This is a genomic window from Thermofilum uzonense (genome assembly GCF_000993805.1).
In the GTDB taxonomy this organism is placed as follows: domain Archaea; phylum Thermoproteota; class Thermoprotei; order Thermofilales; family Thermofilaceae; genus Thermofilum; species Thermofilum uzonense.
In genome coordinates this window covers 569,158-626,828 of sequence record NZ_CP009961.1, presented here as the reverse complement: position 1 = coordinate 626,828, position 57,671 = coordinate 569,158, and the positions used below count along the sequence as shown (strand labels likewise).

Sequence of the window (57,671 nt, the reverse complement as noted above, 5' to 3'; positions counted from 1 at the left end):
CTTTAACTCAGCAATTTCCAGGCCCGAATAGAGGCTCACCGTTATCCTGACAGTGGAACCATTGTACTTGAAGATGGAGGTCGCCGAGGCAACAGCAGGGCCACTCATAATTATTTTTGGCCCCTCTACCAGCTCGAGCCTATCAGGCGGCAGTCGGAGCGCTGACTTCTCGATGTCCCACGCGTCGAACACCCCCGGCTTATCCACGTGTACTAAAAGTTCAGTCCGTTTAACAAAGCCAAACTCATCTCCTTTCCGCATCACTGACTCGACTAACCCCTCACGCCCTATAACCACTTCAAGATACTCATTTTCAAGAATCACTTTACCATCCTTATGGCTGGCTCTAGCCTCTCCTCTAACACTGGGCTTTAGAGAAGGGCTCAAACTGGTGTACCCTAGCGAGGGGATTCTTACAACGGCAATAGCCGTGCCTCCGAGTTCCTGGCACGCTAGAAGGTTTGGCGACTCGTATTTACAGCTGGGCAATTCTACCACGTATGCGGCTTCCCAGGGAAGCCTGTTGAAGACCACTATGCTTCCCGCGGGAGCCTGTATTTCCGAGGCAAGCAACTCGACGAGACTTGAGGAGAGATCACTGAGCCCCTGCAACGCATCCTCGAGCTCCCCATAGGCTTCCTCATAGGCTTCACGACACGATGAGCCCGGTAAAACGTCGTGGAACTGGTTTCGCAGTATGGTCTTCCAGTATGCCTGTGTACTTCCCGGGAGCCTCTTGCCCCTAAGGTAGGCTAACGCTGAGAGATAATCACTCCACATCACCTCGTTTTCGGCCCTAGCTACAAGTTGCTTGACGCGTAGGTTGGTCGTATAGACTCCGCGGTGAAACTCGTTGTAGATTTCCCCCTCCCATACGGGAAGCTTACCCATAGATTTTGTGAGGGTTGAGATGTACTCCTCCTCTTTGGGCGCAACGACCAGCTCCGGGACGAGCTTGAGCTTCTCGAGTAGTTTAAGCCTTTCAAGCATGGTGAATGTAGGTCCTCCCCCGCCGTCGCCGAAGCCGTAAGCGTGAACCGCGACAGGAAAAACGTCTTTCTGCTTGTATTTGTCCCACAAGGCTTGAAGCTCCTCAACCCTCAAGACACCGTTATACGTCTGCACTAGAATATGAGTAGCAACCTCAGATCCGTCTAGACCTCTCCACACGAACGCGTGGTAGGGAAACTCGTTAGTATCGTTCCACATGACTTTATGCGTCACGAATACATCTACACCTGACTTCCTCAAGATTTGCGGGAGCTGTGCTGAGAACCCGAAGCTGTCGGGTAGCCAGCCGATCCTACACGTTCTACCAAACTTCTCCAGAAAGTATCTCTGACCGTAGAGGAACTGTCTTGCTAGAGACTCTCCCTGTAGAAGCTGCGTATCCGATTCAACCCACATCCCGCCGGCTGGGAGCCACAGACCCTGCTGGACAAGCCTCTTTATCTTGTTAAAAAGCAGTGGATCAATAGACTCAAGCCACTCATAGTTCTGAGCCCCGCTCTGGACAAAAGTAAACCTGTAGCCCATTTCTGCAAGCCTTACAACAGTGCTGAAAGTTCTCCTCACCTTCAACCTGGTCTCACTGTAAGGCCAGAGCCAAGCCGTGTCGATATGAGCGTGTCCGAAAAGATATACTCGGCCAGTCCTAGCCGTGTCTGAAAGCAAGTCTCTCAACTCCTCTAGGACGTCTCCTACGGTTTTCTGCACCCGGGAGGGATCAGGCCTGGGCGTGTCCTCAAGAATCTTCTTGTAAACCCCTGGCCCGTACACTGATGCCACGTAGCCGTAGTCCCACCTCAGGCCTCTATACTCTGGGCTGCTCTCGTGGGGGGAGACACCGTAGAGCGTCCTGGCGAGAGCGTAGACTTGGAGCAGTGAGGGCGTAACGCTTATCCTCGCGGCTGCCCTGGTCAAGGCTTCACGTACAGTTTCTTGTTGCTTAGCGAGGCTCAAGAGGTCCATTACCGCTAGCACGGTATTGAATTCCTCCCACATCACGTTCGCGGCACACGCCCCGAGAAAGCCAAGGCTCCAGGGATTCTCGCCAAACAGTCTTCTTGGAGTAGCGGTAACCCTCAACGTATGCTCTCCCGGGTCTATAACCACGAGTTTGTGGTACTCGTCTATAGCCTGGTACAAGGATCCGTCCACATAAAGCTCCCCGTTACCAGTCATGTCTAAACGTAGCAGCCACTTCCCCCCTCTACCAGGTAGATTAACACTGTTCTCAAATACCAGCCCAGCATACTTGTCAAGCGACTTGTAAAACGGCAACTGGACCCTGACGCCTTCATGAAACCATTCAGGGTAATCCTGGAAGTCCAGAAAAGTAGAGGCTAAAAGGTCGAATAAGCGACGCTCAATCTCGTTCAGAGTGAGGCTTACGGACACATTATCTTTCACATTAAAGCGGTAATATGGCTAACGTTTACCCTCAAGGCATGAATGCATGTAGTATTCAATCCAGACGTGTCAAAAAAGGCATAGCTTAGAAAGATAGGCGAAAATCTCTAAAGCTAGGCTCCACGCATCTCGAGTTTTTCAACTCTCTCCGAGAGTCTCCTCTCCTCTTCCTGTAGCTTGTCCAACTCCTCCCGGAGCTTCCTGTACTCCTCTCCCCTCTCCATGCTCTTCTTGATTGCTTCAGCAGCGTCTCTTGCCGACCTGGCAACCCTCCCGGAGACATCGTTCTTCAATTGTTCAAGGATGGAGAGGTACTTCGGGCTCAACGACCTTGTGGCTGCAACTGTGACGGCCAGCCGTATGTGGGGGTGCTGGCTTCGTGAAGCCTGCTCCATAGCGTCGATTATCTTCTGGTTTGGCGTGAAGTATCCTAAGGCCCTGATAGCCGCTGTCCTGAGCTGTAACGGTTTCCCGGGCGAGGCATAGCTCAGTATTACATCGAGAGCCTCAGGGTCTCCCATTATACCCATGCCCTCAAGAGCGCTCGCGGCAATAACGTGGTTATGTGAGGGGTATTCCAGGGCTTTCTTGAGCTCATCCAAGGCACCCTTATAACCAGTCCTCGCGAGCGATATAGCGGCCTCTGCCCTCACGTAGTAGCTCTCGGTTGTAGTCGACAAGATTTCTGAGAGTTTTCTAGCTACCTCTTCATCCCTGAAAGCGGATAAGCCCCTTATGACTGCACGCTTAACCCTGGGATTCTTAACCACGTTAAGGGAGTCCAGCAAAGCCTTCCTGGCTGCGAAACCCCCAATCCTCCTGAGAGCGCCTGCAGCCTCCACACGCAGACCCCAGAACTCGTCCTCGTTCACGAGTATCTGCTTGATTTCCTCGACATGCCGTGCGCTCCCCTTCTTCCCAAGCTCTCGCATTGCAATCACTCTTGGGTAAAGCTTCCCACAGCCCTTCACCACTCGTAAAAGCTCGTCCGGGCCCACGTCAAGCGATAGAGCCTTGAAAACCTTGAAATCTGGGTCTATGCATACACAGTCAGGCTTGGAGTCAAGCTTCACGTAGAAAACATGTGTCTTTTCGCGAATCTCGAATTTTCTACGCGTCTCCCATCCTTCACCCTTAAACACTACCTCTAATGGTAATGTATACTTTGGAAGGGAATCCTCGCCCTGACCCTGTACAACCTTTAGCTCCAATACCTTTTCCTTCTCCTCCCACCTCCACGAAACCGTGAGGGACGGGTGTCCCGCATTATACACAAACTGTTCGAAGAAGGAGTCTAGGCTGACTCCAGCTGTATTCTCGAGAGCCTTCCTGAGGTCATCCGTGTCAGCAGTGGACTCACGCCTCGCCTCCAGGTAGGCCTTTATCCCCCTCCTAAAGTTATCCTCGCCTATAATATTCGCTAGAGTCCACAGAACCAGGGCACCCTTAGGGTAGCTGTGCGCGTCGAAGACCTCGTCCGCATACTTATATACCCTTGTCACGATCGGACGCGAATACCTCTCATACTCGCCCAGGTAGGAGTCAAGCATACTCACCAGGTCGTAGACAAACTCGTCCTCGCCGAGCTCTTTTCTCCTCCATAGCGCCTCCATGAGGGTTGCAAAGCTCTCGTTAAGCCAGATGTGCGACCAGTCACGGCACGTCACCAGGTCCCCAAACCACTGATGCGCCAACTCGTGGCTCACAAGCGGCTCACTCCTGAAATCCACATGTGCCAGCTCGTCGTGTAGGGTCGCACTCGTAAGTATGGTTATTGAGGCGTTTTCCATGCCTCCCGCGACAAACTCGTCGACACAGACCTGACTATACTTCGGGTACGGGTACTTGACACCGGTATACTCCTCGAAGAACCTTATCATGTCTTTAGTATACCTGAAGCTCCTCTCCATATCTCCCTCTCTTCCTCTCGGCACTATGTACTGTAAGAGTATGTTGCCAAGCTTCTCCTCCTTGACCGCGAAGTCCCCGACCGCGAAGGCTATAAGGTAGGCGGGAATTTTCGAGTCGAGCCTGAAAGTCCATTTAGCGTCATCCCCGATGACTTCACTCCCCATCAAGACTCCGTTGGCCACGACAGCGAGACCCCTGGGAGCAATAATCGAGAGTTCTACTGTGGCCTTCCTGTTAGGGTAGTCGTACGTCGGAAGCCAGTACCTGGTGTCCTCCGGCTCCCCCTGAGTGTATACGAACCTTGCAGGCTCGTCCCTATCAACTGGTATGAACCAAACCCCTGCCTTGGGCTGTATAGCCCTGTATTCTACCTCGACCTCTATCTTCTCACCCTTGCTTGCCGGGCGCGGCAAATAAACTTCGAGGTTCTCCCCGTCGTAAGAATACTTAGCCTCAGAACCGTTGACCTTCACGCTGATAATAGACATGTCCCTGGCGTGCAGGGACAATTTATCAATGTCTGTGAGTGCCTTGAATATGTTTATGGCCTTACCATTCAGACTCCTTTGAGCCAGGTTAAGCCTGACCTCGGCCGTCACGTGTAGAAAGTCGAGAGGCGGGTTAGGGGGCCATTGGGGCTCGTATTCCGGGTAAGTAAAATTCCTACCAGGTTTTACAAATGACATTAGGGTCACTTAAATTGTGTCGCAAGGGATATATTCTTATCTGCTTCACCTTCTATCGGGAAGCTTATATGGCTTCTAAGCGCACATTATTAGATGGTTTAGGATATATTCAATGATAAACTGTAAGGTTAATAATAACTTTACTAGAAAAATTAACTACGTGAAAGCAACAATCAAGGATATTTTATTCGGCTTCTTCAAGCTTAAACAAAGTCTCCTCGCCGTTTGGATCGGTATCCTTGCTTTCCTAGCTGCTAGTGGTTTAAAACCGAATCTATACTATCTTTTCTTGACCATCCTTTCCTTAACCTTCACCGTGTTCGGTTCCACCGGTCTTAACATGGTCCTTGATGCGGACATCGACTCCCTGATGCCCAGAACCAGTTGGAGGCCTATTCCCTCAGGTAAGCTCGGCAGGCTAGAGGGCGCTTTGTTAAGTCTCTCTCTCCTAGTAGCTGGACTAGTTATAGGAGCACTAGTGAATGAGTGGGTTTTCATAGCGGGACTACTCGGCTTCATCCTCTTCGTACCTCTATACACGCTATTCCTGAAAAGGAAAACTCCTTGGAGTACTCTAATCTGCGGCTTTGCGGGAGGCATGCCGGCACTAGGTGGCTGGACGGCAGTAACCGGCAGTCCAGGTATAGAGGGAGTTTTGCTTCTATTGCTTGCAGGGTTTTGGAGCAATCTACACATATGGAGTCTGGCAACATACTATGCTGAAGATTATAGAAAGGCGAACGTGCCCATGCTACCCGTAGTGAAGGGGGAGAAAACCGGGTTAGTTGGCGCACTAACCATGGGGGTCATCGTGGGTATTCTAACCTACGCGTTGTGGGCTGTAGGCCTAATAGGATTAATTGGATTTCTTCTCTCAATCCTCCCCCTTCTGGTCTCGCTTTTCTACATAGTGAGGGGTTTAACCACGGGAGACTATAAAACTTGGTCCTATAAGGCGTTTAAAATGGCCAGTATATATATGGCGGTCGTCTTCCTCGCCCTCATCTTGAAATGAATTCCAGGACAAGGAAGATTCGCAGCGCCTACATTTTTTAAAAAAATATAATGAGATTCAGAGACGGGTATCCTAAAATGTTTCCTATGCTTTGGCTGGTATAGGAGGCTACTAGGTGGCCTCCAGTCTTTGAAACTCTACAATCATCCCGTTGTGAAATTTGATGATGCTGGAAGCCATATCCATGAAGCCCTCCGGCAAAAAGTGTGTTGCCACCAGCAGCGTTTTTCCTTTTAAGCTTAGCTCCCGGACAGCACTTAGCACTTTGCTTAGGGATGCACTGTCTAGTAGCGTGAAGGGCTCGTCCAGCACGTAGAGTTCCGCCTCGCAGCCTAACGCTATGGTGAGTTGAAGCCTTTTCTTCATCCCGCTAGAGTATGCCAGGGGGAGTTTGCGCCAGTATGCCTTCACAGCCAGCGATGAAGCGAGTTCTGCAGCCATTGGTGACGACTCACGAGTACTGAATACTAGTTCCGCGAATTCTTCACCCGACATCCACCAGGGGAGAGGCAGGCCCTCAAACATGAAGGAAACCTTCTTTGAGAGCAGACTAAAATCCTTACGCGGATCAAGTCCGAAGACCTTAACGTAACCCGTCGTAGGCCTGAGTAGTCCTACTACAAGCTTGAGGAACGTGGTCTTGCCCGAGCCATTAGGTCCCATGAGGACGTGGAGACCCTCACTCAAGCTAAGAGTAACGTTTCTCAAACCCCAATCCAGCCCGAACCTCTTTCCCAGGCCAACAGCCTCCACTACCTCCACTTGACCTCCCCCCTCACTACGTAGGCATATCCTGCCAGGACGCCCGCCGCAACTGCTGTGATGAAGATACTGGGGTAGCCGAGAGCTACTGTTAGAGCATCACCTGCGGAAACCACTAGTTTATGGTACAACGGGTATACTTGTAGAGGACCGCCCATCGGAGTTTCAAGAGCGTACAGCTCCACAGATGCTAGCAGGAGATAATAGACAGAGCGCGGCACAGCGTAGGCGAGAGCTGAGTAGAACAAGAACAAGTATAGCTGGAAGATGAGAAGGTTCACCTATATTTTACCCAGTACGAGGAGGAAGAGGCCAAGATTCCCTAGAACTAGCCCAGCGTCACGAGACAAAGCATATATTGTCTTCGCGAGCACGACCGGCCCCGAGGCGAGGACTAGGTAGGAGGCTAGCTTCAAGGAATATATCCGGGAAGTTGTAAGACCAATGAGGAAGCCCGCGTAGTCATAGCCCTCCTCTCTGGCATAACAAAACAATATAGAAACAAGGGTGACCGCGTGCAGAGATACAAGAACAGGTTCAACCCGGCTCGCAGAATACTTAAACACGAGGAGCATCGCGTCCGCCACACTGTAAGACGGGGCGACCTCCCAGGCGAGCTTAAACCTGTCGATCACATACAAGTACACTAGCAGCATAAGTATCGAGCTCAGGTAAGCCTCGCTGAAAGAGAGATACCATCCCAAACTCTTAAGCCATCGTCCTAAGCTCCCTAACCGCAAGGTAACCACCTGCGGAAAAAACCATCAACCCGATAACCGCTTCAAACCCATACAGCTTGCCGTACCCACTCCTATCCCCTGACGCTACCCGCCCCTCTGTAATTATCATGCACTCACCCTTACCCATGACGCGCAACCTGGTATAGAGCAGGTAAACTCCTTCTTTGGGGGCCGTGAACAGCGGACAGCACCTGGCATGTCCTCCCTCCACTTCAACGCCATATCGTTCACCAGTAGACAAGTGCACAAAGGTTAGGTTGTAGCCCGTTATGTTGCATCCCCTGGGCTCGACATGCAACAACACAGTATCATTGACGTTTAGGAGCAGGAAACTCCGTGTATCAACCTCCGTTGTGGATACGAGATGGGTTGAGTATATCCCGCCCGATCTAAGAGTAGTCTCCTCGACCGATGGGTTGTACACCCTGTTAAGGAATATGAGTGGAATAATCAGGGGTAAAAGCACAAACGCGAGAAGCAAGGCACCCCTCATTCCAATCACCTCCTCGCCTTAACAGAAAAATAGTAGAGCAGGATAAGAGCTGTATGAGTTAACGTAAAGAGATAGGCGGCGTCAGACCCGATACTCCCAGTAGAGCCAAGGCTTGTTGCTTTCAAAGGAACATTCGTGTCTGTCAGCCTTGAGTCTAAGACTCCCGAAAGGGATCGGAAGACCGGAATATATCCATTTACAGCCAGGTAGGAAGAGAGGTAAGAAGGAGCATAGCCCATCACCGGGAGCAGAGAAGAGTCATGTGAGGCCTCCAACAGGATACCTGCCTTTAAGTCGTATACGAAAAGGAAGGAGTCTATAGGAAATAGCATCAGTTTCACGTTGTCGTAGCCTATCACAGGCACAAATCTAATCATGTTTGGATCCGTCTGAACACGCACCAGATCCACCCTCCACGCCTTATGACTTTTAAGCTTAGAAACCAGATCATAGAAGAGAGTACAGTTCGTCTCTACAGTCGAGTTGAGGTACTCCTTTACAACACAGCCGAACCTCTGCAAGACCCTCCTTGCCTCATCGCTAACCTTACCTGCTCTCAACTCTTTCACATATACGTCTAAAACAGGGTAACTGAAAGCTATAGCAGTCCTTGCGCGCTCAATCCTGACCCCGCTCACGTTATAGTCCCTAGGCCCAGGAATAGAGGCGTTGAATAAGAGAAGATAGCCTACGAAGCCCGTAACATTAGGGCCATAAGCCGGCACACCATAATTGATCCCGGCCAGGATGAAGGACTTGCCTATACTCAGGTCGTAGGGTGTGAGCCAGAAGATCCAGTCTCCGAGAGAGAGCCGGCCTATAGGGTCTACAGTGTCCCCCGTCGAGCCGTCTACTAACAGGATCCTAGAGGTTGAGAACACCTTTTTCGTCCACACCAGGTATTCGTTCCTCTTACCGTCGGGCTCACCCAGGAACTCTATAAACCCCTTAGAATTATTTTCCCTTATCACGGCGGTGAAGTTGTAGAAAACGACAGTATAGTTGATCAAGTAACTTCTCGTCGTGGACGACAAGACGCGCACAACGACCTCGACCTTGTCAGTACTACAAAACTCTATTGGGACCTCCCAACTTTCCGTCAAATGAGAGGTGATATTCTCCTGTCCAGGGACTACCCCCACCTTATACATGCTTATATCAAACACGATCCTGCCCAAGGGTAGACCGACAGCCTCGTATCTCTCGCGGGCGAGTTGTACTAGGGGTGTTCTACCACTTGTAAAATCGCTTGAATTATGGACTACAAGACCGTACTGTAGCATGGCCCCCTCAGATACTCCTGTAGGTTGACCCTCAGTTATCAGCGCTAGTAAACCAAGGATCAGTATTAAAAGAAAAATCTTCTGCAATATTAGCCACCAAGAAGTTGTCTTTCTACTGCGCAATACCCTCCAGGTGCAATTATCACAGAAGCTTTTGAGGAAACAGGGAAGATATAGGCTTTGACAACAGAAGAGAACAATGCTCCAGGGAGAACGAGAATAAATACGAGCAATATTATATGTCTTAGAAAAGCGGAGCTCGAAATGGAATTTTTCATTGTTATTCATTATCAAAATTCTCAAAAACTATTATTTTTTTATCTTCAAGTATAAGTACACTTTTATTCTAGAGTTTGATTTGCCGATTTAATGTTTTTCCTTCTCTTCGGCTCTCTTTATGAGCCACATAGAGAGGAAGTAGAGGCCTACGAATGGGATTCCTAGGGCCAGGTCGCTGAAGGGTGTCGGGTCAGGGGTTATAAGCGCCAGGAAGGTGTAGCCTGCGAAGACTATTATTCTCCAGTTCTTGTTCAGTGTCTCGTAGTTCACGATGCCTATCTTGTGGAGTGTCAGGAGGGCTAGGGGGAACATGAAGAAGACGCCTGTTGCCAGGCTCCCTATAAATATGTCGTTATAGAACTCCTCGATTGAGAAGAAGAGGCTGGCCCCTCCGAGAGTTGCTATCCAGACAGCTGTCGCGAAGACTATAGGCATGACTACGAAGAAGCCATATATGACGCCGGAGAGGAAAAGGCCGAGCGAAATATAGATGTACTTTTTAACTATTCTCTTCTCATGGGAGTAAAGTCCCGGCTCGATGAACTTGTAAAGATAGTAGACCGTCACGGGTGCTAGGAAAGCTATAGTTATTAGCGCTGCAAGGTAAAGGGATGCTGTGAGGCTGTCAAACCAACCGTGTGCTATGAGAACAACGCTGGAGCCTGTGACGCCGAAAAGCTTGGCGAAGGGGTATGCGAACAAGTTGTTCTGGAAGTCGAGCATATAAGTCTTCGTTATGTTCATCGCGTAAAACAATATGGGATAGTATGACCTTGGAAGCTCATTCGGCGCTGGCGCTAAAAGTAGCAGCAGGATAAAAGCCACGTGAAGTATGAGTATTCTCCTTATGGTCTCTAACAGGTCGTAGACATGCTCCAACAATGGCTTCTCAGGTAACTCTTCTTCCTGGCCCGTGTGAACCACCCTCACTCAACACAGAGATCTTCTCGGCACCTAGCAGACTCTACTTGTAAGTCTTTAAGGTCTCCTCCCTTAAGGATATCTATGAGCATTTTAAACGCGTCGCGTCTAACGCTGTAAATCTTGGACAGGTCTTCGAGTAGGCTTTTAGCCGAAACCGCGTCTCCCGTGCTCAGCTTCTCAGAGAGCCTGCGTATGACTTTCTCTGCGCACTCATCGCAGTGTACCACGGCCATGGAGAGATGCTTGACCGTGCACCAGAAGCTCTCTGCCGCTGTTCTCGACTCAGCCCCTTCTCCGCCCTTCATCACGCCTACGAGCCCGAAGAGCACCTCTCCTAGCGTTTTACGCCCCATCCTAAGCCTGTCTATGTAGGTTGAAAGGCTGGGCTCCGCTATCTGAGAATCTATCTCGAGTAGGTGCTGTTCTGCGTGTGCAATGTGGGCTATAGCGTATGCCAGCTCTTGCAGTAGTGCTTCCTCGTATACAGGGGATCTGGCATCAGCCATTTGAAACCACAGTACTTGAAATCTTTGGACTGTATTAACCTTTTCCCGTTCATCGCGTCGCTTATTTAAAAACAAATATATTTGATCGGAATATTGTCTACAGACAGGTCTCCCGTATGGTGACGAAAGCTATAGAATTCAAAAACTTTACCAAGGTTTTTGGTTCGACCATAGCCGTAGACAGTTTAAACCTGGACATTTACGAGGGCGAGATCTTTGGCCTTCTCGGCCCTAATGGCTCGGGAAAATCCACCACTTTGCTGACTCTCTCCACGGTCTATAAGCCTACCCGCGGAGACATCTACGTTTACGGGCACTCCGTCTCCCGAGAAGGAGACATCGTCAGGCGCTACGTGGGTATAGCTTTCCAGGAGCCGAAGGCACTGTGGATAGACACCCCTTACGAGCTCTTGGAGTGGCACGCGAGGGTGGTGGGCTACTCTAGGAGCGAGGCAAAGCAGGTTGTAAAGGAGGTGATGGAACAACTGAACCTTTGGGAACACAGGAAGAAGATGTTCTACCAGTTGAGTGGGGGCACTAGGAAGAAGATCGAGATAGCAAAGGTGCTTATACAGAGGCCGAAGGTAGCCATATTTGACGAGCCCACGGCCCAGGTAGACGTTATCACGAAGCACGCGCTCTGGGATATAATACGCGGCTTAAGGGAGGAAGGCACGACCGTAATAGTAGCCACGAACGACATGTTCGAGGCGGAAAGGATATGTGAGAGAATAGGGATCATCTTCAAGGGCAGGCTCAGGGCCCTTGGAAGAGTAGAAGAGTTAAAGGATCAGATACCCGGGGGAGATATAGTTGAGATCCAGTTTGAGGGCGACGAGGAAAAGGTAAAGAGACTGCTAGACTCACTCTCAGAGATAGGTAAGTACCAGTTCAGCGACCACAGGGTTCGAATATACCTCAACAAGGGAGAGGAGAAGGCTGTCGAGATAATCAACAACTTTACGAGCCTAAATATCAAGGTAAAGAAGGTGATGATTCAGGAGCCAACCCTGGACGACGTGTTCTTCTACTTTACAGGATCCATGCTCAAGGAGGGATAAACATGCACATGCCCGCCCTACGAGAAGACCTGAGAGGGTTATGGCTTCTAGTCATCTGGGATCTCAACAGGATGAAAAGTAGAACTCTTTTCGTCGTCATGCGTGTATCATGGTTTGCCCTACAGGTCTCCCTATTCGGGCTAGCCCTGTCAGCGATGGTGAGGTTTAGAGCGATAGCGGGCACGAACCTTGACTACTACCACTTCTACCTCTTCGGCATATACACCTCCATGCTCTTCTCGATCAGCGTGTCTAAGGCATACGACATAGCAGAGGAGTTCGAGGAGGGTACTATAGAGTATCTTCTCTCACTGCCCTTCCCGAGAAGGGTGCTAGCCCTCGGCAGGTCTATTGGCGGAGGGGTAGCCTCCTTTCTGTTCACCCTGCCCATGTTTGCCTTCATAGTCTACCTGCTAGGCTCCTATGATCCCGTAGCCCTAACAGTCTCTATGATCAGCGCACTAGCCTTCTCGATAGGAGTGGTCGGGTTTGTCCTGACGGTAGTCTTAAGCTTGAAGTCCAGTGATTCTACAGACATAGCTTTCGGCCTCCTCGACGCAATCCTCGTACGTCTGAGCACGGTCTTCTACCCGGCTCTTGTGCTTTCAAAGATAGCACCATACTATTATGCGGCACTGGTAAACCCCTTGTCGCATATGTCGGATCTTCTGAGGACAATATTCTTCTTTGAGGAGTTCAAGGCAATAGCCGTAGCAAACCCAGACCTGATGGCAGCCTATGTGTTCGGCCTGGCTGTCGGGCTTTCCACACTCGCTGTCCTCGTAGTAGAGAAGGCTGTGGAGGGGGGTGGCTGGAAGTGAGCAAATCGGGAGAGTTTAGGAGCATAGCCCTGATAGTCTACAGGGATCTCACAAGGTTCTGGAAGTACAAGTTCTGGCTTGCAGGGCAGATCGGCATGAACCTCGCAGACATACTAATCTATGCGCTCGTCTTCACCAACATGGTCAACACCCAGCTGATCCCAGACTACTTCAAGTTCTTCACGACTGGAGTCATAGCCATAGCGGCATTTGCATCCGCTTTCTCAATTGGGCGTGAGGTGGGAATAGAGATAAGGCGCGAGTACACCCATTACCTTTTAGGCCTCCCATTCACGCGTTGGGTCCTCATAACGGGGAGAATACTTGGAGGAACCCTTAGAGGTCTAATCTACCAGTCAAGCTTCATCCTCCTGGCCGCCTTGCTGGTAGGAGTCCCAGACCTCTATGGATGGCTTTTAATTGCCGTAACATCAACAGCTCTCTCCGCGTCGATGTCCGGACTCGCCATAGCAATATCATCCTCAACAAAGGACTTCAACCTCCAGGCTACCTTCAGGGCGCTCACCTATTACATCTTCTTCTTTTTCTCTAACGTTTTCTACCCCAGGCAAGTCCTGGCTATGCGCTTCCCAAAGCCGTTAGCCGAGGCCATCGGGTACATGCCCGTCTCAATCGCCGCGGACATCTACAGGTGGGCTTTCCGCTACAACCTGGAGATAGATATCGGCCAGAGGTTCCTCCTATTAATGGTTTGGACGACGGGAATGCTGATTATAGCATCCTTAATATACCTCTGGAACCTTACGAGAGGATAGCATGACAATCCTGAAGTCGGACATAGCGGTCCTAGGCTGCGGTTGGACAGGGATACTCCTATCCCTGATGCTTAAAGAGCGCTACCCGAAAGCCAGCGTCGTATGCCTCGACGCCTCAAGGCATCCCGGCGGTCTGCTGCGCACCGAGACGATTGACGGCTACACGTTCGACATTGGTGGCAGCCACATTATATTCTCCCGGGACAGTGATGCACTAAACCAGCTCCTAGGGTTTCTCGATGGGAACACTGTGAGCCACGAGAGGAAGAGCTTCATACTCTACCGTGGCGTCAAGGTACCCTATCCCTTCGAGAACGGGCTCTTTGCTCTGCCGCCTGACATCAGGGCAGAGCTACTCGTAGGCTTCGTGGAGAAGCTCCTAAAGAATAATAGCTCGCCTCCAAAGCCTAAAAACCTGCGAGAATGGGCCTACGGGTTCTTCGGGGAACCAATAGCCGAGGAATATCTTATACCCTACAACGAGAAGATATGGAAGAGGAGGGCAGAAGAGATAGACTCAGACTGGCTCTACACCCCCGGCAGGCTACCATGGCCCGACTGGAGGGACGTCGTACGCAGCGGCGCAGGCGTGCCGACAACAGGCTACAGGGAGCAAGCCACCTTCTACTACCCCCGAGAGGGCGGGATACAGAGCCTCTACGAGGCTGTTTATCAACGCGCCTCCAGGCTGGGGGTTCAGGTGTTAAAGGGAGTAAAAGTAGAGTCCCTTGAGAGGAGGGAGCACTGGAGGATTAACGGAACCGTAGAGGCTGGGCACGTCTTCTCAACCATCCCCTTGAGGGAGCTTGTCCTGGCACTGAACGCGCCCAGCGACGTAAGGCGCGCTTGCAACAGGCTAGATTACAACAAGGTACTTGTCGTGGGGGTTGCAATGAAGAAACCCGCCCCGAACGAGCACTGGGTGTATGTACCGTCCAGGGACCTGGTCTTCCACAGGTATGCTTGGATATCCAACTACAGCCCGAAAAACGCCCCTAAAGGGGCTTCCGCGTTGATCGCCGAGGTAACCCTCGAGCCCAGGGCCAGCGTAAACCCTGAAGCCGTCGAGGAGGCTGTCGTGGACGGACTAAAAGAGATAGGGGTGCTCAGCGAGTCTGGAGCCGAGCTGGTCTTTGCCAAGAGCTGGCTCCACGAATACGGCTACCCAGTGTATACGCTTGGCCACGCCGAGGCCCGTAGAACGGTGCTAGAGTATTTGGAGGGTGTTGGTGTCAAGACGGTGGGAAGATGGGGGTCCTGGCACTACTGGAACATGGACAAGGTTCTAATCGAGGTTAACAGGCTCGTCTCTTCTCTTCCAAGTTCTCCTTAATCTTTTCTAAGCTTTCTGAGAATAGTCGCTACGACAATTATGCCGTAGAATAGTATTCCAAGCAGCCAAGCAGCTACACACAACTCATAGATTAGTGGGGTTAGCGTGGGATTATAGAGAGGATTAATAGTCAGCGGAAAGAAGGGTTTTATATCGGAGTATAGCGGTGCATCAAGCAGTACGTGGAGCTCCGTTCCGATAACGCCAGCCGCGTAAAACGCACGCGCACTAGTCTGTTCACCAGCCTCCAGGAGCAGCAGCTTGTAGAGTGGTGCGAAGCTTTTCTCGAGTAAAAGCATGATATGACCCAGGAGAAGGCCGTAAAGGAAGGCAGCCAGGAAGGTGTGAAGGTAGCCGTGGAGAGGATAATCCAGCCCAAAGATAAATACGAGGAGGGGCTCAATATCTACAGCTATGCTTGCCAGTAGAAATGTGGGGAGGTGCAGCCACCTCCTCAGAGGCAGTCCTAGAGCGAGGCCGGGGCCTAGATGATAAGGCGTGAATGGCATAGCGTCACCGTTACTATGAACGTGTTATTTGATCTTATTCCTTTTGATCAATCCCTAACTTCTGTAGAACCTCTTTTAACGGGAAGCTTTCCCGCATCCTAATCCAGGCCTCCTCGACGTAGAACCTTACGGCAAGCCTCATAGCCTCTCCGTCTATACGCAACACCTCGTCCCCGCTGCGGAAAAACGATGCCAGACTTAGGGCCGAGGCTAGCTGTACAGCTCTGCGCTCGAGCCGCATTGAAAAGGGTAGCGCTCCTGAAGCCTTTATATGCTCAAATATCAGGTCCCTTGCCTTCTCGATTATGCTCAGTTCAGCCTCTGTCAGTAAGACAGGCTTCGGCTTGAAGTCGTTTAGTAAAGGATGTCGTGTCTGTATGGCGTGAACAAGAGTTAGATGATCCCTTATAAGCGGAGCCTTCGAGGCCATCTTTCTCGTGGTGATCCCGAGCATAAGCCTCTTCTGGCTCTCTGCTAGCTCCCGGTACTTCTCCTTTGTTAAGCGGTGGAGCCTGCAGAGCATGCGATCCTCGATCGCGTTGAAGTTCGGGTCGCTGACCGTCACCTCATAGCCCTTTTCGAATACCCTCGTATTGTAGTTCACACTGAAGTATGACGTGAACCTGTAGGGCCCGACCCTGTAAGCCTTTGTCTCGTAGGCTATCACGCCGCCCTCCATGGCTAGCTTCAAGGGCTCAACCATGCCCTTATACCTGAACCAGTCGTTGAACTCCGTCACGATGAAGTTGAACCTCCGACCCGAGTAGGCCTCACCTATAGCTATGAACATTGCGGGAGTCATCCCGCCACAATACCTGTTGAGCCCGGGGAGCCCGTGGGCTGGGACGCCGAGGGACTCATTCCCGAGAATGAAGTCTTTCGTAGCGAATGTCTTGCCGGTACCCGGCTCGCCGAAAAGAGCCAGGTTAAACCCCGTAGCCATGGACCTGTGCCCGTCCCCTGTAACGACCGGCGTGTCCGTCAGGGCGTATTGTTGGGTGAGGGTGAGGAGCTCATCGAAGAAGATCTCCTTCCCGAAAAGGTCGACGAGATAATCTTTGAGCTCTGAGACCCCGAATCTCTCCCCGAATTCCAGTACATCATCCAGCCTTTGATCCAATAGTTTCTTAACGTGAGAGTTGTACTCCTCCTCCATCTCTAGAACCCTGACAAACTCGTCCTCTGCCTGTCTCGTGCTTAGCCTGGGGACAGGCTTGTACTCAACGGACCTTACAAACTCCTCGACTACGGGCCTAATCTCCTCCGGTATAACCCACGCTTTCTCACGTGGTCCGCCGGACTCCCAAACCAGCTCCCAGCGATCCCTCAGCTCTGCAAGCACCTGTGCAGCGTTAAACCTGGATCCATACAGCTCGCTTGCACGGGCAGCCACGGCTGCATACGGGGCCTCGCCCAGCTCTAGCAGGGCTTTTAGCAACGCATAGACCCTTAGACCGTTGAGCCTGAAGGCCTCCCATATGGACGACTTAACCTCTTCCCATGAGCCTTGAAGGCTGAGAACCCCACCCTTCACCGTATAGAATCTTCCCCTAAAAGTGTAATAAGCAAGGTAAGGGGAGAGAGACAACACCTGTGTAAGCTGTTCATCCGTCAGGCGTGAGGCAAGCTCTTCAAGGCTCTTCGGCCAGTCATAGTCCATGCCGAGAACTCCCTTATACACTTTTGCCCGCATCTCCCAGCCTGTAGGCTGTTCAAGCTGCGGCAGGAACCTCCTTAGGAGGAGTACGCGCTCATGAACCTTATCGTAGCCCACCCAGGATCACTTTTCCAATACGAAAAGAATGAAGTGATAGCTGTAATTAAGCTTTACATTAACACCTACACGGTAATCCCTGACAACTCTCTCTAGAATAGCCACAAGTCCTCGCGGGCTAAGAGCCTGCTGAAGTATTAGTATCTAAAAGCCTCGAACCCATGCTACTACCACGGGAGTTACAAGGCCCTCAATCAGGGCTGCCACGAAGATTGCGAGAACTGCGAGAGCAAGCCTCCTCGGCGCGGCACGCAGAAGCCCCTTATATTCTCCAAGTGACCCCTTCAAGGCCGAGCGCCAGAAATTCCAGCCTAGCTCGATGGAGAACCCTATAACGTATAAAACAGCTCCAAGCTCCAGCACTCCGTGGGGCAGTATAGATGCGGCAACGACGAGTGGCGAGTAGCCCTTGAGTACAGAATACGAGGCCACAAGTCCAAGTATAGCTCCATTACCCGCGGCCACGAGGAGGGGACCTATTATGGTGAACCCGAACGCCAATGTCAGCAAGACTACCTTCAGATTATTAAGGAAGATAGCGAGGCTTAGTTGAATGCTTGGCCTCAACACGACTCCAAGACGCTCCCTGATAGCTCCTCCGATCAGGTTAACAAGGTGTTCGGCCGTATCATGGGAATAGAACGGCAGTAAACACCCACCTATAAAGCCTGCCGTGAACACTAGAGTAGTCAGTACTAGGAAGATCCTTTTCATAAGGATATCGCTCTAAGCGGGTTTAAATTCTTGACCCTAGCTGTCTAGCCAGTTGCGTTCTCTTTTTTTCCGAAAGGGTTTCCAGGACGGAGGATTCTAGACCATCACACGTGTTAGCCTGTGCACGGGAATTTAGAAAGCTAGGATTTCGACCTGTGTTCTAGGATCTCCTCTATTTTGACTATGTCTCTAAGCGACACTACGCCAACCAGCTTGTCATTTTTGTCTACGACGATTAGGTGGCGCACGTTATGTTCAAGCATGAGCTGCGCCGCCTTAGAGACTTCCTCGTCTTCCCTAATCTTCACTAGTCCCTCCATTGTTCCCACATCCTCTACGTTTAAGTCGTCCAGACCCCTGTGTTGGGCAAACGCCCTTACGAAGTCTCTCTCGGAGATTACGCCCAAAACCCTACGGTGGTCGCTGGGTGAAACTATCGGTAGAAAGCCGATCTTCTCCTTAACCATTATCTGAGCAGCTACGCGTAGAGGTGTCCCGATCTCAACCACTATAGGCTCCCTAGATGTGAGCGATTTTACATTCATCAAAACTCAGGTATACTGTGCTTTATGCAGTATTTATTAATTATCCGTGGGGAGAAGCAATAGTAGCCCGGCCGGGATTCGAACCCGGGATCTGCGGGTCCAAAGCCCGCCATGCTTGACCGCTACACCACCGGGCTCTACATCTTTATATGGTTTAGAAATTTAAATCTAGCTCTGTCTACTGGACGTCGCTATACCATATCTGCTCATATAAAATGTCCTCCGATATCTTCCATAGTAAGACAGAGATCAAGGCAGACCCAGTGGCTAGCATGAATGCGTTGAGAAAACCGGTCGAGTATTCGACGAATAGTTCGTGCAGGGCGAGCACGATAATAGCGGTTAAGCCCGAGAGGCCCATTATAGCTGTAGCCGTGAGGTCCTCAACCATGTAGAAGCCGCGTGAAGAGTAGCGTACAAGCCTTCTACGAGAGGCTATTCTCACCAGCGTTGAGAGAATGAGAAGTGTTGCGAGAATCATAAGAGGCAAGGCTGTGATTGGCAGGAGTAGCCAGGCAGGCCTTGAGTCATAAACGGCTCGAAATAACGCCAGGAACAGAAGGCCCTCCACATAATACACCGCTGTCTTCGTCATGAGCGAGCGGGTAAGAGGCTTTAGGCTAGCCGGATAGAGCCTGTATAGCCAAAGGTTCGACAGGTCCCGTTGCACGGTGAAAGCAGTCGAAATTGTCGCCTCGCTTGCCAGGAACACTGCACCAAACGAAGACAACGTAAGCGCATCCACACTTATGTTCAACTCCCGGAGCACTACGGCTAGAAGAGAAGAAAAAGCGAGTCCAGTTCCCACAAGGAAAAGATGTCTGCTGCTTGTAATGCTTAGACCCAGGATAACCTTCCTTACAGCTCCATCAATACTTGCATCGCTTAGCCTAACTGTTTTTCTCTTCCATAAACCCATTTCTCTGAGCATCTCGTAGAGAGGCCTGATGTTCTCGGGGTGCGTCACCCTCGAAAGCACTGCGAGCAAAGCGACCATAGCGATAGATGACGCCAAAAGGAGGAGGAACTCAACCACTAAAGTATACGTGTCCACACGCCTAGAGAAAACGTCTATCATAGGTCCCGCGATAGGTGCCCCAGGCAATGTTAGCAATGGAGAGAGCCTTGACAGCATCAGAGAGTGTATCCCGGATAAGGCGAGATACGCGTATCCCGTAACTTCGGGAAGCCTCGTCCTCGACAAGGCGATCCGGGCAAGCGTAGCCAGCATTACAAGCGTCTCCGAGTAAAGAGCTATCAAGGGAAGCGAGAGCATGAAAATAAGGGGACGGGTTGGGCTGGGCTCCACGTAAGTGTATAGCAGCGGGGTGGCAAAGAAAACCAGTGGAATCGTATAGAAGAGGGTCTGAAAAGAGAAGTAGAGAGTCTTACCTACAAGATATTCAGCCATGGTAACCGGTAAAGCCAGAAGCAGCTCGTGTTCAGCCTCCTCGGAGGCGGCTATTTCCCTCCTCCCCCGTATAAGTGTCAGAATGATAGTGACTGTCAAAGTGGCACCAGTGGCGTCCTTTATAGAGTTACGGGTGAGCCCAGCGTTTGTTAACAAGCTAGGGTAGGGTGCCACTCCGCGAATAATGAATGGGGGAACCGCTATGAGAAAGACGAAGAGAGCGAACAGTAATGCCAGGACAGCCCGCCCGGCGCTTCTCTTCAAGAGAGGGTTCAAACCGTTCTTGGCCATGTAAAAGGCTATTTGCAGTGATACTCCTAGCCTCAGTACCCCTCACCCCTTGTGAGTAAGAGGAAGACGTCCTCGAGTGTCGAGTTCTCGCCCGTGGCTGCTTTTCTTCGTATCTCGTCAATGCTCCCCTCTGTTATTATAACGCCCTTGTGAAGTATTCCCACGCGTGTACATAGCCTCTCTACGTTGTAGAGCAGGTGGCTTGAAAGTACAACCGCTGCACCCTCACGCGCAAGCCTGGAAACCTCCTCTCGGAATACCCTCTGACTCTCGGGATCCATCCCTGACGTCGGCTCGTCCATCACGAGGACTTTGGGCCTACTCATCAAAGCGCTAATGACTAACGCCTTCTGTACCGTCCCGCGGGAAAGCTTCCCCATAAACTCGTCCATGTATCTCTCAAGTTCGAAGAGGTTTACGAGTCTCTCAACATAGTCCTCGATCTCAGCCCACCTGAGCCCTCTGAGAGAGGAGACGAACTCCAAAAACTCCCTCACACTGAGGTAGTCGAACCCCACGGTTAGCTCTGGGACATAGCCTGTACAAGACAACGCCTGTAGCCTATGCGTAGCGACGTTATATCCGCATAGCTCTATCCTACCATCATCAGGCCTAACCAGCCCCACTAGAGACTTTAGGGTTGTAGTCTTTCCAGCGCCGTTTGGACCTAGAAGACCGTAGACCTCGCCGGGCCTAACCGAGAAGCTCACCCCCCTAAGTACAGGTACCCTGTTGTAGCTCTTGACAAGCCCCTCGACTAGTATAGCGGTACTCATAAAACGTCTCTCTGAAATTACACGAAAACTTGTTATATTTTTTGCAAAGCCGCCACTGCTCTAACAATGACTTATGGATAGCCCCCCGCGAGTCGCTATTTCAATGCTAGAACCCTACTTTACTTGAAAAATATTTATCACAGAAATAGAAAGATTCAAATAATGCATTTATACAAAGTCAAGTCAATGATGGGCAAAAGACAATATATTGTAAGTATACCGGAAGAACAGTACTTGGAACTTTCCAGCATTGCCAAATCCCTAGGAAAAACCCCCGAAGAGATTGTCACAGAACTAGTCGGGTATTATATAAAGACGAGAACACCCCCCACGCATCCCCCCGGATACGCCTACTCCGATTACGGCGAATAAGGCAACCATACTCTGTACGAAAAACATATATTTTTCTAAAACACCCCCTCCGACACACAGACACTACTCTTTATCAACTCACCTGACAATTCCCCCTATGTGGACACATTCATCAGGGCATCCGAGCTCCCGCGAAAGGGCAGAGAGTACCTCATAGAGGAGATCAGGCCCGGGACAGCCACCCTAGTCTACGGGCAAGTAGAGCTTCTCGAGAAGGCCCTCTACAGGCTCGTGTCTGCATGGGCCTCTAGCGGGGAGCGCTCGCTGATAGTCTCCTTTGTAGACTACCATGAGTCACAGGTAATAGACACGTATACGCTCGCCGAGTATATGCTCTCCGAGAATATGGATCCCGAGGCGGGGCTCAAGCTCGTCTACCTGGCGACACTCTACAATAAGAGGCAGGCTGTCAGCCTAGACTATAAGAGGGTACTGGACCACGTGAGGCCCGGCGTCGTAGCCCTCTACAGGGTGTCCCGTCTCTTCAAGCATGCCGAGTACCCCCTGCTTCTATCCGCCCTCTCGAGGGCCCGGGAGGTCATGATGAGGGGTCTACCACTCGTGGTCTTTGTTGACGAGTCACAGTCGAGGAGAGGCTTGCCGGAAGGGCCCGCTTACCTTCTCCACTTCTCTTCTACTGTGATCAGGCTTAAGGGGCTTAGGGGAGGCTATATCGAGGCAAGCCTGGTAAAGAGCCCCTGGAGGCGGGAGCGCTCGGAGTTCTTCGAAAGCAATATCCGCGCGGTGGAGGGGTGGTTCTAATGGGTCGTGTAAACTACAGCTTTACTCCTAGGCTCAGGGAGGAGGTTCACAGGATAAGACGCGACCTGTGGCAGCTGCTGAGCGCGGAGGAGAGGCTGGCCCTCGAGAGGCTTGAATCCAGGTGGATAGGTAGATCCCACCTGATAGAGTCTCTCTCCACGCCATACCTTCTCGGCGCCATGCTTCTCGTAGCGTTGCTCGACATAGAGGCTAGGCTAGAGAGAGTTGAGGCCGAGCTTGCACGCCTCGAGTCCGGCACGCATGGCAAAGAATAATTCACCCCTTCAACTATTCATCGTGTATGGACGCTAGAAGAGAAAAACTCATAGACTTTGTGCTGCTTGTGCCCCCCTGGCTACTCTTTCTCCTACCCTTCCAACTTCTACGAGCACGCCTCATCGAGGCGATGGTCTTTGTATCACTATCTCTAGCAGTCCTGGTAACCCTGACCGGGAGGGCTAGCCTGCACTTGAAGGGTAAGCTTTGGCCTTTAAGCTCGGCTCTCGGAGCCCTGGTACTCTATGCTATATTCCTTGCGGGGGGAGTCTTCGCCAAGGCTACGGGTATGTGGGATCAGGTTATGGCGGTGTACTCCGTAGCTGGTCCCAGCGTGGTCCAGCTGATAGGCGTCCCCGTCATAGGCTTAGCGGAGGAGGCGTACTGGAGGGGCTTCGTTCAACGCTACTTTACGGAGGGGCTCCTAGGTCTTCCATGGTGGGTTTCCGTTGCCCCGTATTCTCTAGTCCATGTAGTCTCGGGAATGCCCTTACTCGTTCTAGCAGCGATTCCAGTGGGACTCGTAATGGGTCTTATCTGTGAGAGGAACGGGGTCCTAGCCTCAGGAATAAGCCACGCGGTCTGGCTCTATCTCGTCCTGTACGTCTTCCCCGTCAGCTCTATCCTAAGTCCTTAAAAACTGGGCTTTTTGCCGAGAGTCTTCTCGAGCTCGAGGGCTAGCTCGGGCTTGCCCTTCTCTTTAAGCTTAGACTGGAGATCCGGCCAGGGCTGCTTCCTGGCCTCGACCTTGGGGAGTACCTCGACCAGTACCTCAGCGCTTCCAAGCCCAAATGATGACTGAGCCTTGACAACAATCAAGCCTATCCCGGCCTTCTCGATCCTCTTGAACCCTCCCAGAGCCTCTGAGACTTCGAAGGGGATCGCCAGCCAAACAGCGTTGGCTACCTTCTCATTTATTATCTTTACAAGCTTGTCCATGGAGGCCAAGGCCTCGCTGTAAGTCGTAGCCGCGATAGTGGCGTGTACGGCTGGAGGCTGGGTTACGGATATTGCTACAAGGTCTACAGTGACTCCGCCTGGCGTCGTGGCCCCCTGAACAGTGAGGTACCTATTCCCGAATGCTTTGAAACCACACATAGCGAGGTGGTTTATAAGCGCGGGCTTGGTCAGCGTAGGGGGAGTCAATTCAACTCATCTAAAAAATAATTAGACATTCTGGTAATAATGCATATCTATATAATCCTAGGGGGATTTATGCTAATCCAACCTCCATAATCATCATTGGGCCTAGGACAGGGAAAGAAGTCTAGTCTATGTCTTTGAGTTATAACGTCGAGGATGCCCTACGATCAACCCAGGCTTGGTAGCGAGACCCCGTACTCGCGGAGCTCACGCGAGACCGAGTAGACCATCTCAAGCCATTCTCGTCCAGGCCTACCAGTTTTCACGTTATAGGCTTCCCAGAACGGTTTTCCTGGATCGGGGCTTTTAAGCCTCTCCTCGTACCTCTTAAGGAGTTCCTTTACAAGATCGCACACGGACGCGGGCTTAACCCCCTGCTCAGCAATAGCATGGCCAACCTCAGCCATAAACCTTGCCTCAAGTCCGCCGCCGTTAGGAGCCGTGCCGTTAGCGGGTACTGGGCCTAGCAGGTGAAGCCCATACGCAGAGGCGACTATTGTGTTAGCGGCTATCTCGTATAAGTATTCATGTGTTCCCAGGCCGAAGGCAGGCCATATGTCGCCTACCAGGGGCAGCCTGAGGTGCTCGTTAGCCAGCCCTACGGCGCTTTGAACCCACATACACTCAGGGGCAGACGTCGCCTTCTTAACTATATGCGTAGGGTGTATCAGAACATACCCAGCCCTGTAAGCGGCCAGGGCGAGAAGGGTCTCCGCCACGGCTACAATAGCTGAGCCAGCAGGCCCCCTCGCGAATCCACCGACTATAGGATCCACTAGCGCGGCTCCTATGATCCCGTTCTCCAGTCCAACCTCGGCCTTAGTGAGCTGGGCGTAATCGGCCTTCAGCTCGTTGAGCACGGGCAACAGGTGAGCATCACCCGTAACTAGTAGACCCGATGCTATCGCGGCGAGGCTCGCAGTGCTTGAAACACTGCTCTCAGCCGCCAGGAGATGCATCCCAGGTCTTCCCGCATCCCTTAAAGCCCTCCTGAGAGACAAAAGCTCCCTAACACCCGCGACAGCCTCGCTAGGCGCACCCGCCCTCACACGTACCCCTGAGACCTCCTGTATGCTCCCATGATCTAAAGCGTCGACGAGGGGCTCGACAGCATACGAGAGTGCCGAGGGATAAAAGTACTCCTCTGGCACCGGTGTGCCGGCAAGTCCCCCGAAGACGAATGGCCTAAGAGTGTCGCCCGGCAGCCTAGACTTTAAAACCCTAGTGTCCAAGCCCCTCCCCAACAAGAGTTCGCACGGCGCGCTCGTCAACGCCTCTCGAAGCTCCTCGACAGTGAACTTGGCAACCCTGCTCTCCTCAACGATGTAGAGGCCTGTGTCCGCGGCAAGCGTGAAGCCTGCCTCGAATACCGCCTTGCCTAAACCTGGATCCGTAGCCACAGGGCAGGCAGGGTCATAGGTTATGCTGTACTCTTTCTCGAGCTCGGCCACTCTTCGAGACACGCGTTCCAGGTCGAACTTCTTCTGCTCAACATACTCGCCCTGCTTGGCTCTAGCCTCCACCTCAAGGGGCGTCAACATAGAATCCAAGATTACCATGCGTGGTAAAATATATTTGATCTACACTTTCCTTTTACCCTTCACGAGCTCCCTACACACGGTGACGGCTTCCACGGCATCCCTAGCGTAAGCGTCCGCCCCGATCTCACGTGCGAACTCTAGGGTTACAGGTGCTCCCCCAACGATAACCTTCACTGAGTCCCGAAGCCCGGCCGCGCGCAGGGCCTCAATCACGTTCCTCATCTCAAGCATGGTTGTGGTCAGGAGAGCGCTCATGCCGACTATATCCGGCCTGTACTCTCTCACAGCCTCGACGAAACGCTCCGGAGACACGTCCACTCCAAGGTCTATAACCTCGAAGCCGTCTATACGGAGCATCACGGCTACAAGGTTCTTTCCGATGTCATGTATATCGCCCCTCACCGTCCCAATCACGACCCGCCCCTTGTACTCGCCACTCTGCTCCTTCGTTAGAACAGGGAGAATATACCGCTGCATGACGGCGTTGAATATCTCGGCTGATATCATCAGCTCGGGCAAGAAGTACTCGCCCCTCTCGAACCTGAACCCTACCTCCTGCATCCCCGGCCTCAACCCCCTCTCTACGACCTCGTGTGGACTGCAGCCTTGCTCGAGAGCTTTTGTGGTGAGGGAGTCCACTCTCGACTCGTCTAGCTCTGCAAGAGCCCCCTTCAAAGATTCTAGGAGCTCATCGCAGCTCACGCTACAGTGTTAATGGAGGATAAATAAAAACTTGGTTATCCGCTTATGCATTACTCGAGGATTAGAATCTGCTTCTCGGGCACGAATCTCCACGACTCGCCTGGCTTCAATAGCCTATACTCTACTATGCCTCCGTCCTCGACCTCCTCGACGCTCACAATGCCTGCCCTGAACCCCTTCTCCGCCAAGATATATACCAGGTCCTCGAAATAGTCGTAGAAGCCGCAAGTGACGCAGAAGCTCCCCCTGAACTCCACCGTGAACCTCTCGCCCTCTATTCTAACTAGTCTTGCCGTCGCCTCAGAGCCGTGAAGCTTGTTAAACTCTTCAATAGCCGCCGTTACCGCCTCCAGGAGATTCATGTGAGAAGAAAACCGTGAAAGAAATTTAAAGATATCTGGGGTTGTCTACGCGTAGTAGTCTCTCTTCGTGAGCTGTAGGAAGAGCTCGCGGAGCTGCTCGACCTCCTTCTTCACGCGGGGATCCTGTAGCTCTATCCTCCTCTTCTCGTTGGACTCCAGGACGAATTCGAAAAGCTTCGAGGGGACCTCCTTGTATATTATCTTGGTGTTAGGTATTAGGCAGTGCCCCCCTATAAAGTCGGGGTAGTACACAGGCCTATCGTGGAGGACACTGTGGACCTCAGCGGTAAACTCCGCTATCGTCTTTAGACCAACCCCATACCTTCTAGCGATACGGTCTATCTCCTGCCAAGCGGCTATCATCACAGCCCTGTACACGGTCTCCCATATCTTGGCCAGCTCCAGTGCCTCAGGCTCCTCCTCGGAGACTCTGACCTTGAGCCCCATCGCCTCGAGGTGGGAGCGAGCCACGTCCGCGAACCCCTTCGGGAGGGCTGAAACCCACTTCGGCCAGAAGTAGAGGTGCTCCTTTATCTTGGGGTGCTTCCCCCTCACAGGCGAGAACGCTACTGGTAGCCCTGTCTCGCCGTGCAGCCTCCTAGTGGTTCCGGGAGCCACGGTGGAGTGCACTATGAGAGCTTTTGGTTTAAGGGCTTCAACGTAACTCTTCACATTTTGGAGGAATTTCTCGTTGAAGGGTATGGCGACGTGCAGGTAGTCAAGATTCTCGGGGACCTCCTCGAGCTTATTCACGGTCAGAGAGGGGTTTATGTCGTACCCGTAAACCTCGAAAGCACCCGAGTCGCGCGCTACGCTATACACGGCTCCCCCCACCTCGCCCAAGCCCACAACTAGTATCTTCTGCTTAGTCATCAGCTATCCGAGTACCCGCAGAGATATAAGTCTATGCCGTTCTGTCTAGCCTAGCCCCCACCTGAAAGTCCTAAGCAGGAGCACGATAGATGCAGTCAGCCAGGCGGCGATCATGAGAATCAACACCCAAGCATCAACCACTGGTGTACCCATTCCTGCAATAAGCCTCGCAGCCTCCGCCAAGGGCGTAGTTGGAACTATAAGCATGAAATACCTGTAAGGCTCAGGTAGAGCTTTAGCCGGGTAGTAAACGGGTGGAAGCATAACAGTCAGGGTAACTATTGGGTTCGTGATAGCTGAGATGTTGGCAGGGTTCTTAATTCTGAGCACTACTGATAGTACGAGGAAGCTCCCTAGAAGGAGGGCAATTATAGAAAGCACAAACAGGAGTAGTAGGGATACAGGGTCGAGCCTCATAAGGCTAGCCACGATAAGGGGCATCGAGAGTTCTATAACGAGAATAGGCAGCTGTGCGAGCACCATCCCTGCGTAGTACTCTGCAAGGGTGAGTGGTGAGGCAACGTATACGTTAATCCTCTTCGACATCTTATGCCAGCCGACAACCTGTGCAACCGCATTGGCGCCTATACTCCAGCCTCCAACTATTATGGACGCCACCATGACACCCTTTAATGCTTCCAGGCCACCCCAGATGTAGAAGAGCAGGAAGAAACCTGCAATATAGGATATGGATTGTGCAATCCATGTCCACTCTCTTATCCAGAAAAGTGCCTCACTATAGCTAACGCCTAGTATCCTCCAGACACTCCTCACCTAAGCTCACCTCTCACGAGTAGCAGGTAGGCGTCTTCTAGATCGACGGTTCCCACTGAGATGAGATGCCTAGGATCGTCAAGCAAGGAGACTAGCCCTTCAAATTCTCCCTTCCCGCTGAAATATGCAAGAACCCTGTCGCCCAGATCAACATACCTTTTCAATTCGACCCTGGCCTCCTTGCTCAGCACAGCCTTATGTGAGAAGCCAACCTTCTCGACAAGGGCCTTAGGAGGGCCCTCGTATAGCATGCGTCCTTCATTTAGGATTACAACCTTATCGGCAATAGTCTCAGCTTCAGACATGTCGTGTGTGGTCATGAGGATGCAAGTACCGCTCCTCACCTTCTCCCTGAGAAGCCTCCAAATGTCTCGTCTGGCCTCGACGTCAATCCCTGCTGTCGGCTCATCTAGGAAAAGCACCTCGGCGTCGGTTGCAAGCATCGCGGCAAGGTATGTCCTGCGCATCTGGCCACCGCTAAGCTGTCGCATAGGCCTATTAACCCCTGAAAGGCCCACGGCTTCTAGCCACTCCCCAGCAAGCCTCCAAGCCTCCCAGAACGAGGAGCCTCGGGCCATAAGGTATGAGGCAACATACTCCTTAGGCGTAAGGTCGCCAAAGACGAAATAGTCTTGGGGCAGATATGCAATAACCCTTCTCACGGCTTTATACTCGTTGACGACGTCATAGCCCATAACCTCTGCTCTCCCCGAATCTGGCCTGAGGTTAGTTGTGAGTATCTCGACGGTCGTGGTCTTCCCGGCCCCGTTCGGCCCAGCGAGAATCACAAGTTCAGTGTTACTTGTGAAGCTTAAGCCCTTCAGCGCCTCATATGTTCCATACTTCTTCACTAGCCCCTCCACTAAAACAACGTTACTAGCCATCCAATATGTAATCTTATTCTTATATATAATTTTTTCTTTATTTAAACTTACACTCAAATATCCGGCGTCAACACTTTACCATACGAGTCTCTCTGGATGCGCATAAACGTTAAACCTATCCTTTCTCACGAAACCCACTACCGTCAATCCCGCGTCCACAGCAGCTTTAATACCTTCAAGAGTAGGGGCAGCCCTTGAAGCCAATAAAGGCACACCCACGCGTACGGCCTTTTCGACAATGCTCTTCGTCAGCCTACACGTCACCGCGAGCCCTACACGGCGTAGATCCACTCCATTCCTGGCGAGCAAACCGAGACACTTGTCAACAGCACAATGCCTGCTAACGTCCTCCACATGTCCAAGGATCCTCCCCTCAGGGTCAAAACACAAGGCCCCGTGAAGAGCCCCAGTCTCCCTAAAACCCAGACCTAGGTCGCCTAGCGCCTGTACGGCCCGTAGAATGTCCTTTGCTCTGAAAGCTTGGCTACCGTTTCTACCAGCGTAATCAAGCTTCACTAATTCTCCATGTATCTCCACTCTCCCATCCGAAGCCCTGAATTCGTATCCATCCCTGACACGGTGACCAGTGGAGAGGAGGTGGCCGACAGCGAACTCTTCTAGAAGAGTAGGAGAGCATGAGAAAAAGCCTATACGTATGCCGTTTACTATCAGCTCGAACTCGTACTCAGTCGCCACCCTCTCCTTACACTTCTCTAGAACCCCGGCTCTAAAACAAAACGCCTCTATCTCCCCTAGAAAGGGCTTCACTCGAAGCACCACAATATATCCTATTATTATATTAAAAATGCTCTGATCAAAACAACCACAGGCCACGCCTCATCAGGACGCGGGAAGAGGTCAGAGCCCCACGAGAAACCTCGAATATAACTTCCACTATCCTGGAAAAGTGGTAACCCGTAAATTTAGATACGATATCCTAGAGAAGGGGGCGGATGAGGAGATAGACCTCGTGCAATCATCATACAGCGGTCTTTGAAAGCGGAGAGCCTTGCGGAGAAGATGCCTACGTTGACCCGTATAATTTACCTTTTATTTTCCGCGAGCAGATCGATAAGTTAGCTAGCTAGTTTCGGAGGCAGGCTAAAGTTTTAGATAATTTACACAAGGAAAAGCATAAGAAATATTAACCCCTCTGACGTCGCGACCCCGCTATGAAGAAACTAGGACTAGTAATCCTGGCTCTACTAGCCCTACAGTTACCCCTTCTCATAGAGGCCAACGCAGCAGCACAGTTCGAGACACTCATAATAACCATCGACAAGTCTTCATTCGACGCATCAGAGCTAGGAAAGCTGTGGGGACAAGTTGTCTACGTCGCCGACGCTTTCCCCGTAGCCGTGATAAGGGTGCCTCACGGCGCGGCAATGCATGTACATGGCCTTAAAGGCGTACAGCACGTAAGCGCCGACGGAGTATTCCATTCAGCGGGCAAGCCCGTATCACAGCCCCCACAGACGATCCCATGGGGCGTGCAGCGTATAGGCGCGCCTACAGCCTGGTCTACAACCATGGGCTGGGTCGACCTCAACGGTGACGGCAATTCCGAGATAGAGGTCGCGATCTTCGACACAGGAATAGATGTTGACCACCCCGATCTCGCCGCGAACATTAAGTGGGGTGTCTCCGTGTTAAACGGCAGGATATCCTCTAAATACAACGACCTGAACGGCCACGGAACCCACGTAGCCGGCACAATAGCAGCCCTCAACAACAACATCGGCGTCGTCGGCGTAGCACCCAAGGTCGAGATATACATGCTGCGAGTCCTCGGCGCCTCAGGCTCAGGCAGCTGGAGCGACCTGATCATCGCAATAGACTTAGCCATCAAGGGCCCAGACGGTATTATAGACAAGGACGGGGACGGAGTAATAGTCGGAGACCCCGACGACGATGCGCCTGAAGTCTTCTCGATGAGCCTTGGAGGATCAAGCGCTCCCGCCGAGCTCCACACAGCCATACAGGCCGCGTACAACTGGGGAATAGTCATCGTGGCAGCCGCTGGAAACGAAGGTGCTTCAAGCCCCTCCTACCCTGCAGCCTACCCGGAGGTCATAGCCGTGGGAGCAGTAGACTCTACCAACGCCGTGCCCAGCTGGAGCAACAGGAACCCAGAGGTAGCCGCTCCAGGCGTAGACATCCTCAGCACCTATCCCGACAACACCTACGCTACTCTGAGCGGAACCTCGATGGCCACTCCTCACGTTAGTGCAGCTGTAGCCCTTATCCAGGCCGCCAGGCTCGCCAAGGGACTCCCACCACTACCCCCAGGGACAGCAACCGATACCTCGACCAACACGGTAAGGGGACTCCTCCACGTAACGGCCGAGGATTTAGGAGAAGCCGGCTATGACAGTCTCTACGGCTGGGGAGTTATAAGGATAGACAAGGCACTGGAAAAGGTCTAAGATTGTAATAAGGAAGGTATTCTTTACCGGGGATCATAATTCATTAATCTTCATGGCATAATAAGTTTATAACTATATTCAACTTTTAACGCCTTAGCTTGTCTGCCGTCCCTCGGGTTCATCGCAAATGGGACCTCAGTGTCCAGAAGTGGCATCCAGCAGCCACCTCTCAGCCTTCTTTTCCTCCTTTTCCTCGCTGTAGGGCTCGCCTATCACAGCCTCTAGAACTCTGAAGGGATCAGCTACGCGCTCGAGTATAAGCTTTCCATTCTCTATACGGATTCTGAGCAGGTCCCCCTCCTTCAACCCCAACTTCTCCCTCAACCTCTTCGGCACCACCACCGTGTATCTTCTCCCTACCCGTACAACCTCTGCCCCTCTCATACCATCAGACAAATATTTCCACTCAGATATTTAAAATACGTCTGAAAACCGAGCGAATCGTTAAGGAAAACATTAATGCGTACCCTCGCTAATACGACAGAGTCAATTATCCTCTCGGGGTACACGAAATTATATCCTAAAAATTTAATAGGAAATCGCGCAGAGAGGCTTTCCCTTGCAAAGCCCTAAAACACTTTAATTACCTGTTGTTTTCTGTAGGGGCCATGACTAAACTTATAAGTGTGTATGTGTATTTATAAACATAAGAGTTGGTGGCATTTGGGATGGGCGTGAAAACAATCACTATATCGATTGATGCCTATGAAGCCCTGTTGAAGCTTAAGAGGCCTGGCGAGAGTTTCTCAGACGTGATTTTGAGGCTTGCGAAGAAGAGGAGTCTGCTGGAACTTGCTGGTGCGTGGAGAGATGTCGATGATGAAGAGTTGGGTAAGGTAGTGATGGAGATAAGAGAAGCCTGGTCAGAATGGAGCATCAAGACAGAATGATTGTTTTAGATACCGACCTTCTCATCGACTTCCTAAAAGGTAGAAGGGTAGCAGTGAATACAATAAGAGATTTAATAGAGTCTAAAGCCCGCTTGGCGACTACGGTTATAAACGTTTTCGAGCTGGCTTGGGGGGCCTATAGAGTTGGTAGACTGAGAGACGTTGAGGAGCTATCCGAGATCCTGGAGACACTTAACCTCACGTCAAAAGAAGCCTTAAAAGCCGGTGAGGAGGCCGCGTACCTATATTCAATAGGTCAGCCCCTAGATATTAGAGATTTATTGATCGGCATCATAGCACGCGAGAACGGATACTCGATCCTCACAGGCAATACAAGACATCTAAGCAAGATACGCGGATTAAGAGTGATACCATACCACGGGGATTCCAGTTTATAGCCTTTATGGAATAGCTGACCGGATCATCCCGAAGACAAAGACCGCTTCCCCAGGCTTTCCCAGGCTTCAGTAGAGAAGCACTCTTGCTTGCCACCCGGGGAAAAAAGAGACCTTGAAGAGCTGTCAAACAGTTAACCATTCAGCGGCTTGAGGGCAGAGATAAACAGCAACTTCAAGTGGATCAAAGTAATACCCATCCTCAGACCGGTTGGAGCCATAGAGACCGAGGATTCTAAGAGCTTGACGTCTAAAGCCCAGCGAAAACCCTACACGGGGTTCTATCGCAAAGCCCTTTTAAACCTGCTTAGACAGGTCCCCTGTATAACCCGTTAAAACCGCGTACAGCGTGAGCATGGCGTGGTGCAGCGTAGCCGTGTCAGGCCTAGAGTAACTGTTCTCATCGATGAGCATCGCCTTCACCTTGAGGTTCCTGTACATGTTGTTCCAGAGCTCGTAGGATGCCTTATCAGCGGTCACAAGGGTGGCCTTCTCGAGCGTCAACGGGTCAAGCCTGGGCAGCACGGCGTCGCAAAACCAGGTGTCCGAGGGTATAAGGTATGCACTCCTCAACAGCGCCTCGAACGCGAGGAAGACCGTGTGCTCGCATAGCTTCGACAGGGGCGTCTTAGCCTGAGACCTCTTATTGAGGAGCTCCACCATAACACAGTACGGGATCATTATTCTCCCCTTATACCCCTGAGCCGTGAGATGTATACCGTTATACACGAGGTTCGTGTCTATTATGACGTCCTCCATCCCCTCGAGCTTCAAAACCCTAAACCCTAGCAGCCTCCAGAAACAGTCCTCTACGCGAGATATGTCCTTCTTAAATTTCTGGGCCCTTGCAAGATGAGACAATGCTATCTCAAGAAACTTTTCCAGCGACTCGTGAGTCACTTGGGGGGTAGCTATCGAGCTGCTTTTCTCCTCATCAGGCTTTGGAGAATGTTGATCTGCATCCTTCCCCCAAAGCTCCGTCTTCATCAACTCCTTTACGCCGAGAATAAGGGAAAGCTGAGTCGAAGCCCTACCCCCGAAGACCCCGCTCCTAACCCTCAGTGTAAGCATGGGGTAATCCGGGAGGTCCGAGGACACGTAGAGCTCGGCATCCAGCTCGTTAAGCCCCAGCGCCAAGCCACCGAGAATCTCCCATAGCCTAGGCCACCCCAGCTCCCCCATCAAGGCCCTAGCCTTCTCCCAGTCAACCTTAACTCCTCCCAGACTCCCAGGAGGCTTAGACACCTGCACCGGCTGAATATACCTCGGGACAAACGGGTAGAACATCCCAGTCCACGGCCCAAACGGAAAATACACGTGAGCCACAAGCGCGCCCTTCTCAGCCGCAGCCATAGTCAACCCGATAATACTCGCCGCAGAGCCAGCAGTAGGAACAGCGATCGATGAGCCACTCAGCCCATCCCTGAAAAGCTGGTAAGCCTTACGGTAGTCCTGAGGCGCCTCAGAAACCCTCACCTCCACGCCCGTCAACCTAGCAACAACATCTCGAACCCTCTCAGCCTCCTTCACCGCGAAGCCACTCGCATACAGGTCGACACCCTCAACACTAAAACTCTCCAAAACCCTCAAGACAGACGAAACCCCAGCCTCGAACACGTACGCGGCAGAACCCAGTACAATCAAAGCCCGGTCATACACATCAAAACAACCACAACCCGGGATTTATCCATTCCCCCGAGAACGCACGCGAAACCATCAGCCAAGCGACACGGATAACAAAACACCAGCCACCTTGAACTCTACCCGCAGTCCAGACACGAGAGAATTTTTAGCCACGCCATGTAAGAGCCAGGCTCCTACACGTCACCAGGGAGCCCGAGTGTCCCCCGGGGGGTTAGTCGAGGGATCCATATCAATCATCTCTCCACTAGCGCCTACCCACAGCTGTGCATAGCCATTAACGATCACGCCCAGCCTCCCTAGCCTACCGTTAAAATGTTTATAACTTTGAACAACGAAGTTTTCAACGAGAGAGGTCTAGGTAAATGGGCAGGGTAGTAATCTTCCTAAGCGTCAAGGGCGGAGTAGGGAAGACCACTCTCGGCGTAAACACCGCCGACATGCTTGCGAGGAGGGTCAGCGGCTCCGACAAGGTCCTGCTGATCGACCTCGACGCCCAGGCAAGCGCCACCATATACGTGCTCGGCTACGACTCTCAGCGAAGGTACGAGAGCGAGGGACGCACAGTCCACAGCTTCCTGTTGAAGCTCTGGGAATCAGCTGAGAGCTTGGAGCCCGAACGGTATATCGTTAAAGCCTCCTCTACGAGCAGTGCGTGGAGCGATAGACTGTTCATAGTGCCGGGCGATTCGAGGATAATGGAGCTCGAGAGAAGGTTCGTGGCTGAAGGAGGAGCAAAGGGTGTAGCTTGGCTCAAGTTGCTGATGAAAGCCGTTGAGAAGTTCAGGGAAAAAGGGTTCGAGTACGTTTTCATAGACCCTCCCGCAACCCTGGGCGTGCTGTCCACGATGGCCCTGGCAGCCTGCGACTACTTCATTATACCCATCGTCCCAGACGACTTCGGCCGCGCATCCTTCAAGTTCTTCATGACAGACTACTTCAGTAAAGCATCCTATGACATTGTAAGCCAGGACCTGCGGCCGGAGCGCCCCCTTTGCGGCGGAGTCGTCTTTAACAAGCTTGTATCCCAGTCTTCAGCCGTGCACAGGCGGATCGCCGACGAGATAGAGAAAGAGGTCTTGTCCGTGAAGCTCTACGGGAAGTATCCCATCCCCGTCTACAAGACAAGGCTGAACGAGTACATAGCATACGCGAAGGCCGTAGACGAGCATAAGCCCATCATAGCCATGCCCGACAAGAAAGCCAGAGAGCAGTTTGAGCAGTTCTTCAACGAGTTCTACGACTACGTGATAAAGGGCAGAGCGGGACGCGAGAGTGCCTGACTTCAGCAGCGAGGAGGAGGTCTACACCTACCTAAAGTTCAAGCTGGCCGAGAAGGGCATCCGAGTCGCAGGGGTGAAAGTCGGGCTCGGGAGGCTCTCACCGGACATCGACCTACTACTCGAGACAGGCGATGAGAAAGTAGGCATCGAGGTCAAGTACCTCTCCAGCAAGCCCCTCCGCCCCTATGAAGGCATAGGCGAGGCACTAGCGCTGCTCCTCCAATCCCTCGACAAAGCCTACCTGCTCCACGTCTTCGACTCCTCCATCCGGGACGCCGAGAGAGTAGCCGAGACAGCCGCACGCCTAGTCAGACTCACACCACTCGGCTACATGGTAATGATGGGCCGCAGCGAGCCCACCATCCGGGTAGAAGCGAAGCCTAACCCCCTCAAAAAAGTAGACCCGTGAAAGCATAAGCCTATCTGTCTCAGACTAGCCCTCCTTTCCCAATCAAACAAAAATACATTTGAAAGCCCTCGACGAGGATTAGGGAGCACCTCCACACACCACGCCCCCCAGGCACGACTAGAGGGGCAAAGCACTAGGAAACGCTTTAAAGCACAGCAATTCCCAAACTCCCCACGCCCTGACTATTAATCCCAGGAAGGCTCTCCGCTCCCACCCGTTATAAATCCGAGACCCTCTCCAACAACGAATAATTCATATTCAAGCCATGCAGCAGTAAAACCGTAAGGCTAGGGCGGTACACGTGTGGGACGCGTACCCACCAGCCCTCCAAATACCCAGCATAGCCCTAGCCAGGCTCGTCTTAATGTTCATCCTGTTGATCGCGGGGATACAGGACTACAAGGCTAGGAAGATAAATGGGCTACCCGTAATAACAGGCCTCCTTCTCAACATACTATTCGCAATCCTCACCCTCACAGACCCCCGCTACACACCACTCATACCACTATACGCGCTCCAGCTAGCCGTCGCGGTTCCAGTGATACTCGTAGCCCGTATTACCATGGGGCCCGGCGACGTCCTAATTCTCCTCCTACTCTTCACTGGCTATTTCCCCATCTCCACCACACCCTGGCTATACATGGAGATATTAGCAGCCCTTACAATTCTCACATTTCACATCCTGGCCAGACTAATAGGAAACTATCCCATAATGTCAAAGCTATTCCCATACAGGACACCACTCTCCAAGGCAAACCTAGCCATATTCGCCGTCTATGTCACCGAAGAAGAGTTCCGCAAATTCTACAACCTCGGAGACCCAGCATACCGCATCGGCAAAGGAATTCTCACCTCATACCCGTACCCCTTCGTAACATACCTAGCCATAGCATGCATATTCATCTTCCCCATCATAGCCCCCTACTAAGCCCGGGGCTACAACTCGACCCGGTTAGGTTCATTTAAGCATGAGAAAAAGCACCTGTAAGCTATGCCTCACACACTAAACCGTAATGATCCATCCCGTCTCACCCACTCGACGTATTCTGACCCAGGCTCAAACATGCTGAAAACATGCATGTTGAGAGATTTGTGACTAATGCTACTCTGAAATGACTGCGAATTATAGGAAGATTAACTCTCTAGATATTTTAGAAAAATATTAAATAAACTGATTTTGAAAAATAAAAAAATGTATGGCAAAAGTTTCTTCCACTGATAAAGTTCATTTAGATATTGTAGGTCATAGGTGTGTTTTCGATAAGTTAAGTAATGATCATTTGGGCGGGGGCGCCAAGATGAATGACGAAAGTAGGATAGTCGGGGCTCCTAGAGTGAAAAGACCGCATCCTAGTAAAAGAATTAGAATTTCTTATAAAAAAAATTTGTATATGGTATCTGATCCTTGTTCTTCTAATTAATGTCACACTTACCTCTGCACAGTTTGAAAAGAGTCAAGGTGGTTCTTACGCATATGACTATGGGGATTGGATCTTAATAGGAAACAATTTTATCGAGATAAAATTTGATAAGAAAGATAAAGGAGGAATAGCTCAAATTAAAAATAAATTGAGTGACGTGTCGTTTCTTCCTGAATTTAAAAAAGGTCCTCATGTTCTTTTCTATATAAGTCCCAGCGGAACACACACATTCATGGCGATAGATTTCTCCTATAAAATCATGTCTACTCCGGGGGGTAAAATCCTAATAATGACATGGAATGGATTTCGAGGTGGCGACAATGTTCCAAAAGAGAGACTTCTCGATATACACGTGAAGGCCTCCATAACGATCCTAGATAATTCGCCATTGACTTACTGGAGAATCGAGGCCACAAGCAGTGAGTACGATATCGACATAAACTCCATCACCTTTCCTATAATTTCTGGACTAACATATATAGGAGATAACGGAGAAGATGATTTCCTGGTATATCCTTCACTAACCGGACTTCTCATGCGTAATCCATGGAAGAATTTGCCAGTTCAACCTGGGATACCCTGGCAATTATATCCTAGCGGTTGGGTCTCAATGCAATTCATGGCATTTTACAACATACACCTCGGAGGCCTGTACCTGGCTACAAATGACACAGAGGGCAATGTCAAGGGTTTCTCGGTGTATAGATTCAGCATGAATGACTGGAATATGGCTGTGACACACTACCAGCCTTACGGCGAAAAATCGCTTAACCTGACTTACAGCGTTATCGTCGGCGTATTTCTCGGGGACTGGCATGTCGCTGCCGAAATCTACAAGAGCTGGGCCGAGAATCAATGGTGGTGTGTCGAGGCCTTAAAACGCTCGACTCCTTCATGGTTCCTTGAGACATCGGCGATACATTCAACATCCTTATATACACCTGGTTCTGAAGGATGGGCTAGTCAAATTCCTTTCTATACAGTTCCTTTGTTAGCTGAAGACTCAATCAAAACTCTTGGAATGCCAGTAATAATGCAAGTGTGGGGTTGGGAAAAACATGGGACATTTACCCTAATACCCGACTACTTCCCACCAATTGAGGGCTGGGATGCATTCGATAGTATGATTTATGGTGTTCACAGAGCCGGAGGTAAAGTATCAGTGTTCATCTCTACAAACTACTTTTCACCCGAGCTGGAAGCCTATAAGGAAATGAGAAAGTACGCGATAAAGCTAAAGGATAGAACACTGGAGGGATTAATGTGTCCAGCTTCTACGGAATGGCGGAGCTACGTTAAGGAAATCGCTCTCACACTAGTCAGGCATGGAGTCGATCACGTGCATCTTGATGGAAGTCTTATAGACCCACCCTATCCTTGCGTCCACGAAAATCATGACCACCCTAAAGGCTACGGTAAGTGGTGGTTCGAAGCTTTTAAAGAACTCTTTAAAGAGATTCGAGAGGAAGCCAAAAAGATAAACCCTGAAGTTGTCTTCTCATCGGAGGAGATCTGTGAATTATACATACCATTCCTTGATAGGTTTTACTCCCGAGGCAACGTTGCTGAACTTTACGCAACACACTGGTTCTGGCAAATTACTGGTAGTGAAGCAATCCCACTTTTCCAATACGTCTATCATAAGTACATCTCTTCATGGGGACATTATGTCCACGGATGGAGCATGAGCTCAAGCGAGATATCATATTCTATCAAGGCACTCGCGACTTCCCTCGTGTGGGGAGAACCATTAGAAATAAGGCTACCGTCACTTAATGAGCGAATGTCAAAGTTAATAAAAATAAATCCGATCGTCCTTTTCTTTAAAAGGGCAACTACTTTTAGATATAAGATAGCAAAAGACTTCTTGGTTTATGGCGAGATGATAACCCCTCTTAATTTTACAACACCCGTTATCAGAATCAAGAACCCTTCATGGCATCTCTCCCCCACTGAGCTAAAGGAAACCGTAACACCAGCCATACTACATTCAGCGTGGAAGAATTCTATGGGTGAAATAGGCTTCGTCTTTGTGAACATCGGAGATGAAAGCGTGGAAATAAAGTTACGAATAGATCTATCCAAATACAATCTAACACAAGCATTTGTAATAGAAGAACGGCTAGGAGGTGCCAGATTCGTTGGAAAAGCGTCAAACGATTTTATGACAAATATTACTCTAAATCCTAACGATATCATATTGCTGCGTCTCACAGAGAAGAGAGTGCCCGTGTATTTATCAACCCAGCCCGGCGGGATGGTTTTAGTTGTAAATAAATCTTCTATAAGTCCTCTAAACCCAACCTTATTAATTCTAGAAAGGAATAAATTTTATGAATTCCAAGCCCAAATGATTCATAACGTTGATGAGAGCACACGGTATAAGTTTGAGAGATGGATAATAGAGGGTGAAAGGCACGGCTGGGAGCATATCGCGGCGAATCTAAGCTTAAAACTAGATTCACCCATAAATTTGACAGCGCTCTACTCAAAAGAATTCCACGTCAACGTATCGACGCCATATGGATCAATAAACGGAACAGGATGGTATAAAGCCGGTAGTCTTGCCTCCCTAACTATCCCCGTTCCTGAATTCCTTGTAGGGAATGGAACACGCGTTGTTTTCGAAGGATGGTACGAGGACGGTAATTTACTCTCGAATGAGACACGCCTCGAATTAAAGGTCGATAGTCCAAAGAACGTGGAAGCCCGTTGGAAAAAACAATACTACATTAGCGTGGAAACCAATATTGGACAAATATCGGGAGCAGGTTGGTATGACTATGGAAGCGTAGCTGCCATTAGATTAATTGCACCAAAAATACAGGGAGATCCCCTCGTACGATATGTAATTGATAGAGTAGAGGGAATTACCAAAGAAGATGAATTTCTCAATATGAGTCTAATCCTACTCAAAGTAGATAGACCTAGGAACCTGAGAGTATTCTGGAAAATCGACTATACAGGATTATTTTCACTTATATCCTTAATCACTTTAATTACGATCTTAATTACGATTGCTACTATCATAGCCTTCCGCTATTCCTCAAGAAAAAATTAACTCCAACCCTTTGATCCTTCCAAGCCTTCCCCCACATCTATCAAATTAATCTTAAACCCAAAAACTACTCATCACTCTAGACCTTCTAGCCAGAATGCTCGAAACAGGAAAAACTATTAAGCCCCAAATCCGCGCCCGTAAAAGCACGGAACATGCAAGTCTTACTCTATAATTTGCAGAGTAGCTGCAGCATCGAAAAAATTACAGGGCAAAGAGATTCCACACGTTATAACATGGACCTCTTTTCCCGTTCTCGGCGTTTTAAAGAAAAATTTTAACATAAAATATACATTATATTCCATTTCATTTCCCCAGCGACTCATCTCCAAGCCCCCTAACTCGATGACTGCCTGAGCCTCCTCTAGCCAGCAACATTACCAATATCCTGATGTCTCTATGCAAAGACTATTCCTCGCAGTGAATCAGGCTGGTAACATTTATGATTCGTAGACATTATATCGAACCTCGAGTATATCTGAGAGATTCGGGAAGACAAGCCACCTAGGCAGATTTATTCTCTTCTCTCGGCTTTAGGAGCCCATCCTCCTCTGCCAGTTTTCTAGCAACATAGCTAAAATGCCTTTTAGCACGCTCCGTAGCGATTCCCCTCAATTGTCTTATAATCGCGATATAATACTCCCTCTCTTCCCGATCCATCTCCTCCTTCCAACCGATATAAAAGGCCAGGAACTCCTTAAAACTCTTGTAAACACCTGTAAGCCTCTTAACCTCCTCAGGCTTAACCCACCGATCCACGTCGTTCCTGGCAGAGTCATAATCCGTATGCAAATGCCTATAGTGTGCTATGATGAGTTTTTCAAGAGCTTCCTCACGCGTCAATGAACCACTCCATGCATCCTCGAAGCTCCTCGAGCCCCTTGGAGGCCTTATCGACCTCTTACACCTAGGACAGTAAAACTCCAACTCATCCCTCAGCCTAGAACGCTCAGCATAAACCTTCCTCCTCTCAACCTCTCTCTCAGTATACTTAGGAAAAGCCCTTATCCTCTCCAGGTTCTCCTCTACATCCATAATAACGAGCCTCACCGCAGGCAGCCTCTTATAATGGGGATTCTTAACGACTTTGTACCTCACCAAACCAGCCTCTAAAGCCATATCGATTTGATTCCTGGTTAACCGGTACTTCCTCATAACCTCCGTCTTGTAAAACCATATCCTCCCCGGTAAACTCTTGAGGAAACCCAGATTCTTCTCAACATCCTCCCTGTTCAAAAGCTTCCCCATATTACCCATATTTCTAAATTCAATAAGCCCCAGAAAAATGCCGTACTCGATCTGGTCAAAAGTCAACCCATACTCCTTCGCGGCCATAGAACTAGGAAGCCAGTTCCTCCACCGCGAACTGGTCTGGCCCATCGCCAGCCAGCTCACCCTACTAAATTAATTATACCAACACGGAATAAATTTCAATTTTTCGAAACAATGACGAAGGCAAACCCCCATGCAAAATCAATAAGATTCCTTAAAATTTTTTTGAAAATTTCATCGCCTCACTTACAATATTAATAAATATTTCTCAAGACTAAGTCTCCATGTGATGGGGGCTGAAAATGACTTAGTCTAATCCTCAGCCTGACTCTAAGAAGAGTATTATTCAAGTCAGCGAGTACGCGAGCAGGGTCGCGACAGTCGTCTTGCAGACAGCACCGGGCCCCAACAGGACTGAGACCGTTTCCATCATAAAAATAAGTACCTTAAACACCGGCGCCTGGCCGGAGGCAGCTTCCTCGACTAGCCGAGGCAGGAGGCTCTTGCGGAGTGCCCCTGGCCCGCTACAGGTCGCGAAGCGGGATCCTCCTCAAGCCTGGCACTTTGTCGAACGCTGCGTCGTCGGAGATCACGACCCCGTCGTAAGCTAGAGCCGACGCCGCTATTAGGCTGTCGAAGTAGCTCAGGCCGTACGACCTCTCGATCTCTGCCTGCCTCACGAGCAACCCTAGGCCGAGGGTGCGCAGCTCCGGGACGCGGTGCGCCGCCAGGATGCTCCCGAGCGCTTCAAGCGCAGCGGCGACCTCCTCCGGCCTCCTGCCGCGGGCCCTCAGCACCACCTGGAACTCCAGGAGGGCGGTGTCAGGCACCCTGAGCCCCTTGACCCTGAGGGCTCTCAGCGCCTTAGCGTGCCTGTCGTCCCTCGGGTTCATCGCGAAGAGGACCTCAGTGTCGGCGATGGGCACTGAGCAGCCACCTCTCAGCCTCCCCCTCCTCCCTCTCCTCGCTGTACGGCTCGCCGATGACTCCCTCCAGAACCCTGAAGGGGTCGGCGACGCGCTCGAGTATAAGCTTTCCATTCTCTATACGGATTCTGAGCAGGTCCCCCTCCCTCAGCCCCAGCTTCTCCCTCAACCGCTTCGGCACCACCACCGTGTACCTCCTCCCCACCCTGACAACCTCCGCCTCGCCCATACTCTCAGACAAGCATTTCTATCAGAATATTTAAGTTTGTCGGATGAAGGGGGCCCTTCTGGCGAGCGTGCGACTCCGCGGGCTCCACCAAGCCCCCTCGAGAACCCCGTCAGCTAGCGCCACCCACGCTAGCTGGGGCTCCCGGCCGGAGCTGAGGCCACTTACGTAGTACTTGGTGCGCAGCTAAAGCGGCTTGCCGGCGCTCGGCCAGGCCGTGGCGCTGCGCGCGGGAGTGAGGAGAGCCCCAGGCCCTTCAGCTTGTCTGCCAGCCTGAGGCGCTTCGCGTCCTCGCTTATATCATAGACCACTACTACTCTCACCATGTCTCTACGAACCCCGTGAAGGATTTGGACTCCCCTCTGAGATAGCCTGCAAGCCTGAAAGCCCACCTCTTCATTGCCTGTTCAAGAGTGCAAGCCTCGCCCGTTGTCGGCCTCGCGTTCTTCCCCATCCACTCAGAAAAGCGTGCTATAAGGTCGGCTCTCGAGTCCCGAGAGATCAGCCCGTTTTCGATTCTAGGCCTCCAACCCTCCCTGAACATCGAGATAAGCAGCTTGTCGACAGCAAGTGGCTTGAACATCTCGCTAAAGTCATATACAAGGCTCTCCTTACCACTCCTGTCGGTGTGAAGAAAGCCGGCGTAGGGATCCAGGCCTGCCAACACGAGGACACGCCAACACCTCGAATATAGAAGCGCGTAGCTATAGTTCAAGGAGATGTTAAAGGGATCCAATGACTCATGGTCACGCCCGTCGAAAACGATTTCCCGTGGCAGGAGCTCTGCAACACCGCCCCAGTAGATCTGTGCCACCCTTGCCTCGAGATTCAGCACAGCTTGCGGGTTTCCCAGGACCTCCGGGAGCTCCTCTAGCGTCGAGAGTATCTCGTTTGCCAGGTTCTTTAAATCGATGCGCTCGAGGGACTTAGAATAGTATCTCAGCAGCCCGGCCTGGTTGCGGATCTTGGACTCTATTATCGCGTGAATAATATTCCACCTCAGGTTTCAAGTGGGCGTACAGGGCTCTGGCGGAGCTCGACTACAGGGTAAGGCCTGAGACCATTCTGTACACGGTCAACGAGGGGAGGAGCGTGACGGAGCGGGGCTTCACGGGCTACGTGATGTACGAGCTTCTTGACACTGATTCCCCGCTCGCACAGGAGTTCAAGAAGCTGCTCGCGTTCGCGCTACGCTTCGGGATAGGAAAGTCCAGGAGCATAGGCTTCGGCCACGTAAGCCTTGAGCCTGCCAGACCGCACAGGAAGACTAGTAGTAAAGGCCTCGATCGGTAGAGTAATTAACGACAAGATTTACGACATAAATGTCCCCACGCCAGCCTAATGTTCACAAAGGTTGCATTGCATAGAAGAGAGGATCCATTTGAGGCAACTCACTCGTCTTTGCTCCTACCTCCAGACTGTAAGAGGATTAAAAACAAGTTCTTTACAATAAGCATCCTTTGAGAGCTCTCTCCCCACTAATGCAATAATTACCTGATATAACTACATTAATAATGTAATTACTTGGTGGCATATATTCTAAGAACAGTATCCTTGTCTTGATTGGTTTTTGAGCCGTGTACACTCGATAATCCCCCGATAATCCCCCAACGAGCCCAACCCACTCCAGAAACACACGTTCGTCAATCGTTGATAGTCATCGCGCTTACCACAACTTAACACAGATATATAACGGTGTAAGTTTTACCCTTAGCTCCAAGTGACCGAACCGGGAAAACCCAGGAAACCATTCACGGGAAGCCTTAGGAAAGTTGAACGCTTGATGCCCGTCGACAAGGACAGGACAATGCCATGTAGGGCGAAACCCTTGATTCGAAGCCGCGACATACGAGAAGACCATGATGTTGAGCAGATCTCATGAATCTAGCTCTAGAATTATTACAAATTAAATAGAAAATGTACACTATAAACTTTTTTGGTAGAAATTTTTAAATAAATCAGGCTCTCAAAAATAAATTGTATGGCGGCCACTTTTAAACAGAGCCTCATCTTTTTTAAAGCCGTAACACCCACCCACCCAGGCTATGCAAAAGGAGCCCTAGACTTCGTCGATCAACCCGTACAACGAGACGAGTTTGGTTTTCCCTGCATATGGGCCAGTAGCTTAAAAGGGGCGGTCCGCTCAATGCTTTCGAGGACTCAAGAATCAAATGCATGCCTCAAGCTCGCGCTGGGACCACCCCCCACAGAGGCACACGAGCACTCCTCTCTAACCAGTTTCCTAGATGTGAGGCTACTCCTGTTTCCAACAAGAAGTCTCAAGGGTATCTGGACATATGCGACGAGCTCCCACCTCATCGGCTACCTGGCAACTTACCTTGAAGCCTTGGGGAAAAATGATAAAGCTACCCAACTACTTCAAAATTTGAGGAATATAAGCACCCCGGCTACTTCTCGGAAGGATATACTTCTTGACGGTCAGCTAGCCATATTAAACGAACTAGACGTAAAAGATATAAAAATCGACGAAAACCTCCCTAAATCTTTGTTCGAGAAAATCCTGCCAGAGGAGCTACTAGCTCACGTGAAGAGTAGAGGTGTAGTTTTAGTTGAGGATGATTTAATAGTTGACCTCGTGCGAAGAGGAATGTTCATACAGTATAGGGTAAGGCTAAACGAAAACGATAAAACCGTTGATCAAGGACCATGGCTAGAGGAATACATCCCCCAGGAGACCATACTTTTCACAGCTTTGATCTGTCGACCACTCCTTAAAAACGAAGCATGCAGCGAACCCTGCGACTGGCTCTACAACAACTTGAAAAATAAAGTTCTGTGGCTTGGAGGCAACGAAACGCTAGGCAAGGGTCTCTTAAAGCTTTACCTCGTAGACGCCTAGGTGAGTCGCCTTGAGCATAAGCGAGAAGGATATTATGGAGCTCGCCCTTAACGCTGTCGAGGCAGTCACCACCAAATGCAGTGAAGATGTGAAAAGCAGCTTCAGGGCGAGAGCAAGGAACATGATATCTGACCTGTTTACGAGCGGGGCGAGCTATGTTATCAGCGTGGCAGCCGCCCGTAGCAGCGCCTACGCTTTAGAGACAGCGTTGTCCGTGAAGGACGTCGGGGAAATAACGAGAATATGCGAGGACCATGACTATTCTAAAAAGCTCGGCGTTGAAAAGAGTGATGATAAGGGATACGCAATTTACGGCTCACTCCTCCTATACGTTTTAAAGAAGACAGGGATCCTCAGTTCAAACAAGTTGAGTGAAGCCATCAGGGAACTACAAGGGAACACATACGCCGAGAAAATCCTTGCTAGAATGGCAATATGGCTGAAAAGATTCGCAGAGGCGTACATCCATGAGTAGCCTCGTAATAGAGCTCGAGCAGAGCACGCCCGCCCTCGTGGGGCACTACGAGCCGGGGCTTGTCGACGAGCTGAACTTCCTCAGGCCCACGAGCATCAAGGGCGTGTGGAGATGGTTCGCGAGGGCGCTCGTGGCGGGCGCGCTGTACGACCTCGGCCTCCTCTGCGGCGAGCCGGGCGGCGACGTCGTGAGGAGGCCCACCAAGCAGGAGGTAGGCGTCGTCTCGCAGATAGTCGGCAGGGATATGGGCCTGGGCTACGCCGGGGGGAGCGGCGAGGGTGCGGTCTCAAGGTTCAGGTTAAGGGTGGAGGTCGTGCGCAGGCCCCGCGTGGAGAGCACGGATGGCCCTTCCATCACCGTGAGAGGGAGGCAGGTTAGGCTGCAGAGGCTGGCCTTGCTGACCCTCGGCAGGAAGTCCGTCCGGTACTTCGAGGGAGGAACCTTTAGGCTCGTGGTTGAGCGAGTCCCAGGCGCGTCGAAAGAGGACAGGAAGGGTGAGGAGCTGGCACTCAGGGCGCTTCTCCTGGCGCTCAGCATCTCAGGGGTCGGCAAGGCGTCGAGGAAGGGACTGGGCTCGCTGGACGTAGTCAGGGTCGAGGGCCTCACCGTCGGGAAGAACCTAAGATCCCTCTTGGACGAGGCTTACGAGCTCGCCCAGGAGGTCGTTGGGCGGCACGCGGAACTCAAGCCCCGCGAGGGGCGAGGCCTGCCGCCGGTGCCCTCCGTAGCCAAAAACCAAGTCGCAGGCGTGCAGCCCTTCTCGCTGTACAGAGTCGAGGGGGTCAACTGGGTCGACCTCCACAACTTTTTCGTGAGGAGCGAGAGAAGCAGAAAACTGACCGGCAGCTCCAGGTCCCAGGACCCGCTGAGGGCCGCCCTAGAGGCCTGGATCCTGGGCCTCCCGAGGAGCCAGAAGGGAACCGGGTACTTCATAGGGGGGCGTGCGGAGCGGAGGGCCTCCCCCATCTTCGTGGCTTACCATGGAGCTCGACACATCTTCGGCGGGGGAGCCTACATCTCAGTGTTCGCCTCGGCGGACTGGCCGGCGAAGCTCAAGTGGGTCGGGGCCGGGAGTCAGCAGCTGACGGTGGACGAGAAACTCATCGCAAAGGCCCTAGGGGACGCGCTCGGCGAGCTGTGGAAGTACCTAGGTGCGAGCCCCAGCGGGGTGTGGCCTTAATGAGTAGTAGGCATCAGAAGCATATTCCTCTGGAAGAGTTCATCAAACAGGAGTTAAAGAAGTACGGGGTCAACTCGAACATCTACTCCTTCATAACAAGAAAGTTAACCGAGACCGCAATACTTGACCTCGAAGGAAAGATTTCCCTTACTCCGGGAAGGGACGAAGCGTCTAAACGACAACCGCTGGAAATGCTGACTACGAGCTTCTCGAAGAGCCTTTCCAAGAGCCTCTACCAGGAGTTCAGCCCAGATAAAATCGCGCCGTTACTCGGTGAGGCTTCCCAATGGGTTCAGGAGGTCTACAAGCTCGCGAGCGAGCTCTTCGACTTTGTTTTCCGTTTCGACGTGAAAACGGACTCCAGGCTCATCGTCCACACGAAGAACCCCTATATGCCGTTGGAGATTGGGCTTGCATGGCATCCCTTGCTGAACCTCCCCTACATACCCTCTTCTACTTTAAAGGGCGTCGTTAGAGCATTCATTAGATCCCATGACAGGAAGGAGCTCTGCGGGATCGACACTGAGCAACTTCTCGGGAACCAGGACTACAAGGGCTTGCTTATCTTCTTCGACGCGGTGCCAGTGAAGGTTGATAAAGCACTGCTGGAGCCAGACGTTATAACCCCACATTATGTAGAGCTAGAAGGGAGGATCGACGAAACCAGCGTGAAGCCCAGACCCATAGTATACCCCACGGTTGCTAAAGGCGTGACTTTCGCAATGGTCATGGCCATGGATTCCAAACCCAGCAAAAACCCGGAGTGTATACTCACGGATTTACCAAACACGATTAGCATGGCTCTCAGCCAAGGACTGGGAGCGAAGACGAGCCTAGGCTATGGTTACGTAAAGGTCAGCCTGATTGAGAAAAAGGTGACGAAAGCATGAGCACGTCTCCTAGCCAGCTCTTCATTATAAAGCTCAAAGCATTACTCCACGACCCACCGTACAAGTCCCTCTGCATTCGAGAACGCGTCAACCACAAGGAGGAAGCTAGGCTGCTCAGGCAAGCTCTGCTCGCGCAGATTCCGCTAGAGGGGAGCGACCTGGACAAGTTCGAGAATATAGCCAACAACGCCGACGTTATAGCTGCGGGCTTCGATCGTTGGGTACTAGGCCCCTACTACGAGACAGGAGCCATTGCTCTGGACTCAATCGCCAACATTTTTGACACCAGGATCAGCGAGGACATACCTTCAATCCCTCTTCAAGATGCAAAGAAGAAAACCCTAGAGGTAATAGAAGAACTAAAGAAAATCATAAAGCAGACGTTAGACTCCGTGAACCAAGACAAAGACGATATCAGGCTTAGGCTGGCCTATACGCTCCTCTACGCCCTCTACGAGCCCTTATACTATCTTAAGGAGCTCCCGCCCACCCTAGCCGATACAAGGGTCCCCACCCACACAATATTCGACCACCTGTACGCTACAGCCTCCATGGTCAACCTCGTAGCCAACCCAACACCAGACAAGCCCATAAGGGGCTTTCTTGTTCTAGTGGACTTCCCCGGAGTCCACTCCTTCATAGACCCAGCGAGGAAGACAGGTGATTACTGGGCTGGTAGCTGGCTCTTGTCAAACGTCATGTGGAGGCTCGCTGAAAAACTCATCAGCGAGTTCGGCCCCGACGTGCTCATAAGTCCCACCCCAAGGATGAATCCATACTTCCTCTTAAAGTACCTGCCGAGAATCTTAAGAGAAAACCTCGGTGAGAAAGCCGATGACGTGATAAAGCAGGTTGAACGGATTACGGGTCAGCTAATCGAGAGGCTTACAGGCGCTAGCCTAGAGTTAGAGGAATGGATTCAACAACCCATCATCCCGGCAACACTCCTCCTGGTTCTTCCCAAGGGCATTCACTGGACAGACACGCCTGAAAGCGTTGCTAGCAGGATCACAGAACTCTTCCAGGAGTCCTGGAAGGAGATAGTAGACGAGATATTAGCTGAGATAACGACGGAGCCTTCGAAACGTGTAGCCCAGGCTGACGCCCAAACCCAAGCAGCTGATACGAGCGTCGAAGGCTGCGCCAAGCTATTACCACTCAGACTTCTAAAGCGTTACTATGACATAATATCACAGCCTCCGACAGGTGTACGCGTTTCCATAGTTGACGTCGAGGAAATATATGGCGAGATAATCGACTGCCTAAAGGGCAGTGCCGAAGCCTGCACCAATCTAGGGCTAAACCCCCAGGCCTCAAAACTCGGCCTGGATGGAGTAGAAGAACTTGCAAGGACTCTTGTATTCCACGCCTCGCTTGAAGGGCTTTCCCGCAGGCCGACCCTCACGTCAACCCCTGTCCCTAGGACTTTCTGGATCCTCGAGGACGCCGCGTTTAGGCCCATCTACTCTCAGAGCTATGAGGACTGGATTCCCTGCACTCAATGTGGCGTTGAACCCGCTGTTCTAAGGCTCAGGAAGAGTTTCAAAGGCTTCGAGTTAACTTTCCACCCCGAAGATCTAAGCCAAATCCTAGAGGATTTCTGCAAGACCCTCAAGGGAGAACCCAATCAATTATTGCAAACACTCGCCGAAAAGCTGTACTATTACTTTAAGCCAGGCGAGGCACTCGGCCCATACTGTATTCTCAAGCGAGCCGTCTACATCGCTAAACGAGAGAAAAGCTTCCAGTCTACCGACGACGTAGCCCTGGAATTCTACGTCTCGAGGCTTAAGAGTCTTGTCGATTTCGACAAGGTAGCTATGAAACTTGCTGGGCTTCTAAGGATCGAGGCCCCCCGGGTGAACGATTCCTCTGAACTCGCAGTGCTGTTGGCCTTTGGCCCCAACGGCGGAATGACCCGAAACCTCGACATGGCCCACTCCATCCTTGTACAACGGACAAAGCTTCAATTAAGCTTCGAGGAATTCCTCGCCAGGCTCTCAGAGAGCGTCTGGCTCGCCGTCCGGGACCAGCATCAAAACCGGTACGATCACGTTGCGAGAGTTTTCCTCAAGGATTTAGGGCGTTCAAAAGCATACATGTCCTTCCTGTCTAACTTGATGGGGGTCTCCGAGGCGAGAGAAGACGTAGTACGCAAAATACTCGAGGTCAGGACGAGGTACCTCATAATTTACGGGGACGCAGACGGCATAGGCATGCTTCACAGCGGACGCCTACCACTAAAACGCACCGAGTACTACACCGGCATCGTAGACCTCATCGAGAAGAAGGGACAACCCTTAACGTCCAAGGCACTTGCAGACGTGAAGGAGAGCTATCGAAAGATGTACATGCTACTCGACAAGATCCTGGCTGACGCGAACGCGATTGTTAACTCCCCAACATTGAAGGCGGCCATAACCCTAGCCCTAGTCATAACCTCTCTAAAGGACGTGGTCACGGTCAAGAAAGACCTGCACGGAGCACTGATATTCGCCGGAGGCGACGACGTAGTAGCTCTAGCACCCGTAGACGTACTACCCGCCACCCTGATCCTGAGGCGGAACTACCGTGGCGAGAACTTCTTCCACCGTGTAAACGGGCTACCCCTAGTATCTGCGATCCCTACAGGCAGGAGCCTTTCCGTCCGGGTAGCAAGCCTCTTCGACCTCATGAGCGATGAGATCTCTCAGACACAGCTAGCTTTGGAGGAGGACGCGAAGAAGGCGCACTGGAAAAAAGACGGCAGTGAGTGGTACAAGGACACAGTCGTCTTCACGTCCTCAAGGTCAGCTGTTAGAGCAGTCTTCCCTATGAGCGTACTGGATGACGGTAGAAGAATACCTGTGGATGTGGAAGTCATGGAAAGCCTTGCACGCCTTTACGCCGCCCTCACGCTCCACGTCGTATCGAGTAGCCTGCCAGACGACTTCGCGCGATCCTATGGTGAAGTCCTCGCCCTCTTACCGTTAAATGGGACAAGCATGAGACGCTTAGCCTCGTACATCGCCGCCAGGAACATTCAAATCAAGCAAGACGAGGAGAAAACCGCTCTTAAAGTCGCCGATTTAATCCAAGAGTTGTACGGAGGGGGGCGCTGGTACACGCAATTATACTCTATATTCAGTCAAACCCATGACAGTTTACAACCCCTCCTACTAGAATACTTGAAACTCGTCAAGCTGTTAAGGGTGATACCATGAAGACCCTCATAATAACACCCTTAGGCCCATTTAGGACCGCCTCAACCCCGATCTACCATGGAGCACTCTACATGGGCAGGCAGACCGTCATAGGAATACCCCAGCCCTCCACAGTGCTGGGCATGCTTGGAGCAGCTCTCTCCATCCACATAGACAAGGAGGCGGCGACAAGAGACCCCCTAATGGGAATCACCCCCCTCGTAGACGCGCTGTCCACAAACCACAACCAGCCCGTACTCCTAGGCCCCGTAATAAGGATAAGGAAGGGGCAAAAACAAGTCCTCGCCCTCCCAGTCCACGCCGGGGAGCAGACAATACTCGTAGCCCTGGAAGCCCTGCAGAAAGCCACCTTCGATGGACGTACACTTTATATCGGCCCAAAATACATAGTCGGCTACTCCAAGACCATCATCCAGCCCGGCATAGCCCTCAAGGACACCGTCTCAAACACCCCAAACAGGGTCGTGGAGCCCGGCTACACCTTCCGCCGGGGACTCGTCTACTACACGGACGAAAAGGGCGAGACACTGAGCGTCGACTTCATCTTCAAGCTCACCCCAGACATACCACCACTCGAAACAGCCGTGAGGCTCGGGGGAGAGGGAAGACTAGCCACAATCCGCGTCACCGGCGACCACCAGCAAGTCCACCTGGAAAGCCCCTTAACAGCCGAACCAGGCCCCTACATAATCACCAGCTTCTGGCCCCTAATACCCACGAAAAACACACCAGTCTACCTCCCCAGCAAAGACCTGGTAGGCCTCGAATACTTCGACAATCCATCCAAAGACATAGCCGGCCTACCCAGCTTCAACCCCAGCCAGCCAGCAAAGCTACGAGTAGTCAGGCTAGGCCTAGGCTACAGCGAAGTACTAAAAACCAGAAGACCCATAATACCCGCACTACCACCAGGAACAATAATACACTTAAAGAAGACAACCAAGGATGCAAAAAACCTCCCACACCCCTACCTCACCCTACTAAGGGCAGGATACGCCTCAATACTAAAAATAACCCTAAACCCGACCTAGCAGAGAAACAGCAAAAACTCCTTTCAACACATACACTTCCAATACAGAAAGACGTACCCCCCGCCCCTTCACCACGTAGACATCGCTTTCAAGCCATTTTTTCTAATACAAAGCATAAAGGAGTATACATCAAAGCTGATCTAGCTAACTTTCAATTCATTCTTCTCTGATACCTACTTCCTCCTATGGGCTAGAAGACAGCTCGAGCCTTTCAATTCATTCTTTTCTGATACATGCAAGCAAAAACGTCTGAACAAGAACACATAGTCCTCTTTCAATTCATTCTTTTCTGATACATTCCTGCCACGCGATATCTTTGTTTTAATTTCTGAGAGCTACCTTTCAATTCATTCTTTTCTGATACCCTACAACGTCCGAGGCCGCCCCACCAGTTCATAGTGAACTTTCAATTCATTCTTTTCTGATACACTTCTTCACCTCCCTCTTCTCGATTTTTACCTCTTTCAATTCATTCTTTTCTGATACATTCGTAACAAAATTGAGGGAGAAGAAGAGGAGGAACTGCTTTCAATTCATTCTTTTCTGATACCGCCGTCAACCGACTACGTGGCACGCGTGCTCGCACGTCTTTCAATTCATTCTTTTCTGATACAAAACGAAAATGGAATACCACAGCTAGAATTCGGACCATCTTTCAATTCATTCTTTTCTGATACACAAGAAGTACGAGTACAAGGATGCCTTCGAGTTATTCGCTTTCAATTCATTCTTTTCTGATACAATTATGGGAGCCGGAACCACCCTACAGCTGGGAAGAACGCTTTCAATTCATTCTTTTCTGATACCTGATAGTGTAGAAGAAGCAGTATATGAATACGTTATCGCTTTCAATTCATTCTTTTCTGATACAGCTCCTTTCCCTGGCTCCGGAGGCGGAACCGGAGCCGGACTTTCAATTCATTCTTTTCTGATACTTCACGACGGCTAGCCAGTGGGCATCACCACTGGGAGGAACTTTCAATTCATTCTTTTCTGATACGCGCGTAAGACAATCGTCGAACTGTTAAACGAGAAGGTGCCTTTCAATTCATTCTTTTCTGATACCAAAAACGTGTTTGTCATGAAGTGAATGAGAGATTACTATCTTTCAATTCATTCTTTTCTGATACCTAATATGCTATAGCTAATAACATATGTTTCTCATTAGCTTTCAATTCATTCTTTTCTGATACAAAGTATTACGGTTTTGTATTATCAAAGCCTCCTCTGTGCTTTCAATTCATTCTTTTCTGATACTTGAACCTGCCACGCCTAGCCCAGCACTCGGTGGCTATTCTTTCAATTCATTCTTTTCTGATACCCGTCCCAGCCTCGACTATGAATACGTTATTGCGAATGTCTTTCAATTCATTCTTTTCTGATACGATTTTGACGTGCGGGTAGGCCTCTCCAAGGGATTTCTCTTTCAATTCATTCTTTTCTGATACTTGGATACTGGAGATATACAGCGTACACAACGGATGAACTTTCAATTCATTCTTTTCTGATACGTGACTTAATCAAGTCAGCGTCAATATCCACGTCAACGCTTTCAATTCATTCTTTTCTGATACCCATAGACGTCTTCCTGCTCGTGGCCGGCTTGTTCGCTTTCAATTCATTCTTTTCTGATACATATAGCTAAGGGAAAAAACTATATAGCTAGCAAAATCTCTTTCAATTCATTCTTTTCTGATACGTATTGACTCCAGGGGTTGTACCGTGCCGTCGCTCTCTTTCAATTCATTCTTTTCTGATACATAGGGGGTTGAAGATTTTTTAACGGGTTTTTAAGGGCGTCTTTCAATTCATTCTTTTCTGATACATACCCGCGAACAGGGCCATGTATACGCCGAAGTACGACTTTCAATTCATTCTTTTCTGATACGTAAAAAACTCCGTAACTTAAAATGTATCTGCGACCCCTCTTTCAATTCATTCTTTTCTGATACAGTCCTAACAAGGCATTTGGCTAAAGTGCATGGCATTAACTTTCAATTCATTCTTTTCTGATACTCGACGAGTACAATGACGTTTACCTCTCACGCTGCTTTCAATTCATTCTTTTCTGATACAACTACGGCGTCGGGTGCGATACTCTCACGTGGATCACTTTCAATTCATTCTTTTCTGATACCGTGAAGGCCTTCCTCCCAGTCGCACTTGCCGGAGACCTCTTTCAATTCATTCTTTTCTGATACCCATTTTGCATACAATATCATGAACAAGCATGACAACAAACTTTCAATTCATTCTTTTCTGATACTGGAGGACCAGGGAGGAGGACCTGTCAAGCGTTCCCGTCTTTCAATTCATTCTTTTCTGATACCCATGACGGAAATAAAACTAGTAAAAAGGGCAAATTATCTTTCAATTCATTCTTTTCTGATACAGGGGCCTGCGGGTCATGTAGGGGCTCCATGCTATATCCGCTTTCAATTCATTCTTTTCTGATACTTAATAACGGGTGAAAAGACTACAGGACTGTCACAAAGTGCTTTCAATTCATTCTTTTCTGATACAATTTGCAATAGTAGCAATTGAAGTCTATAATTCCGCTTTCAATTCATTCTTTTCTGATACTCGGAGTTCTCGCTCATGAGGCGGCGCACATTGCTCTCTTTCAATTCATTCTTTTCTGATACAGTTTTGATTATGACGGTGAAAATTACATAATTATCTTTACTTTCAATTCATTCTTTTCTGATACACTCAGGGCACGCTCAAGGTAGTTCTCCCAGTGTCTTTCAATTCATTCTTTTCTGATACGGGGTATAGAGGTATAGTTTTCCGCTCTAGATAAAATAACTTTCAATTCATTCTTTTCTGATACGCGTCGCGATTGAATCCATAGCAGCGAAGCTACAATACCCTTTCAATTCATTCTTTTCTGATACAAAAAGCGAGGACGCAACATACTATGGATGGAAAATTTTCTTTCAATTCATTCTTTTCTGATACGTGGCAGCGGAGCGCAACGGTGCGCCCCGTGATCTTTCTCTTTCAATTCATTCTTTTCTGATACAAGAGATGTTAGAAAAAGAACAACATGAGAAAATAGCAGCTTTCAATTCATTCTTTTCTGATACTAGCACTAGCACCAGTGTAATCCCAGTTCGTACCATCGTTCTTTCAATTCATTCTTTTCTGATACTTATAAGCCCCTTTGACGGTTTTAGGTTTGGTGAAAACTTTCAATTCATTCTTTTCTGATACTTTTCCTTTTGCTTTTTTCTTGCCATGGCTTTTTCGCCACTTTCAATTCATTCTTTTCTGATACACGAGTAGCGGAATATTACTCATCTTGCAACACGATACTTTCAATTCATTCTTTTCTGATACACCCGCTTCCTGAACTCGTCAGGTTTTTCAAGGAAAGCTTTCAATTCATTCTTTTCTGATACATTGAGAACCACAGATGAGACGCAAGAACAACTTATACACTTTCAATTCATTCTTTTCTGATACATATGCTATAGCTATATGTGTTCTCCAATAGGAAAAAATAACTTTCAATTCATTCTTTTCTGATACACCCGAGTATAAAGGATTGAGAATTAGAAAAGAGGATTACTTTCAATTCATTCTTTTCTGATACCAGCTGTGATATACACCCAAAACAACCAATCAGGCTCGACTTTCAATTCATTCTTTTCTGATACAGACTTGACCTACAGTCATTGATATTTGAATTGATATGCTTTCAATTCATTCTTTTCTGATACGTATCAGCTCTAATGCCTCAGGTATCTCCTTGGAGAGTACTTTCAATTCATTCTTTTCTGATACCCGAGGGCTTGCCCGAGCAGTTCCGGCTCAAGCAGGGAGCTTTCAATTCATTCTTTTCTGATACACGTATTAAAAGGGGGGAGTACCCGTGGCGAAAAGAAGCTTTCAATTCATTCTTTTCTGATACCGGGCTCCCGGGCGTCCTGTCGTACAAGACTGTTACTCGTCTTTCAATTCATTCTTTTCTGATACACGACATGTTTATGGTGGTTGAGGCGAAATTGACTTTCAATTCATTCTTTTCTGATACCGAGGAGCCCGCTTCACAGCCTCAGACTATTCCCATTGACTTTCAATTCATTCTTTTCTGATACTGATTAGTCTTCCCGATACCATGTAGATGATGTATAGGACTTTCAATTCATTCTTTTCTGATACGTGAAGAACCATACGGCCCGAGTACATTGGAGACCGGAACTTTCAATTCATTCTTTTCTGATACGTGGTACTTTGCCGTCTCTGCAAACTCATCGAGAGTGACTTTCAATTCATTCTTTTCTGATACAGGCGGGCTACCGTAGCGCGGGCAACCTCTCATCGCTTCTTTCAATTCATTCTTTTCTGATACAAGCCATATACCTAGCACCAAAGGCGTATAGAGCGGGTAATGCTTTCAATTCATTCTTTTCTGATACCATGTGGACTGAATACGATAAAGCGAGCGTAGTCAACTTTCAATTCATTCTTTTCTGATACACGTGCTAAAGTCTGTTGTCTTACTTATCGCGGTGTAACTTTCAATTCATTCTTTTCTGATACTCTGTCACCCCCCGACTCAACGGGAACGCTCGCGGACTTTCAATTCATTCTTTTCTGATACTCACCGGTGCAGGTTGCACTGCATGAGTTATTCCTCCTTTCAATTCATTCTTTTCTGATACCGCTTCCAGTTCTATTTGTGGTTGGGGATAAATATTAATTTTTTCCTATTTAATGGTTGTATTTTATCCGGTTTTGGTGGGAATTTACAGGAAATAACACTGTTTTAATTATGAAATAATCGTGATATTACATAGGAAGAAAACCCCGGGAAAATGATGGTTTTTGGCCTTTTTCCTCTCGAGGATGTCTGTTTTGTGAGGAGGAATGTGGCCCGGGGATTTCAGTTTATAGGTGGTCTATCCTCCTTTGCTGCTTCCGGGTGGTGTTGTGTATATAGGAGTATTCTGCCCCAGGGGGTGGGCTCGTACCTGTTTTTGTTCATGGTGACGAGTCCTTTCTCCTTCATCCTTGCCATTAGGCGGGATACGGCGGGCTTTGAAACCTGGAGTTTCTGGGAGAGCTCTGTGAGAGTTGCGGGGAGCATGCTTAGGACTTTCAGCTGTCTGGGTGTTAGGAGGAGGTGTATTGGTATTAATGGTAGGTGTACTCGTTCGCCTGTGACCTCCGATGTCAGGTGTACCTCGTCGGCTGGGGCTAGCGCGGCTGCAAGGTAGAGGGCTACGGCTATGTTTTTCGGTCCTCCAGATATGTCTACGATTATATTGGAGCCTCTCGACTTTTCCTGTCTTATTCTCTGGACAAGTACTGGGAGGCTTTCTTCTAGGCTTGTTTCCGGTATCCGTATTACGTCTATGGTGGACTT

54 protein-coding genes, 1 tRNA gene and 1 CRISPR repeat array (2 of these 56 only partly in view) are annotated in these 57,671 nt (G+C 50.3%); of the genes, 24 read left to right on the top strand and 31 right to left on the bottom strand.

Features of this window, described 5'->3' with window-relative positions; translation table 11 throughout:
* Positions 1 to 2,400, bottom strand: the 5' portion of a protein-coding gene (locus MA03_RS03185; protein WP_052883892.1) for an alpha-mannosidase. It extends 702 nt beyond the left edge of the window; 2,400 of the gene's 3,102 nt are visible here — the first part of the coding sequence; the start codon lies at positions 2,398 to 2,400; its stop codon lies off the left edge, out of view.
* A gap of 125 nt (positions 2,401 to 2,525) precedes the next feature.
* Positions 2,526 to 5,009, bottom strand: a complete 2,484-nt coding sequence (locus MA03_RS03180; RefSeq protein WP_052883891.1) for a M1 family aminopeptidase — start codon at positions 5,007 to 5,009, stop codon at positions 2,526 to 2,528.
* A gap of 160 nt (positions 5,010 to 5,169) precedes the next feature.
* On the opposite strand from MA03_RS03180, the gene MA03_RS03175 reads away from it, so the two are divergent.
* Entirely contained in the window at positions 5,170 to 6,024 is an 855-nt protein-coding gene (locus MA03_RS03175) for a protoheme IX farnesyltransferase (protein WP_191118717.1), read from the top strand.
* Positions 6,025 to 6,135: 111 nt separating this feature from the next.
* On the opposite strand, the gene MA03_RS03170 is transcribed toward MA03_RS03175, so the two are convergent.
* From MA03_RS03170 to MA03_RS03135, 7 genes are all read right to left on the bottom strand, one after another.
* Entirely contained in the window at positions 6,136 to 6,786 is a 651-nt protein-coding gene (locus tag MA03_RS03170) for an ATP-binding cassette domain-containing protein (RefSeq protein WP_052883889.1), read from the bottom strand.
* A complete protein-coding gene (locus tag MA03_RS03165; protein ID WP_052883888.1) occupies positions 6,777 to 7,067 on the bottom strand; it encodes a hypothetical protein in 291 nt (96 codons plus the stop codon). Before MA03_RS03165 ends, MA03_RS03170 begins: the two co-directional genes overlap by 10 nt.
* Positions 7,068 to 7,526: a hypothetical protein gene (locus MA03_RS03160; protein WP_191118716.1), complete on the bottom strand. Its 459-nt coding sequence runs from the start codon at positions 7,524 to 7,526 to the stop codon at positions 7,068 to 7,070. It lies immediately after the preceding gene.
* The gene (locus tag MA03_RS03155) at positions 7,495 to 8,019 is read right to left on the bottom strand and encodes a hypothetical protein (RefSeq protein ID WP_191118715.1); all 525 of its coding nucleotides are present in this window, start codon (positions 8,017 to 8,019) and stop codon (positions 7,495 to 7,497) included. Before MA03_RS03155 ends, MA03_RS03160 begins: the two co-directional genes overlap by 32 nt.
* Positions 8,020 to 8,024: 5 nt before the next feature.
* A complete protein-coding gene (locus tag MA03_RS03150; protein ID WP_052883885.1) occupies positions 8,025 to 9,389 on the bottom strand; it encodes a hypothetical protein in 1,365 nt (454 codons plus the stop codon).
* Between the two features lie 279 nt (positions 9,390 to 9,668).
* A complete protein-coding gene (gene tatC / locus MA03_RS03140) occupies positions 9,669 to 10,505 on the bottom strand; it encodes a twin-arginine translocase subunit TatC (RefSeq protein WP_219731651.1) in 837 nt (278 codons plus the stop codon).
* A 2-nt stretch (positions 10,506 to 10,507) separates the two neighbouring features.
* Positions 10,508 to 11,011: a hypothetical protein gene (locus MA03_RS03135; protein ID WP_052883882.1), complete on the bottom strand. Its 504-nt coding sequence runs from the start codon at positions 11,009 to 11,011 to the stop codon at positions 10,508 to 10,510.
* Between the two features lie 116 nt (positions 11,012 to 11,127).
* Here MA03_RS03135 and MA03_RS03130 point away from each other — a divergent pair, with 116 nt between their 5' ends.
* Genes MA03_RS03130 through MA03_RS03115 form a run of 4 tightly spaced genes read left to right on the top strand, consistent with a single transcriptional unit; the run spans position 11,128 to position 15,002 of the window.
* Complete coding sequence (locus MA03_RS03130) at positions 11,128 to 12,072, top strand: ATP-binding cassette domain-containing protein (protein ID WP_052883881.1); 945 nt, start codon at positions 11,128 to 11,130, stop codon at positions 12,070 to 12,072.
* 2 nt (positions 12,073 to 12,074) lie between these two features.
* Complete coding sequence (locus MA03_RS03125; protein WP_236944921.1) at positions 12,075 to 12,893, top strand: ABC transporter permease; 819 nt, start codon at positions 12,075 to 12,077, stop codon at positions 12,891 to 12,893.
* The gene (locus MA03_RS03120) at positions 12,890 to 13,669 is read left to right on the top strand and encodes an ABC transporter permease (protein ID WP_052883880.1); all 780 of its coding nucleotides are present in this window, start codon (positions 12,890 to 12,892) and stop codon (positions 13,667 to 13,669) included. The genes MA03_RS03125 and MA03_RS03120 overlap by 4 nt, the downstream gene beginning before the upstream one ends.
* A 1-nt stretch (position 13,670) precedes the next feature.
* The gene (locus tag MA03_RS03115) at positions 13,671 to 15,002 is read left to right on the top strand and encodes a protoporphyrinogen/coproporphyrinogen oxidase (protein ID WP_052883879.1); all 1,332 of its coding nucleotides are present in this window, start codon (positions 13,671 to 13,673) and stop codon (positions 15,000 to 15,002) included.
* On the opposite strand, the gene MA03_RS03110 is transcribed toward MA03_RS03115, so the two are convergent.
* From MA03_RS03110 to MA03_RS03080, 7 genes are all read right to left on the bottom strand, one after another.
* A complete protein-coding gene (locus MA03_RS03110) occupies positions 14,999 to 15,511 on the bottom strand; it encodes a hypothetical protein (RefSeq protein ID WP_052883878.1) in 513 nt (170 codons plus the stop codon). The genes MA03_RS03115 and MA03_RS03110 overlap by 4 nt on opposite strands.
* A gap of 34 nt (positions 15,512 to 15,545) precedes the next feature.
* Positions 15,546 to 17,285 (bottom strand): hypothetical protein, encoded by a 1,740-nt coding sequence (locus MA03_RS03105; protein ID WP_052883877.1) that lies wholly within the window; start codon positions 17,283 to 17,285, stop codon positions 15,546 to 15,548.
* Between the two features lie 144 nt (positions 17,286 to 17,429).
* Positions 17,430 to 17,999 (bottom strand): stage II sporulation protein M, encoded by a 570-nt coding sequence (locus MA03_RS03100; protein WP_052883876.1) that lies wholly within the window; start codon positions 17,997 to 17,999, stop codon positions 17,430 to 17,432.
* A 140-nt stretch (positions 18,000 to 18,139) separates the two neighbouring features.
* The gene (locus MA03_RS03095) at positions 18,140 to 18,544 is read right to left on the bottom strand and encodes a CBS domain-containing protein (protein ID WP_052883875.1); all 405 of its coding nucleotides are present in this window, start codon (positions 18,542 to 18,544) and stop codon (positions 18,140 to 18,142) included.
* A gap of 63 nt (positions 18,545 to 18,607) precedes the next feature.
* Positions 18,608 to 18,681: transfer RNA gene (locus MA03_RS03090), tRNA-Gln, on the bottom strand.
* Positions 18,682 to 18,722: 41 nt separating this feature from the next.
* Positions 18,723 to 20,219: a hypothetical protein gene (locus MA03_RS03085; RefSeq protein WP_191118714.1), complete on the bottom strand. Its 1,497-nt coding sequence runs from the start codon at positions 20,217 to 20,219 to the stop codon at positions 18,723 to 18,725.
* 59 nt (positions 20,220 to 20,278) lie between these two features.
* Positions 20,279 to 21,022 (bottom strand): ABC transporter ATP-binding protein, encoded by a 744-nt coding sequence (locus tag MA03_RS03080; RefSeq protein ID WP_191118713.1) that lies wholly within the window; start codon positions 21,020 to 21,022, stop codon positions 20,279 to 20,281.
* 162 nt (positions 21,023 to 21,184) lie between these two features.
* Between MA03_RS03080 and MA03_RS03075 the strand changes: the two genes are divergently transcribed.
* The 4 genes from MA03_RS03075 to MA03_RS03060 all read left to right on the top strand — a co-directional run bounded on the left by MA03_RS03075 (position 21,185) and on the right by MA03_RS03060 (position 23,069).
* Complete coding sequence (locus tag MA03_RS03075; RefSeq protein ID WP_052883872.1) at positions 21,185 to 21,394, top strand: hypothetical protein; 210 nt, start codon at positions 21,185 to 21,187, stop codon at positions 21,392 to 21,394.
* Positions 21,395 to 21,493: 99 nt separating this feature from the next.
* On the top strand, positions 21,494 to 22,156 hold the full coding sequence (locus MA03_RS03070) for a hypothetical protein (RefSeq protein WP_052883871.1): 663 nt from the start codon (positions 21,494 to 21,496) through the stop codon (positions 22,154 to 22,156).
* Positions 22,156 to 22,431, top strand: a complete 276-nt coding sequence (locus tag MA03_RS03065; RefSeq protein ID WP_052883870.1) for a hypothetical protein — start codon at positions 22,156 to 22,158, stop codon at positions 22,429 to 22,431. Before MA03_RS03070 ends, MA03_RS03065 begins: the two co-directional genes overlap by 1 nt.
* 26 nt (positions 22,432 to 22,457) lie before the next feature.
* On the top strand, positions 22,458 to 23,069 hold the full coding sequence (locus MA03_RS03060) for a CPBP family intramembrane glutamic endopeptidase (protein ID WP_052883869.1): 612 nt from the start codon (positions 22,458 to 22,460) through the stop codon (positions 23,067 to 23,069).
* Here MA03_RS03060 and MA03_RS03055 read toward each other — a convergent pair.
* The 8 genes from MA03_RS03055 to MA03_RS03020 all read right to left on the bottom strand — a co-directional run bounded on the left by MA03_RS03055 (position 23,066) and on the right by MA03_RS03020 (position 29,488).
* Positions 23,066 to 23,578, bottom strand: coding sequence for a hypothetical protein (locus tag MA03_RS03055; protein WP_219731650.1), 513 nt, complete (start codon positions 23,576 to 23,578; stop codon positions 23,066 to 23,068). The genes MA03_RS03060 and MA03_RS03055 overlap by 4 nt on opposite strands.
* Positions 23,579 to 23,742: 164 nt before the next feature.
* Positions 23,743 to 25,116, bottom strand: a complete 1,374-nt coding sequence (locus MA03_RS03050; RefSeq protein ID WP_191118712.1) for a monomethylamine:corrinoid methyltransferase — start codon at positions 25,114 to 25,116, stop codon at positions 23,743 to 23,745.
* Positions 25,117 to 25,155: 39 nt separating this feature from the next.
* Positions 25,156 to 25,818 (bottom strand): cobalamin B12-binding domain-containing protein, encoded by a 663-nt coding sequence (locus MA03_RS03045; RefSeq protein WP_052883866.1) that lies wholly within the window; start codon positions 25,816 to 25,818, stop codon positions 25,156 to 25,158.
* Positions 25,819 to 25,868: 50 nt separating this feature from the next.
* Complete coding sequence (locus MA03_RS03040) at positions 25,869 to 26,180, bottom strand: hypothetical protein (RefSeq protein ID WP_052883865.1); 312 nt, start codon at positions 26,178 to 26,180, stop codon at positions 25,869 to 25,871.
* A gap of 45 nt (positions 26,181 to 26,225) precedes the next feature.
* Positions 26,226 to 27,053, bottom strand: coding sequence for a Rossmann-fold NAD(P)-binding domain-containing protein (locus MA03_RS03035; protein WP_052883864.1), 828 nt, complete (start codon positions 27,051 to 27,053; stop codon positions 26,226 to 26,228).
* Between the two features lie 45 nt (positions 27,054 to 27,098).
* On the bottom strand, positions 27,099 to 27,827 hold the full coding sequence (locus MA03_RS03030) for an ABC transporter permease (protein WP_052883863.1): 729 nt from the start codon (positions 27,825 to 27,827) through the stop codon (positions 27,099 to 27,101).
* A complete protein-coding gene (locus MA03_RS03025) occupies positions 27,824 to 28,711 on the bottom strand; it encodes an ABC transporter ATP-binding protein (protein ID WP_052883862.1) in 888 nt (295 codons plus the stop codon). Before MA03_RS03025 ends, MA03_RS03030 begins: the two co-directional genes overlap by 4 nt.
* Before the next feature lie 75 nt (positions 28,712 to 28,786).
* The gene (locus tag MA03_RS03020) at positions 28,787 to 29,488 is read right to left on the bottom strand and encodes a formate dehydrogenase accessory sulfurtransferase FdhD (protein ID WP_219731649.1); all 702 of its coding nucleotides are present in this window, start codon (positions 29,486 to 29,488) and stop codon (positions 28,787 to 28,789) included.
* Positions 29,489 to 29,883: 395 nt separating this feature from the next.
* On the opposite strand from MA03_RS03020, the gene MA03_RS03015 reads away from it, so the two are divergent.
* Positions 29,884 to 31,137, top strand: coding sequence for a S8 family peptidase (locus MA03_RS03015; RefSeq protein ID WP_052883860.1), 1,254 nt, complete (start codon positions 29,884 to 29,886; stop codon positions 31,135 to 31,137).
* Between the two features lie 135 nt (positions 31,138 to 31,272).
* Here the strand turns inward: MA03_RS03015 and MA03_RS03010 are convergent, their stop codons facing one another.
* Positions 31,273 to 31,521, bottom strand: coding sequence for an AbrB/MazE/SpoVT family DNA-binding domain-containing protein (locus tag MA03_RS03010; protein WP_052883859.1), 249 nt, complete (start codon positions 31,519 to 31,521; stop codon positions 31,273 to 31,275).
* Between the two features lie 284 nt (positions 31,522 to 31,805).
* On the opposite strand from MA03_RS03010, the gene MA03_RS03005 reads away from it, so the two are divergent.
* Positions 31,806 to 32,027, top strand: a complete 222-nt coding sequence (locus MA03_RS03005; RefSeq protein WP_052883858.1) for an antitoxin VapB family protein — start codon at positions 31,806 to 31,808, stop codon at positions 32,025 to 32,027.
* Positions 32,006 to 32,425: a type II toxin-antitoxin system VapC family toxin gene (locus tag MA03_RS03000; protein ID WP_191118711.1), complete on the top strand. Its 420-nt coding sequence runs from the start codon at positions 32,006 to 32,008 to the stop codon at positions 32,423 to 32,425. Before MA03_RS03005 ends, MA03_RS03000 begins: the two co-directional genes overlap by 22 nt.
* 294 nt (positions 32,426 to 32,719) lie before the next feature.
* Here MA03_RS03000 and MA03_RS02995 read toward each other — a convergent pair whose 3' ends face one another.
* The gene (locus tag MA03_RS02995; protein WP_052883856.1) at positions 32,720 to 34,081 is read right to left on the bottom strand and encodes a hypothetical protein; all 1,362 of its coding nucleotides are present in this window, start codon (positions 34,079 to 34,081) and stop codon (positions 32,720 to 32,722) included.
* A 347-nt stretch (positions 34,082 to 34,428) separates the two neighbouring features.
* Between MA03_RS02995 and MA03_RS02990 the strand changes: the two genes are divergently transcribed.
* The 4 genes from MA03_RS02990 (at position 34,429) to MA03_RS02975 (ending at position 40,237) form a co-directional block, all read left to right on the top strand.
* Entirely contained in the window at positions 34,429 to 35,346 is a 918-nt protein-coding gene (locus tag MA03_RS02990) for a ParA family protein (RefSeq protein ID WP_052883855.1), read from the top strand.
* Positions 35,347 to 35,419: 73 nt separating this feature from the next.
* Positions 35,420 to 35,755, top strand: a complete 336-nt coding sequence (locus tag MA03_RS02985; RefSeq protein ID WP_191118710.1) for a hypothetical protein — start codon at positions 35,420 to 35,422, stop codon at positions 35,753 to 35,755.
* 301 nt (positions 35,756 to 36,056) lie between these two features.
* Positions 36,057 to 36,683 carry a hypothetical protein gene (locus tag MA03_RS02980; protein WP_052883853.1) on the top strand — a complete coding sequence of 209 codons (627 nt, stop codon included), beginning with the start codon at positions 36,057 to 36,059 and terminating at the stop codon, positions 36,681 to 36,683.
* 725 nt (positions 36,684 to 37,408) lie between these two features.
* A complete protein-coding gene (locus MA03_RS02975) occupies positions 37,409 to 40,237 on the top strand; it encodes a DUF6259 domain-containing protein (RefSeq protein WP_191118709.1) in 2,829 nt (942 codons plus the stop codon).
* Positions 40,238 to 40,738: 501 nt separating this feature from the next.
* On the opposite strand, the gene MA03_RS02970 is transcribed toward MA03_RS02975, so the two are convergent.
* The 4 genes from MA03_RS02970 to cas1 all read right to left on the bottom strand — a co-directional run bounded on the left by MA03_RS02970 (position 40,739) and on the right by cas1 (position 43,646).
* A complete protein-coding gene (locus tag MA03_RS02970) occupies positions 40,739 to 41,614 on the bottom strand; it encodes a hypothetical protein (RefSeq protein ID WP_191118708.1) in 876 nt (291 codons plus the stop codon).
* Positions 41,615 to 42,030: 416 nt separating this feature from the next.
* A complete protein-coding gene (locus tag MA03_RS02965) occupies positions 42,031 to 42,432 on the bottom strand; it encodes a type II toxin-antitoxin system VapC family toxin (RefSeq protein ID WP_052883850.1) in 402 nt (133 codons plus the stop codon).
* Positions 42,413 to 42,661 carry an AbrB/MazE/SpoVT family DNA-binding domain-containing protein gene (locus MA03_RS02960; RefSeq protein ID WP_052883849.1) on the bottom strand — a complete coding sequence of 83 codons (249 nt, stop codon included), beginning with the start codon at positions 42,659 to 42,661 and terminating at the stop codon, positions 42,413 to 42,415. The genes MA03_RS02965 and MA03_RS02960 overlap by 20 nt, the downstream gene beginning before the upstream one ends.
* Before the next feature lie 316 nt (positions 42,662 to 42,977).
* On the bottom strand, positions 42,978 to 43,646 hold the full coding sequence (gene cas1, locus MA03_RS02955; protein WP_257719670.1) for a CRISPR-associated endonuclease Cas1: 669 nt from the start codon (positions 43,644 to 43,646) through the stop codon (positions 42,978 to 42,980).
* Between the two features lie 38 nt (positions 43,647 to 43,684).
* Between cas1 and cas6 the strand changes: the two genes are divergently transcribed.
* From cas6 to MA03_RS02920, 8 genes are all read left to right on the top strand, one after another.
* Positions 43,685 to 43,951, top strand: a complete 267-nt coding sequence (cas6, locus tag MA03_RS02950; RefSeq protein WP_191118772.1) for a CRISPR system precrRNA processing endoribonuclease RAMP protein Cas6 — start codon at positions 43,685 to 43,687, stop codon at positions 43,949 to 43,951.
* Positions 43,952 to 44,378: 427 nt separating this feature from the next.
* Entirely contained in the window at positions 44,379 to 44,540 is a 162-nt protein-coding gene (locus tag MA03_RS08605; RefSeq protein ID WP_191118707.1) for a hypothetical protein, read from the top strand.
* 99 nt (positions 44,541 to 44,639) lie between these two features.
* Complete coding sequence (gene cmr4 / locus MA03_RS02945; protein ID WP_052883846.1) at positions 44,640 to 45,518, top strand: type III-B CRISPR module RAMP protein Cmr4; 879 nt, start codon at positions 44,640 to 44,642, stop codon at positions 45,516 to 45,518.
* Positions 45,519 to 45,528: 10 nt separating this feature from the next.
* Positions 45,529 to 45,993, top strand: coding sequence for a type III-B CRISPR module-associated protein Cmr5 (gene cmr5 / locus MA03_RS02940; protein ID WP_052883845.1), 465 nt, complete (start codon positions 45,529 to 45,531; stop codon positions 45,991 to 45,993).
* Positions 45,986 to 47,173 carry an RAMP superfamily CRISPR-associated protein gene (locus MA03_RS02935; protein WP_052883844.1) on the top strand — a complete coding sequence of 396 codons (1,188 nt, stop codon included), beginning with the start codon at positions 45,986 to 45,988 and terminating at the stop codon, positions 47,171 to 47,173. Before cmr5 ends, MA03_RS02935 begins: the two co-directional genes overlap by 8 nt.
* Complete coding sequence (cmr6, locus tag MA03_RS02930; RefSeq protein ID WP_052883843.1) at positions 47,173 to 48,063, top strand: type III-B CRISPR module RAMP protein Cmr6; 891 nt, start codon at positions 47,173 to 47,175, stop codon at positions 48,061 to 48,063. Before MA03_RS02935 ends, cmr6 begins: the two co-directional genes overlap by 1 nt.
* Positions 48,060 to 51,266, top strand: coding sequence for a type III-B CRISPR-associated protein Cas10/Cmr2 (cas10, locus tag MA03_RS02925; protein ID WP_052883842.1), 3,207 nt, complete (start codon positions 48,060 to 48,062; stop codon positions 51,264 to 51,266). Before cmr6 ends, cas10 begins: the two co-directional genes overlap by 4 nt.
* Positions 51,263 to 52,297 carry a hypothetical protein gene (locus tag MA03_RS02920; RefSeq protein WP_052883841.1) on the top strand — a complete coding sequence of 345 codons (1,035 nt, stop codon included), beginning with the start codon at positions 51,263 to 51,265 and terminating at the stop codon, positions 52,295 to 52,297. The genes cas10 and MA03_RS02920 overlap by 4 nt, the downstream gene beginning before the upstream one ends.
* A gap of 148 nt (positions 52,298 to 52,445) precedes the next feature.
* Positions 52,446 to 56,967: a CRISPR direct-repeat array (repeat unit 25 nt; unit sequence CTTTCAATTCATTCTTTTCTGATAC).
* Between the two features lie 221 nt (positions 56,968 to 57,188).
* Here MA03_RS02920 and csa3 read toward each other — a convergent pair.
* Positions 57,189 to 57,671, bottom strand: the 3' portion of a protein-coding gene (csa3, locus tag MA03_RS02915) for a CRISPR-associated CARF protein Csa3 (protein WP_191118706.1). Its footprint extends 177 nt past the window's final position; the window shows 483 of its 660 coding nt (coding positions 178–660); its start codon lies beyond the right edge, outside the window; it ends in the stop codon at positions 57,189 to 57,191.

Excerpts from the sequence above, each read along its gene's own strand:
- MA03_RS03155 (WP_191118715.1), bottom strand. The coding sequence starts at position 8,019 with ATGAGGGGTGCCTTGCTTCTCGCGTTTGTGCTTTTACCCCTGATTATT.
- MA03_RS02990 (WP_052883855.1), top strand. The coding sequence starts at position 34,429 with ATGGGCAGGGTAGTAATCTTCCTAAGCGTCAAGGGCGGAGTAGGGAAG.
- MA03_RS03110 (WP_052883878.1), bottom strand. The coding sequence starts at position 15,511 with ATGCCATTCACGCCTTATCATCTAGGCCCCGGCCTCGCTCTAGGACTG.
- MA03_RS03010 (WP_052883859.1), bottom strand. The coding sequence starts at position 31,521 with ATGAGAGGGGCAGAGGTTGTACGGGTAGGGAGAAGATACACGGTGGTG.
- MA03_RS03135 (WP_052883882.1), bottom strand. The coding sequence starts at position 11,011 with ATGGCTGATGCCAGATCCCCTGTATACGAGGAAGCACTACTGCAAGAG.
- MA03_RS02970 (WP_191118708.1), bottom strand. The coding sequence starts at position 41,614 with ATGGGCCAGACCAGTTCGCGGTGGAGGAACTGGCTTCCTAGTTCTATG.
- MA03_RS02935 (WP_052883844.1), top strand. The coding sequence starts at position 45,986 with ATGAGTAGCCTCGTAATAGAGCTCGAGCAGAGCACGCCCGCCCTCGTG.
- MA03_RS03015 (WP_052883860.1), top strand. The coding sequence starts at position 29,884 with ATGAAGAAACTAGGACTAGTAATCCTGGCTCTACTAGCCCTACAGTTA.
- MA03_RS03025 (WP_052883862.1), bottom strand. The coding sequence starts at position 28,711 with ATGGCTAGTAACGTTGTTTTAGTGGAGGGGCTAGTGAAGAAGTATGGA.
- MA03_RS02920 (WP_052883841.1), top strand. The coding sequence starts at position 51,263 with ATGAAGACCCTCATAATAACACCCTTAGGCCCATTTAGGACCGCCTCA.
- MA03_RS03080 (WP_191118713.1), bottom strand. The coding sequence starts at position 21,022 with ATGAGTACCGCTATACTAGTCGAGGGGCTTGTCAAGAGCTACAACAGG.
- MA03_RS03000 (WP_191118711.1), top strand. The coding sequence starts at position 32,006 with ATGGAGCATCAAGACAGAATGATTGTTTTAGATACCGACCTTCTCATC.
- cmr4 (WP_052883846.1), top strand. The coding sequence starts at position 44,640 with ATGGCGGCCACTTTTAAACAGAGCCTCATCTTTTTTAAAGCCGTAACA.
- MA03_RS03075 (WP_052883872.1), top strand. The coding sequence starts at position 21,185 with ATGCATTTATACAAAGTCAAGTCAATGATGGGCAAAAGACAATATATT.
- MA03_RS02975 (WP_191118709.1), top strand. The coding sequence starts at position 37,409 with ATGGCGATAGATTTCTCCTATAAAATCATGTCTACTCCGGGGGGTAAA.
- MA03_RS03130 (WP_052883881.1), top strand. The coding sequence starts at position 11,128 with ATGGTGACGAAAGCTATAGAATTCAAAAACTTTACCAAGGTTTTTGGT.
- MA03_RS03060 (WP_052883869.1), top strand. The coding sequence starts at position 22,458 with ATGGACGCTAGAAGAGAAAAACTCATAGACTTTGTGCTGCTTGTGCCC.
- MA03_RS03125 (WP_236944921.1), top strand. The coding sequence starts at position 12,075 with ATGCACATGCCCGCCCTACGAGAAGACCTGAGAGGGTTATGGCTTCTA.
- MA03_RS03005 (WP_052883858.1), top strand. The coding sequence starts at position 31,806 with ATGGGCGTGAAAACAATCACTATATCGATTGATGCCTATGAAGCCCTG.
- cmr6 (WP_052883843.1), top strand. The coding sequence starts at position 47,173 with ATGAGTAGTAGGCATCAGAAGCATATTCCTCTGGAAGAGTTCATCAAA.
- MA03_RS03100 (WP_052883876.1), bottom strand. The coding sequence starts at position 17,999 with ATGAAAAGGATCTTCCTAGTACTGACTACTCTAGTGTTCACGGCAGGC.
- MA03_RS03040 (WP_052883865.1), bottom strand. The coding sequence starts at position 26,180 with ATGAATCTCCTGGAGGCGGTAACGGCGGCTATTGAAGAGTTTAACAAG.
- cas10 (WP_052883842.1), top strand. The coding sequence starts at position 48,060 with ATGAGCACGTCTCCTAGCCAGCTCTTCATTATAAAGCTCAAAGCATTA.
- MA03_RS03065 (WP_052883870.1), top strand. The coding sequence starts at position 22,156 with ATGGGTCGTGTAAACTACAGCTTTACTCCTAGGCTCAGGGAGGAGGTT.
- MA03_RS03095 (WP_052883875.1), bottom strand. The coding sequence starts at position 18,544 with ATGAATGTAAAATCGCTCACATCTAGGGAGCCTATAGTGGTTGAGATC.
- MA03_RS02960 (WP_052883849.1), bottom strand. The coding sequence starts at position 42,661 with ATGGGCGAGGCGGAGGTTGTCAGGGTGGGGAGGAGGTACACGGTGGTG.
- MA03_RS03050 (WP_191118712.1), bottom strand. The coding sequence starts at position 25,116 with ATGTTGACGCCCCTTGAGGTGGAGGCTAGAGCCAAGCAGGGCGAGTAT.
- MA03_RS03115 (WP_052883879.1), top strand. The coding sequence starts at position 13,671 with ATGACAATCCTGAAGTCGGACATAGCGGTCCTAGGCTGCGGTTGGACA.
- MA03_RS03180 (WP_052883891.1), bottom strand. The coding sequence starts at position 5,009 with ATGTCATTTGTAAAACCTGGTAGGAATTTTACTTACCCGGAATACGAG.
- MA03_RS03035 (WP_052883864.1), bottom strand. The coding sequence starts at position 27,053 with ATGACTAAGCAGAAGATACTAGTTGTGGGCTTGGGCGAGGTGGGGGGA.